The sequence below is a fragment of the Winogradskyella sp. ECml5-4 genome, assembly GCF_036903175.1.
Taxonomy (GTDB): Bacteria; Bacteroidota; Bacteroidia; order Flavobacteriales; family Flavobacteriaceae; genus Winogradskyella; species Winogradskyella damuponensis.
The window spans coordinates 1-57,671 of record NZ_JAYJLF010000003.1; the positions used below are offsets into that span (position 1 = coordinate 1).

At 32.9% G+C, this 57,671-nt stretch carries 46 protein-coding genes and 1 other RNA gene; 28 read left to right on the forward strand and 19 right to left on the reverse strand.

The window, feature by feature from the left end:
• Positions 1-88: 88 nt before the first annotated feature.
• The 3 genes from VDP25_RS03330 to VDP25_RS03340 all read right to left on the reverse strand — a co-directional run bounded on the left by VDP25_RS03330 (position 89) and on the right by VDP25_RS03340 (position 8,238).
• On the reverse strand, positions 89-1,000 hold the full coding sequence (locus VDP25_RS03330; protein WP_334466876.1) for a PorP/SprF family type IX secretion system membrane protein: 912 nt from the start codon (positions 998-1,000) through the stop codon (positions 89-91).
• 26 nt (positions 1,001-1,026) lie between these two features.
• On the reverse strand, positions 1,027-5,046 hold the full coding sequence (locus VDP25_RS03335; RefSeq protein WP_334466879.1) for a choice-of-anchor L domain-containing protein: 4,020 nt from the start codon (positions 5,044-5,046) through the stop codon (positions 1,027-1,029).
• A gap of 126 nt (positions 5,047-5,172) precedes the next feature.
• The gene (locus tag VDP25_RS03340) at positions 5,173-8,238 is read right to left on the reverse strand and encodes a T9SS-dependent choice-of-anchor J family protein (protein ID WP_334466881.1); all 3,066 of its coding nucleotides are present in this window, start codon (positions 8,236-8,238) and stop codon (positions 5,173-5,175) included.
• A gap of 598 nt (positions 8,239-8,836) precedes the next feature.
• Between VDP25_RS03340 and VDP25_RS03345 the strand changes: the two genes are divergently transcribed.
• Entirely contained in the window at positions 8,837-10,588 is a 1,752-nt protein-coding gene (locus VDP25_RS03345; protein ID WP_334466884.1) for a hypothetical protein, read from the forward strand.
• A 79-nt stretch (positions 10,589-10,667) separates the two neighbouring features.
• Here VDP25_RS03345 and VDP25_RS03350 read toward each other — a convergent pair whose 3' ends face one another.
• Both VDP25_RS03350 and VDP25_RS03355 read right to left on the reverse strand, forming a co-directional pair.
• On the reverse strand, positions 10,668-12,011 hold the full coding sequence (locus VDP25_RS03350) for a sensor histidine kinase (protein WP_334466887.1): 1,344 nt from the start codon (positions 12,009-12,011) through the stop codon (positions 10,668-10,670).
• Positions 12,001-13,353 (reverse strand): sigma-54-dependent transcriptional regulator, encoded by a 1,353-nt coding sequence (locus VDP25_RS03355; protein WP_334467277.1) that lies wholly within the window; start codon positions 13,351-13,353, stop codon positions 12,001-12,003. The genes VDP25_RS03350 and VDP25_RS03355 overlap by 11 nt, the downstream gene beginning before the upstream one ends.
• A 299-nt stretch (positions 13,354-13,652) precedes the next feature.
• Here VDP25_RS03355 and VDP25_RS03360 point away from each other — a divergent pair, with 299 nt between their 5' ends.
• The 18 genes from VDP25_RS03360 (at position 13,653) to VDP25_RS03445 (ending at position 34,603) form a co-directional block, all read left to right on the forward strand.
• Positions 13,653-14,903 (forward strand): efflux RND transporter periplasmic adaptor subunit, encoded by a 1,251-nt coding sequence (locus tag VDP25_RS03360; protein ID WP_334466890.1) that lies wholly within the window; start codon positions 13,653-13,655, stop codon positions 14,901-14,903.
• 188 nt (positions 14,904-15,091) lie between these two features.
• Positions 15,092-15,769, forward strand: a complete 678-nt coding sequence (locus tag VDP25_RS03365) for an ABC transporter ATP-binding protein (RefSeq protein WP_282032108.1) — start codon at positions 15,092-15,094, stop codon at positions 15,767-15,769.
• A gap of 132 nt (positions 15,770-15,901) precedes the next feature.
• On the forward strand, positions 15,902-18,301 hold the full coding sequence (locus tag VDP25_RS03370; RefSeq protein ID WP_334466899.1) for an ABC transporter permease: 2,400 nt from the start codon (positions 15,902-15,904) through the stop codon (positions 18,299-18,301).
• Between the two features lie 55 nt (positions 18,302-18,356).
• On the forward strand, positions 18,357-20,774 hold the full coding sequence (locus tag VDP25_RS03375; RefSeq protein ID WP_334466901.1) for an FtsX-like permease family protein: 2,418 nt from the start codon (positions 18,357-18,359) through the stop codon (positions 20,772-20,774).
• A 24-nt stretch (positions 20,775-20,798) separates the two neighbouring features.
• Positions 20,799-23,246 carry an ABC transporter permease gene (locus tag VDP25_RS03380; protein ID WP_334466903.1) on the forward strand — a complete coding sequence of 816 codons (2,448 nt, stop codon included), beginning with the start codon at positions 20,799-20,801 and terminating at the stop codon, positions 23,244-23,246.
• A gap of 208 nt (positions 23,247-23,454) precedes the next feature.
• On the forward strand, positions 23,455-25,806 hold the full coding sequence (locus VDP25_RS03385; RefSeq protein ID WP_334466905.1) for an ABC transporter permease: 2,352 nt from the start codon (positions 23,455-23,457) through the stop codon (positions 25,804-25,806).
• 18 nt (positions 25,807-25,824) lie between these two features.
• On the forward strand, positions 25,825-26,568 hold the full coding sequence (locus tag VDP25_RS03390) for a head GIN domain-containing protein (protein ID WP_334466908.1): 744 nt from the start codon (positions 25,825-25,827) through the stop codon (positions 26,566-26,568).
• Positions 26,569-26,711: 143 nt separating this feature from the next.
• Positions 26,712-27,383, forward strand: a complete 672-nt coding sequence (locus VDP25_RS03395) for an ABC transporter ATP-binding protein (protein ID WP_334466910.1) — start codon at positions 26,712-26,714, stop codon at positions 27,381-27,383.
• A gap of 68 nt (positions 27,384-27,451) precedes the next feature.
• The gene (locus VDP25_RS03400) at positions 27,452-28,873 is read left to right on the forward strand and encodes a TolC family protein (RefSeq protein WP_334466913.1); all 1,422 of its coding nucleotides are present in this window, start codon (positions 27,452-27,454) and stop codon (positions 28,871-28,873) included.
• A 159-nt stretch (positions 28,874-29,032) separates the two neighbouring features.
• Positions 29,033-29,461: an FKBP-type peptidyl-prolyl cis-trans isomerase gene (locus VDP25_RS03405; RefSeq protein ID WP_215925507.1), complete on the forward strand. Its 429-nt coding sequence runs from the start codon at positions 29,033-29,035 to the stop codon at positions 29,459-29,461.
• 147 nt (positions 29,462-29,608) lie between these two features.
• Positions 29,609-30,229 carry a MarC family protein gene (locus VDP25_RS03410; protein WP_334466920.1) on the forward strand — a complete coding sequence of 207 codons (621 nt, stop codon included), beginning with the start codon at positions 29,609-29,611 and terminating at the stop codon, positions 30,227-30,229.
• A 95-nt stretch (positions 30,230-30,324) separates the two neighbouring features.
• Positions 30,325-31,104, forward strand: a complete 780-nt coding sequence (locus VDP25_RS03415; RefSeq protein WP_334466924.1) for a HipA family kinase — start codon at positions 30,325-30,327, stop codon at positions 31,102-31,104.
• Complete coding sequence (locus VDP25_RS03420; protein WP_334466927.1) at positions 31,094-31,477, forward strand: DUF3037 domain-containing protein; 384 nt, start codon at positions 31,094-31,096, stop codon at positions 31,475-31,477. Before VDP25_RS03415 ends, VDP25_RS03420 begins: the two co-directional genes overlap by 11 nt.
• A 157-nt stretch (positions 31,478-31,634) precedes the next feature.
• Positions 31,635-32,198 (forward strand): TetR/AcrR family transcriptional regulator, encoded by a 564-nt coding sequence (locus tag VDP25_RS03425; protein WP_334466930.1) that lies wholly within the window; start codon positions 31,635-31,637, stop codon positions 32,196-32,198.
• Between the two features lie 70 nt (positions 32,199-32,268).
• Positions 32,269-32,832: a carboxymuconolactone decarboxylase family protein gene (locus tag VDP25_RS03430; RefSeq protein ID WP_334466933.1), complete on the forward strand. Its 564-nt coding sequence runs from the start codon at positions 32,269-32,271 to the stop codon at positions 32,830-32,832.
• An 80-nt stretch (positions 32,833-32,912) separates the two neighbouring features.
• Complete coding sequence (locus VDP25_RS03435) at positions 32,913-33,221, forward strand: EthD family reductase (protein ID WP_334466936.1); 309 nt, start codon at positions 32,913-32,915, stop codon at positions 33,219-33,221.
• A 1-nt stretch (position 33,222) separates the two neighbouring features.
• On the forward strand, positions 33,223-33,870 hold the full coding sequence (locus tag VDP25_RS03440) for a DsbA family oxidoreductase (RefSeq protein ID WP_334466939.1): 648 nt from the start codon (positions 33,223-33,225) through the stop codon (positions 33,868-33,870).
• A gap of 43 nt (positions 33,871-33,913) precedes the next feature.
• A complete protein-coding gene (locus tag VDP25_RS03445) occupies positions 33,914-34,603 on the forward strand; it encodes a haloacid dehalogenase type II (protein WP_334466942.1) in 690 nt (229 codons plus the stop codon).
• A gap of 119 nt (positions 34,604-34,722) precedes the next feature.
• Here the strand turns inward: VDP25_RS03445 and VDP25_RS03450 are convergent, their stop codons facing one another.
• The 4 genes from VDP25_RS03450 to ssrA all read right to left on the reverse strand — a co-directional run bounded on the left by VDP25_RS03450 (position 34,723) and on the right by ssrA (position 42,522).
• Positions 34,723-38,388: a metallophosphoesterase gene (locus tag VDP25_RS03450; RefSeq protein ID WP_334466944.1), complete on the reverse strand. Its 3,666-nt coding sequence runs from the start codon at positions 38,386-38,388 to the stop codon at positions 34,723-34,725.
• Positions 38,389-38,402: 14 nt separating this feature from the next.
• On the reverse strand, positions 38,403-40,739 hold the full coding sequence (locus VDP25_RS03455; protein ID WP_334466946.1) for a hypothetical protein: 2,337 nt from the start codon (positions 40,737-40,739) through the stop codon (positions 38,403-38,405).
• A gap of 16 nt (positions 40,740-40,755) precedes the next feature.
• Complete coding sequence (locus VDP25_RS03460) at positions 40,756-41,922, reverse strand: Pycsar system effector family protein (RefSeq protein WP_334466948.1); 1,167 nt, start codon at positions 41,920-41,922, stop codon at positions 40,756-40,758.
• 204 nt (positions 41,923-42,126) lie between these two features.
• Positions 42,127-42,522: a transfer-messenger RNA gene (gene ssrA / locus VDP25_RS03465) on the reverse strand.
• Positions 42,523-43,015: 493 nt separating this feature from the next.
• Between ssrA and VDP25_RS03470 the strand changes: the two genes are divergently transcribed.
• From VDP25_RS03470 to VDP25_RS03480, 3 genes are all read left to right on the forward strand, one after another.
• A complete protein-coding gene (locus VDP25_RS03470; RefSeq protein ID WP_334466950.1) occupies positions 43,016-43,885 on the forward strand; it encodes a DMT family transporter in 870 nt (289 codons plus the stop codon).
• Between the two features lie 331 nt (positions 43,886-44,216).
• Complete coding sequence (locus VDP25_RS03475; RefSeq protein WP_334466952.1) at positions 44,217-45,422, forward strand: NAD(P)-dependent oxidoreductase; 1,206 nt, start codon at positions 44,217-44,219, stop codon at positions 45,420-45,422.
• Positions 45,409-46,203 carry an SDR family NAD(P)-dependent oxidoreductase gene (locus VDP25_RS03480; protein WP_334466953.1) on the forward strand — a complete coding sequence of 265 codons (795 nt, stop codon included), beginning with the start codon at positions 45,409-45,411 and terminating at the stop codon, positions 46,201-46,203. The genes VDP25_RS03475 and VDP25_RS03480 overlap by 14 nt, the downstream gene beginning before the upstream one ends.
• Before the next feature lie 4 nt (positions 46,204-46,207).
• Here VDP25_RS03480 and VDP25_RS03485 read toward each other — a convergent pair whose 3' ends face one another.
• The 8 genes from VDP25_RS03485 to VDP25_RS03520 all read right to left on the reverse strand — a co-directional run bounded on the left by VDP25_RS03485 (position 46,208) and on the right by VDP25_RS03520 (position 50,815).
• Positions 46,208-46,591, reverse strand: a complete 384-nt coding sequence (locus VDP25_RS03485; protein ID WP_334466955.1) for a hypothetical protein — start codon at positions 46,589-46,591, stop codon at positions 46,208-46,210.
• A 4-nt stretch (positions 46,592-46,595) separates the two neighbouring features.
• Positions 46,596-47,261 carry a DUF1361 domain-containing protein gene (locus VDP25_RS03490; RefSeq protein WP_334466957.1) on the reverse strand — a complete coding sequence of 222 codons (666 nt, stop codon included), beginning with the start codon at positions 47,259-47,261 and terminating at the stop codon, positions 46,596-46,598.
• Positions 47,224-47,655 (reverse strand): ribosomal maturation YjgA family protein, encoded by a 432-nt coding sequence (locus VDP25_RS03495; protein ID WP_334466958.1) that lies wholly within the window; start codon positions 47,653-47,655, stop codon positions 47,224-47,226. The genes VDP25_RS03490 and VDP25_RS03495 overlap by 38 nt, the downstream gene beginning before the upstream one ends.
• 9 nt (positions 47,656-47,664) lie before the next feature.
• Complete coding sequence (locus tag VDP25_RS03500; RefSeq protein ID WP_334466960.1) at positions 47,665-47,958, reverse strand: hypothetical protein; 294 nt, start codon at positions 47,956-47,958, stop codon at positions 47,665-47,667.
• A 71-nt stretch (positions 47,959-48,029) separates the two neighbouring features.
• Positions 48,030-49,421, reverse strand: a complete 1,392-nt coding sequence (gene creD / locus VDP25_RS03505) for a cell envelope integrity protein CreD (protein ID WP_334466961.1) — start codon at positions 49,419-49,421, stop codon at positions 48,030-48,032.
• Between the two features lie 93 nt (positions 49,422-49,514).
• Positions 49,515-49,808 (reverse strand): winged helix-turn-helix domain-containing protein, encoded by a 294-nt coding sequence (locus VDP25_RS03510; protein WP_215925491.1) that lies wholly within the window; start codon positions 49,806-49,808, stop codon positions 49,515-49,517.
• Between the two features lie 24 nt (positions 49,809-49,832).
• Positions 49,833-50,210 (reverse strand): hypothetical protein, encoded by a 378-nt coding sequence (locus VDP25_RS03515; protein ID WP_334466963.1) that lies wholly within the window; start codon positions 50,208-50,210, stop codon positions 49,833-49,835.
• Positions 50,207-50,815 carry a hypothetical protein gene (locus VDP25_RS03520; protein WP_334466965.1) on the reverse strand — a complete coding sequence of 203 codons (609 nt, stop codon included), beginning with the start codon at positions 50,813-50,815 and terminating at the stop codon, positions 50,207-50,209. The genes VDP25_RS03515 and VDP25_RS03520 overlap by 4 nt, the downstream gene beginning before the upstream one ends.
• Positions 50,816-50,923: 108 nt before the next feature.
• Here VDP25_RS03520 and VDP25_RS03525 point away from each other — a divergent pair, with 108 nt between their 5' ends.
• Together VDP25_RS03525 and VDP25_RS03530 are read left to right on the forward strand one after the other, a co-directional pair.
• Positions 50,924-51,049 carry a hypothetical protein gene (locus VDP25_RS03525; protein WP_334466967.1) on the forward strand — a complete coding sequence of 42 codons (126 nt, stop codon included), beginning with the start codon at positions 50,924-50,926 and terminating at the stop codon, positions 51,047-51,049.
• A gap of 6 nt (positions 51,050-51,055) precedes the next feature.
• A complete protein-coding gene (locus VDP25_RS03530; protein ID WP_334466968.1) occupies positions 51,056-51,424 on the forward strand; it encodes a DUF1801 domain-containing protein in 369 nt (122 codons plus the stop codon).
• A 96-nt stretch (positions 51,425-51,520) separates the two neighbouring features.
• Here VDP25_RS03530 and crcB read toward each other — a convergent pair whose 3' ends face one another.
• Together crcB and VDP25_RS03540 are read right to left on the reverse strand one after the other, a co-directional pair.
• Positions 51,521-51,886: a fluoride efflux transporter CrcB gene (gene crcB / locus VDP25_RS03535; RefSeq protein ID WP_334466969.1), complete on the reverse strand. Its 366-nt coding sequence runs from the start codon at positions 51,884-51,886 to the stop codon at positions 51,521-51,523.
• Between the two features lie 52 nt (positions 51,887-51,938).
• On the reverse strand, positions 51,939-52,958 hold the full coding sequence (locus tag VDP25_RS03540) for an SRPBCC family protein (RefSeq protein WP_334466970.1): 1,020 nt from the start codon (positions 52,956-52,958) through the stop codon (positions 51,939-51,941).
• A gap of 94 nt (positions 52,959-53,052) precedes the next feature.
• Between VDP25_RS03540 and VDP25_RS03545 the strand changes: the two genes are divergently transcribed.
• The 4 genes from VDP25_RS03545 to VDP25_RS03560 all read left to right on the forward strand — a co-directional run bounded on the left by VDP25_RS03545 (position 53,053) and on the right by VDP25_RS03560 (position 57,655).
• Positions 53,053-55,089, forward strand: coding sequence for a dipeptidyl-peptidase 3 family protein (locus tag VDP25_RS03545; RefSeq protein ID WP_334466971.1), 2,037 nt, complete (start codon positions 53,053-53,055; stop codon positions 55,087-55,089).
• 334 nt (positions 55,090-55,423) lie between these two features.
• On the forward strand, positions 55,424-56,272 hold the full coding sequence (locus tag VDP25_RS03550; protein WP_334466973.1) for a hypothetical protein: 849 nt from the start codon (positions 55,424-55,426) through the stop codon (positions 56,270-56,272).
• Between the two features lie 655 nt (positions 56,273-56,927).
• On the forward strand, positions 56,928-57,152 hold the full coding sequence (locus tag VDP25_RS03555; protein ID WP_334466975.1) for a hypothetical protein: 225 nt from the start codon (positions 56,928-56,930) through the stop codon (positions 57,150-57,152).
• A 14-nt stretch (positions 57,153-57,166) separates the two neighbouring features.
• On the forward strand, positions 57,167-57,655 hold the full coding sequence (locus tag VDP25_RS03560) for an AAA family ATPase (protein WP_334466977.1): 489 nt from the start codon (positions 57,167-57,169) through the stop codon (positions 57,653-57,655).
• Positions 57,656-57,671: the final 16 nt, after the last annotated feature.

The window sequence follows — 57,671 nt, forward strand, 5'->3', positions numbered from 1 at the left end:
TATTCTGAGCAGTTAAGCAAAAGCTACTCATCAACGTAATAAATAATAATGTTTTAAAGTTTTTCATAATTGTTTTTAGCTTAACTGATTAAAAGTATCTTGGTGAACGAGAAACACGTCTTGGAAAATTAAGATCAAATAATAAGATGACCTCGTGTGACGCTGGCGCATATGCTTTAATATCGGATGAAATTGCATCGTATGCATATCCAATTCTAATATTTGGTGTTAACGCTAAGTTTACCAAACCAGAAAATGAATCATCTAATCTGTAAGAAGCCCCAATTTCAAATTTCTTAAAGAATCTTGCATTTAAATTAACATCAAATGATGTAGGTGCATCAAAAGCAGATTTTACCATAAACGATGGTTTAAGTTCTGTATTTGGTGAAAGATCAAACACGTAACCACCAGTTAAGAAATAGTGCTGTGTTTCAGATCCTATTTTACGATTACCATCGTCTAAATGAACAGATGATAGTAAGTTAGGTACAGATAATGATAAATAATATTTTTCAGTGTAGTAAAAGAAACCAGCACCAATATTTGGTGTTGTTTCATTAATACCAAATCCAAAGATAGGATCGTTAGTGTCTATCACAGCAACGTTTCCATTTGATAAATCAATGTCATGGAATGTAGCTCCTACTTTTACACCAAAAGCTAAACGGTGTTCGCCGCCTAAGTTTAAGGTGTATGAGACATCTACATAAGCATTAGTTTCTTTAACAGGACCAATATGATCTGCAATAACAGATAATCCTATTCCAAGATTATTTCCAACTGGCGCATGACCAAAGAATGTACCTGTTTCAGGGCCACCTTCAATTTTAGTCCATTGGTTTCTGTATAGTAGTCCAAAAGAAAGATTTTCTCTTGAACCTGCATAAGCAGGGTTTACTATATTCATATTATACATGTACTGTGTGTACTGAGGGTCTTGTTGCCCATGCATCTGAAATGCTAAAAGCAAAACCGCTATAATAGAGAGTTTTTTCATTATATAAAGTTGATTCTGTTAGTTGATTATCTGTTAATGTATACCCAAGAACTTCTTGTTTTGTTTCCTCCTTCATATTCCATAGTGTAGAAATAAGTGCCTACTGGAAGTTCTTCTCCATCATTAGTTTGGCCTTCCCATTCGTTTGTATAATTGGTTTTAGAATATACAAGGGTTCCATTTCTATTAAAAATTTCTAGTTTGGTAACATTAAAACTGCTTAAATCGAAATAATCATTTTGTCCAGGAGAGACTCCTGGTGAAATTCCTTGAGGAATAACACAGTTGTCTAATTCTATAACTGTAACTTCTGTAAATTGATTACATCCTGTATCATTAAATATGACTTCAATTTCATATAACCCAGCATCTAATACCTCTAAGCTTAAGCTATTTTCGTTATCTATAACACCACCATCACGATACCAAACAATAGATACATCTGAAGGTGAATAGTTTTCTGGCATTGCCTCAATAATTATTGGAGTTGAAGCATTAGGACATACTTCATAGTCAAAATCTGTAGAGAAATTTGTAACTGGTTCACTTCCAATTACCAAATTGAAGCTATTAGTTACATAACAATTTATATAATTACTAGATTCTACTCTCACAAATAAAGTTTCACCTGAGCTATCATAATTTCCTGAAATTGCTCCTGTAGCTAATATAGCATCTGCTTGAGATGTGTAATAAGTAACGTTATACAATGAAGCATCTTGACCATTAAGGATGGCTGAATCGTGTTCTGATAAATCAAAACTAACAATGCCATCGTTATCAAAATCACATCCGATAAAGTCTACACTTGCAGCTGTATGTGTTGGAGTAGAGGTAGCTATAGCAAATGTTGTTGTGGCAAAACAACCTGTAGCATTATCTTCTACTCTAACATAAATTGTCTGAGGGTTTGATGTGTTATTGTAAGGCGACGTCAATTCACTTAGGTTATCTATAGCATCTTGTTCAGATATATGATAAGTTACAGTGTAGTCTGATGAATCTTGAGTCCCTAAAATAGCATCATCATTTTCGGTAAGATGAAAGAATGCCTGGTTTGTTGTAGAACATTCAAATAAATCAGGAGCAGGATTCGCTATTGGTTCTGGTAGAAATTCAACAAGAATACCATCTGTTATCATACAGTCTTCTGAGAAGATAACTTGAACGTCATAATAATTAGATTCAGTAATTGTTAACGTAGAAGATGTTTCACCAGGAATAACAAATCCGTCTTTATACCAAACATGTGGAAATTCAGGTGCATGTGTGTTTATAATTACAGGTTCATTTAAACAAGTTGCTGTACCTGCATCAATAGTAATATCATCACCTAAACTTAATTCTCCAATATCAAAACTACCTGCTTTAAGGAAAACTCCAGTATCGTATTGCGAATCTCTATCGTCTGCAACAATGAGCTTAATACGGTAAGTTTCTCCAATATTTACAGATGCTTGAGCCGTAAACACAGTTGTTCTACCATTATAATTCATTGGTGGTAAATTTTCTGTGATATATTCTCCAAAATATTCTTCATTAATAGCAGGGCATTCAGAATTTTGCGGATGAACATTAGTTGTTAAAATTGGTGTATCGGAAAATGGAATAACTGCCAGATTAATTGTGTTATCGCTGGAATCTGTTAAGAAAAAGGCAAAGGCATCTGAGAAATTACATTCATCAGTACCACCAATAGCTCCGGTGTATTCCTCTGAAGCCATTAGGAAATCAAAGCTAATTTCTGGTACATAGGGTACAAAGTCAAACTCTATTATAGTTGCATTTCTAGAATTTATACCAAAATTATTGTCTAAGTCATAATCTCCTGGCCATGCGCTTCCACCTGCACTCATTAGATTGTCGTTTGTTCCGGCTGCTTCTATGGCATGTCCTGTACTCATTAAAACTCCTTCACTAAAAGGGAATTCATCTCCGTCCATTGTAAAATAACCTATCCCGTTTGGTTGATCGCTACTAAAGCTCGTACCTGTTGAAAATGTAATATTTGAAACATTAGCACAATCACTTCCAAATAATACGTCTTGTATCAATTCTTCAATAGTATGAGAATCATCAGTTACTTCTATGCTATTAAAACCAGGTTTAATACATAAATCAAAAGTTACATCCTCAGCTTCAGAGCCTTCTGAAAATACTCTTATATAATAAGTATTACCAATGACTAATTGCGGAGTAGTGCTCGTGGTACTATCCATACAATACAATTCACTAAGGTTGCCGCAACTACCTTCGTAAACAGCATGATTAATACCTGACGAATTACCATTAACAACTATGTTTTCAAATGATATTATTTGGTTGTTATGTAAAGCTGTAAACTGAAACCATACATCATCATCAGGGTCTCCTGAACAAGAAGGATCAGGTGTACTAGATGGGGTTGCCGATAAAATCGTACCAAAATTTAACTGGTCACAACTGTTATCTGTATTTACAACTGCGATTGTAGCGTTTGAGCAATCATTGTTGTCAGGAATACAGCCTGTTAGTTGTATTGGTAAACTGTTGAATACACAATTGAAATCTTGATCGTTATTTAAAGTGTATATGACATCCACATTAAAAGGAAAAGGTCCTATTTGGTAAATGCCTGTTGATGTAATAGTAGTGGTATTTGGGTCTATATTGTTAGATAAGGTTAATGATGTTGCGCTACCTAATGATGTAACATTAACATCCAATAAATATTGATCACCATTGTCACAATCATCCACAAATGCGAAGGTTGACTCTGAATTTGTACATGTAGCACAAGAAACAGTATAGTTAATACCATCTTTCATAGGTAAGTCTCCACTAGCACAACTTGATGGTAAAAAATCATCTGAAGCGATATAAAATGATATTCTATTACCGCTAGATGTATAAGAAACGCCTGCTAGATTGCCTTCATTGCCAAAGAAATAATCAGTGTAAGCCACGATAGGAGAGCCATCAGTATCAATAACTACCAATGGATCCCATCCTTCTTGAATATAACCAGACTGAAAAGTTAAAGTTAAAGGGGTGCCATCTGTACTCGTAAAAGTAAAGACTTCGGGATTAACCACTCCATCATCTCCATAACACATAGACTCCACTAATGGGCCGTCATTACAATCAATGATAAAGTCTGTTTGTACTGGTGTTGTAAAAGTAAGAGGGCCTGCCCAAATACTATTGCCATTTGTACAATTTGCTCTTACATATACATCATACTCTGTATCAAATAATAGGTTGTTTTCTATAATACTTGTAACAGAAGAGAATGTACCCGATGAAGGAATGCTAGATCTCGAAGGGATCACAACATACTCCCATGACGATTCACTATCATTAGCTTCCCAAGCAAAGCTGGCAAAAGCATATGTGTCATTAGAATTCACGTAATTAAGAGATAGTGTTGGCGAAATACAAAATGTTCCACAAGTTTCTACACGTACCAAATCAATAGACATATCTGCTCTACTGCTAAAAGTTGCTCGAGTATTTTTAAACTCAAGATATATAGATTGCCCGAGATAAGCATCTAGGTTTACACCTACTGGTACCCAAGCTTCAGAACTAGATGTCTGTAATTGACCAGTCCATGTAAATACATTAGTAAATGGGCCAGAAATTGAATTAGAAACTCCAACTTCTAATTCTCCCATATTGTCACCATAGGCATGCATATAAAAAGATAGTTCTGCGCTATCTGTAGCTGTAGTAAGATCAATAACAGGACTAATTATTGATGCCGATTCTTGGTTAACATTACCAGAAGCTTCAAAATTCATATAATTAGAGCCACTATATGGTGAACTTGGTCCTGTTGAGCCACTATCTGAATTTCCTGGTATTTCCCAGTTTCCCCCAATATTATTGTTTGTGATATCTCCTATCCATCCATCAGAATCATCAAATTCGGCTGTAAATACAAACGTAGAGTTGTTAGACGGGCAAGAGACTCCAACTGGAGGAGATATTGTTTGACATAAGGCTATTGAACTTCCAAGCATGCAGAATGCTAAAAAGGTCAGTTTGAAGATATTCTTATTCATTTCAGTTTTTATTTAATTCGCTAAAAAAATCAGTCAATTTATAAACAGGTGACCTGTTCAGGTATGTTTTAAAAAAACAAAAGCCACAAAGTGAAATTAAGTGGCTTTTGTTTTTTACAAACAAATTTATTGTTTAAGTACTCGTATCGTTTCTGTAACATTTGCTATAGTTACTTTAACAAAATATGTTCCTATATTTAAGTTAGACATGTCTAACTCACTAGCAATGTTATTAGGCGTCGTTCTTAATACTTCTTGACCTAGCATATTATACACAGTTATATTTTCAATGCTTTTTTTAGCATTCAATGTTAATGTGTTTTTTACTGGATTAGGGAAATAGGTAAATGCAGATTCATTAACTACATCATCAACACTTAAAGCAGTACAAGTTACTGTTGCTTCCCATCCTGTTAAGCTAGTATAAGGGTCAGATGTAAACTCAATAGTTAAGGCTCCAGATGGATCTGTAGAAGTGTAAAAGTCTCCTACATGAAGTTCGCTACTTGCAACTATAGTATTGTCTCCATTACCACTGTCTTGTCCACATAGTGTTTGAGCTAAAACTGGGTATGTGTTATCTGGACCGTTATATATGGTTAAGTAATCGTAACATCCATCTTGTTCACCAGGACCAAAGGTGTCTACTTCTATATCAACGTATGTAAACGTAATAGTTACTGCTTGTCCAGCAGAATCTGGAAGAATAGTTGTAGATGAAAATTCAGAATCTGAATAATTACCGTTGCTTCCGCCACCATCTACAAAGATACCGCCACATGCAGGAGGGACAATTGCCGTTGCAAATGTGTAAGGGCCAGTCCAAAGAGAAACTCCATTTGCATCACACTCAGATTGTACATAAAACTCGTAATGGGTATCATCTGTTAAATCTGTAAGTGTATATGGATTTGTAACTCCAGATATTGTTGCTACACCTGTTGCCGTTTCACCTGCAGTTATATTAATAACTTCAATGTTCCAAGTTGTAGCAGTGCCGTTAGCGGTCCATGCTAAATCAGCTGAAGTAGTTGTAATGTTTGATACCGTTAATGCTGTTGGAGACATACATAAAGGAGCTTCATCAAAAGTAACATCATCAATAGCGATATCATCATCAAAATCACCTGGTTCAATCACTTCAGAATATGTGAATCTTGCTTGTGCTGGTCCTGTAAAAGTCAAGCCACTAAGATCTAAAGTTTTTAATTCCCATCCGGATGTGTTTGTATTGTATGTTGCCATAAGGTTCCAAGCAGCACCATCCCAAACTTCTACATCTAATTGAGCATTTGCTGAATCTTCAGAATTACTTATTTCATAAAAACTCAATGCAGGTGTTGTCAGTGTACTTACGTCTACAAAAGGACTCAATAAATATCTAGGCCCATGTTCTTGAGAAGCATCTGCTGCTGCATAGAAACCACCTGATGTTGTACTTCCTGTTATTACACCGTCGTTTCCAACATGGCTTAATCCTGATGCTTCAAAAATCCAATCTTCTTCTCCTGAATCGCTATACATTCTCCAGCAATCTGGTATTGCACCACCATTATCAAAACCTTCTGTATATGGTGCCATAAGCGGATTACAATCTGTTTGAAATGATACTGGTCCTACCCAAAATGAATTACCATCGGTTGCACCACAATTAGATTGTACATAAAATTCATAATTGGTGTCTGGTAATAAAGCTGTTACAGTATATGGATTGGTAATTTCAGATAATGTTGCTACACCTGTTGCCGTTTCACCTGCAGTTATATTTACAATTTCAATATTCCAAGCTGTAGCAGATCCCGTTTCTGTCCATGCTAAGTCTGCTGTTGTGGCAGTAACATTTGCAACTGTTAAATCTGCAGGAAAGATACAAGCTATAGGATTGTCAAAAATGACATCATCAATAGCGATATCATCATCACTCCCTCCGTTAGGTTCAGAGAACGTAAAACGCGCTTGTGCTGGCCCTGTAAATGTTAAGCCACTGATATCTATTGTTTTTAATTCCCAACCTACTGTATTCGTATTATATGTAGCCATAAGATTCCATGCTGCTCCATCCCAAATTTCAACATCTAATTGTGCGTTATCTGAGTCTTCAGCATCACTTATTTCGTAAAAACGTAATTCAGGTGTTGTTAATGTACTTACATCTACAAAAGGACTCAATAAATATCTAGGACCATGATTACTAGATGCATCACAAACAGCATAATAACCACTTGATAATGTTGTTCCTGTTATGTCACCTCCGTCACCTACATGGCTAGGGCCTGATTCATTGAAAAACCAGTCTTCTTGTCCAGAATCGCTATACATTGACCAACAATCTGGGATATCACCTGCGTTATCAAAATCTTGTATATAAGGTGCTGTAAAAGCATCACAAGCAGTTGTAAATGCGATAGGACCTACCCAAATAGATGGACCTTCTGCACCACAATCTGCTTGTACATATATTTCATATTCGTTGTTAGACGTTAAACCGGTTATTGTATAAGGATTTGTAGCCCCACTAACTGTTGGTGTGCCAGTTACAGTTTCACCTGCAGTAATATCTACAATTTCTATATTCCAAGATGTAGCTGTACCATTCTCTGTCCATGCAAAATCAACAGTGGCATTAGATATGTTTTCTACTATTAAATCTGTAGGCTCCATACATGCAGGAAATGTGTCATTTACAAAATTATCTACATACAATTCCCATTCATCTTGTGATGTTGATCTAATAGCAACATAAACGGATTGGCTATCATAAGCTGATAAATCTAAAGTTACCTTAGTCCATTCTCCAGGCGCGTTACTTTCTTCTTGTAAGACTACAGTAAAATCGGCAGCAGTAGCAGCTGTAGTGGATAATAGTACTTCATAAGGCTCTAGAAATGTACCACTTCTTGATTTTACATAGAACGTTATTCTGTCGTTTAAGCCAGAAGTTACCGTAATTTGAGGTGTAACTAAGTAGTCATCATTAGGATTATCATATCCAGACTCTATCCTTGCAATAGCAGAGCCATCTTGTGCACCATCTCCTTCTGGTGTGTCATCCCACACCCAAGAATTTGTACTTGAAAGATCTAAAATAGTCCAAGTTGCAGGTATTTCGGTTTCGAAGCTCTCTGTAAATTGTGCATTAGATCGCCAACAAAAAGCAATCATTACGATAAATAGAAAAGTAATTTTTTTCATAAAGTTTGGATTAAAAAGTTAGTGTTTTAATAGTTTTAAAATTTAGCTCTTTTAAATATTTAAAACTTATGAAGCTAAAGTTGAACATTATCTTCCTTATTTTTGAATTTTAAAGGTTATCAAAAGGTAATCATGCTAAAATTAGTAAAGGTGATTGTTTTTAATTCGCTGTTAATTAGGTTGTTAATAAAAACGTAGATTTGCAAGAAAAAAATCAGTAACAGTATTAAAAAAATGAGAATTAAGTAGAGTTATTGAATTTTAATTGAATTTGTATTAAGAAAAACAGCGTTAATTAAAATATCTATGAATAAAAAAAGCAATAATATTGAAGGAGGTTATTAGTGCTAAAATTATTTGTAAAGAAAAAATTTGAGTTTAATATTATCTTAAGATTAGCATTCATTTTTGACAAAAAACATACTAAAAAATCATGATTATCATAAAAAATCTGAAATAAATTTAATTGCCTTAATTATATTGTAAACTTTCATTATCATTAAAGGCTTTAAAGAATTATTGAATTTCAAAACAAGAATAACAACTCTTTTTTTGAGAAGAATTACCGTCTCAAATTGATAAAAATTATAAAGCAACTATGTTTTTAAATGTCTTAAAAAAAATAATTTTACTCATTATATCGCTTGCCTTTTGTAATTCGCTATATGCTCAAGATAAGGAACGCCTAATTAAGATTAGTGACTTAGATAGTTTGCATGATGAATTTTATGGACAAGCTTCTGAAGAATCATATATTATACATAACAAACTTTTAAGGCAATCAAAAAAACTGTCTTATACTAAAGGTATACTTTCAGCTTATAAATCACTAATGTGGCAACATGGTGTGAGTTCAAGAGCAAATTTAGATAGTGTTTTACATTACGCAGACCTTTTTGAAACTAAAATCGCAACAAAAAGTATTCAAGCAGACACCTCGTTAATTAAAGAGTTAAAGCTTCCTGAATATTACTTAAATAAAGGTCAAATATTAGCTAATGGCTTTGGTTTGCCTGAACAAGGGTTAGAAAGCTATTTTAAAGTTTATCCATTAATCCCCAAAGGGAATATTAAGTTATCTATAGCTTACAACATTTCGATTTCTGAAATTTACTATCATAAATTCCAATACGATAAAGCACTCGAAGTGCTCACTCCTCTATTAAAAGATACTGTTGGTATTGGGTCTTTTACAAAAAAGAGATTATTAAAAAATATTTCAGCAAATTATGTTCATAAAGACATGCCTGAAAAAAGCTATACCATGCATAAAGCATTATTAGATTTAGCGATAAAAGATAATGATATTGATGGAATATGGTGGACTAAAAACAGATTGGCAAATGACTATTTTAGGTTAGGTGATGTTCAAAAAGCTATTGATTCTGCCTTAGCTGTGAGAAAATATTGTATAGAAAATGATAGTCATCAACTCATTTTTAATAACACAGCTTATTTAAGCACATTCTATCATGCTGCAGGAAATTTAGATAAAGCAATTGCTTATAGAAAAGAAGCTCTTCAGTTAGCATCTGGATCAGAATATAAGAAAGATACTTACGATAGGCTTGCCGAGTACTATACCGAGAAAAAACAATACTTAAATGCCATAGAAGTATATAAAAAGAAAGATGAGCTAGTTGATAGTTTAAGGTCAAATGAGAAAAAAGCCCTTTCTAGTTATATTGATTCTAACATAAAACTTCTTAAAGAAAAACAAAAAAGTCAGCAAATACTTTTTGACATGGAGTTACTTGAAATAAAAAACAAAAAGCAAGAACTTTATTATCTAAGTATTAGTGCCATACTTGTAAGTATCATTCTTTTATTAGGAAGTGTTCTATTATTTAGAAAATATAAAAAAGGAGAAAAGGTTATAGAAGTCTTAAAGAGTAATGAGAAAAAGCTACTCGAAGAAAAAATTATGCTTCGTGAAAATGAACTAGAAGCTTCTGCTATAGCGTTATCACAACGTATAGAAACACTTACGTTAATAAAGAACGAACTAGACGAAATAAAAAAACCACTAATTCCAAAGTTAGAAGAGGCTAAGCGTAAAATAGATAATCTTATAAGATCTGCTTCAGATATGTCTATTATTACTAAGAGGATAGAGTCAGAATACCCAACAATGTCTGCTAAATTATTAAACAGGTATCCTAATCTATCAGATACCCAAATACGCTATTGCTTATTAACAAAAATGAATCTCTCTATTAAAGAAACGGCTACGATCTTAAATGTAACTCCTGATACTGTAAAAGTTGCTAGAAGCCGATTAAAAAAGAGATTAGATATACCGTCAGAAATGTCAATTAAGATGTTCTTAGATAAATTATCTAAAGAGTAATTTTTTTTGATAAATAAGAATTTTATAGATACTTAGATTTTAAATTATAGTGTATGTTGTGACGTAAAACCAATTGTTTTTAAAACACCAAACTAAATACAGAACCTTCGCCTTCTACACTTTTAACAATAATTCTACCTTTATGAAGTAACATAATTTGCTTACAAAGGCTTAATCCAATGCCGCTTCCTGTGGTTTTACTAGTAAAGAACGGTACAAAGATATTTTCTAAAATGTCTTTAGGAATTCCAGAGCCATTGTCTAAAACCTTAATCACAATATCTCTATTTGGGTTTTCAGAAGCAAGGACTTTAATTTCGGGGTGGGCTCCATCTTTACAAGCATCAACAGCGTTTAAAATAAGGTTGATTAAGACTTGTTCTATAAGATGGGTGTCCATATCCAATTCTAGTTTAGGAGAGGTGACATTAAATGCTATACTTATATTTTTCGCCTTTATTGAAGGTTCCATTAATAACTGAAGATTATTAAATAAGTCTTCAATTTTAACACGTTGTAGGTTGAGGTGCGTGACTTTACTCAAACTTCTATAGGTCTTCGCAAATTTTAAAAGACCTTCACTACGGTTTTTAATGGTTTTAACTCCTGCATTTAAATCGTCTAACTCAAGGCGTGTTTCTTCAGGTTGTTCTATAGCTAATTGTAAGTTCTTTTGAAGGGTATCTGCTAAGGATGAAATCGGAGCAATAGAATTCATAATCTCGTGTGTCATCACACTTAAAAGTTTCTTCCAAGATTCCGATTCATTTTTATTTAAAGTATCATCAATATTCTGAATCACAATTAATTTGAAAGCATCCTCTTTAACCTGAAATACAGTATCTGAAATTAATATTTTAATACTTTCATTTTGAAGCGCAATCGAAATGGAATTCGGTTCTCTATGGTAGGTTTCAAAAATAGTATTGAATAATTCTGGTTTTCTGTTTTCTACAAATCGAATATTTTTAAACGACGGCATATCTAGCGTTTCCCCAAAAGAATCATTACTCCAAAGCACGTCACCCGATTCCAGATTATACGCAATAATACCAATGTCTACCATCTCTAAAATCTTTTGAAGGTAAACGTATTGCGCTTCGTTTTGAGAGTTGATTTCTTTAATCGTTCTATTAATTTCATTAAAGCCTGTGTATAAAAAACGAATATCTTTTGGCCCTCTATCTTCTGGAAACCATCTCGAAAAGTCACGATACTTAACTGCTTCAAAAAAATCATCCATCACCACAAATCGTCGTTTTACAAATGTGTAGGTATTAATACATAAGTAAAGTAGTGCAATGCTAATTACTACAATGTAAGCCGTCTGTTCCTTGTATATGGTATAGGCTAATGCAAGTATGGTACTCACTAAAAGTAGAATTCTAAAAAAGAGCCAAAAGATGTAACTTCTATAGTTCATACTTTTCTAATCTTCTGTATAAAGCAGCTCTTGTAATGCCTAGTTCTTTAGCCGATTTTGACACGTTGCCCTTATTTTTTTCAAGGACATTTAAAATCGCGTTTTTTTCTAAATCGTCTAAGTTTAAACTTTTCGTGGTAATACTGGTTGCTGAGGACGGACGTTCTATTGATGAAAACACTAAGTCTTCAGGTTTTAAAACGGAACCATCGGTCATTATCACAGCACGTTCTAAAACGTATTGTAATTCTCTAACATTACCTGGGAAATCGTGATTTTTTAATTTTGAAATGAATCCGGAATCAAATGAAAACGGACTTTTATTATATTTTTCGGCATATAAGGTAACAAAATGATGTGCTAATTCGGTAATATCTGTGCCACGATCTCTAAGTGGTGGCGCAATAATATCCACCGTGTTTATTCTGTAAATTAAATCTTTTCGAAATTTCTTTTCGTCCGCCAAAATTTGTGGGTCAATATTCGTCGCGCAAACTAAGCGAATGTCAATAGGAATTGAAGTATTAGAACCTAAAGGCGTCACATGTCTATTCTGTAAAACGGTGAGCAATCTTGCTTGTTGGGCTAAACTAATATTACCAATCTCATCTAAAAACAATGTACCACCATGGGCAGCTTCAAAACGGCCTTTTCTATCTTCTCTAGCGTCTGTAAACGCGCCTTTTTTATACCCGAATAATTCACTTTCAAATAAGGATTCGGTTAAAGCACCAACATCAACCTTTACAAACGGTTGGTTTTTTCTATTGGAGTTATCATGAAGTGCACGAGCAATTAAATCTTTACCTGTGCCGTTCTCACCAAGGATTAAAACGTTGGCATCTGTTGGTGCCACTTTTTTAAGTTTGGTAAAGACATCCGTCATAACGTCACTGTCTCCAATGATTTCAACGGTATTACTATTAAATTGTTTCTTCTGAGTGTTTTGGGATTTCTTTTGACTTAGAATCGTTGTAATCGTTTCTACAATTTTTTCATTCTTCCAAGGTTTCATCAAAAAGTCAGAAGCTCCTTCTTTTAATCCTCTTATCGCTAAATCAATATCAGCATAAGCGGTCATTAAAACAACTGAGGTTTCAGGCTTCTGTTTCCGAATTTTATTTAGCCAAAAGATACCTTCGTTACCCGTATTGACTAAACCATTAAAGTTCATATCTAAAATGATAATGTCGTAGGAGGTACGCTCAATTTGAGACGCAATATTACTCGGATTTTTTTCGGTAACCACTTCCTTAACCAGTGGTTTTAAAAGCAGGCGTAATGCTGTTAATACATCAACATCATCGTCTATAACTAATATTGTAGCGTTTTTTAATACCATCACTCGATAATCGAGGTTTATTTATTAGGAAGTCCTTTCAAAGCCCGACGTCATTCTTCGGAAATTACGTATAGAGCTCATTCTAAGGTTGTGTTTACAATATTACGATTTTATCTTGGGCTTATAAAAATTACAAAACCTAAATTTTTGTAGCCTTCAAAAGTGTGCGTTTTCGAACATAAAGTGTATCAAAAACGGACACTTTTAGTTTTGGGTTTGAATATAATTTATTGTAAATGAGTCTTTTGTGGTTTTGGCATCATCTTCACTATATAAATGGTATAAATAAAAGAGATATAATGGACGTTCCAATTCAGAAGAAGAAATTTTCAAATCAAAAACTAGGATTAGCTTTAGGGATTTTAGCCATAGTGGCTTTAATCGTGTATGTTATTTTCCAAACCTCAGGTGGTTCAAAATTGAATGTTGAAAAAGAACGTATTTCAATCAATACCGTTTCTAAAGGTGTCTTTCAAGAAAATATTCCGGTTAATGGCATCGTGCTTCCTGTGACGACGATTTATTTAGATGCTTTAGAAGGTGGACGTGTTGAAGAGAAGTTTGTTGAAGATGGAGCCATGCTGAAAAAAGGAGAGCCTATTTTAAGGTTATCGAACACTGATTTAGAATTGAGTTTAGTGAACCAAGAAACATCCGTATATAACTTGTTAACGCAAATGCAGATTTCTCAAAATGCAGCGCGTCAAAATACCATAAACAGACAAAATCAATTTACTGATGTAGAAAATAATCTGATTGAAGCGGAACGTGTTTATAATTTGAATAAACGCTTATATGAAAAAGGAGCCATAGGACGAATGGACTACGAGTCGTCTCAGAATAATTATGAGTACCAAAAAGAACGTATGAAACTGGCTAAACAAGTCTTAACTGAAGATACTATTTCGTCTAAATTAGAAGTAAGCCAAGCAAAAAACTCTTATGCCAGAACCCAAAGTGCTTTAGAATTAATGCGAAAAAAAGTAGGAGATTTAGTGGTTAGAGCACCAATTGATGGGCAATTAACATCTCTTGATGCTGAAATCGGACAATCTATAAATAAAGGAACACGATTAGGACAAGTTGATGTCACTAGTGGTTACAAGGTAAGAGTTGATATCGATGAGCATTATATTTCTAGAATCTATAATGGTCAAATCGGAACTTTTACGTTGAATAATAAAACCTACTCGTTAGTCATTAAAAAAGTATTTACACAAGTAACGAATGGTCGTTTTCAAGTGGATATGAAATTTGAAGGAGAGGTGCCAGAAGATATAAGAAGAGGGCAGAATTTACAGATACGTGTTGCGTTAAGTGCAGAGAAAGAAGCTCTGTTAGTTGCTAAAGGTGGGTTCTTTCAAAAAACAGGAGGTAATTGGGTGTTTAAAGTGAGTGAAGATGGAAATACAGCATACAAGGTAAATATTAGATTGGGAAGTCAAAACACAGAATACTATGAAGTGCTGGAGGGATTAAATCCTGGAGATAAAGTAGTAACATCGAGTTATGATGCTTTTGGTGATACGGAAGAGTTGATTTTGAAATAGAGTTAAGAGTAGAGATAAAAGATAATATAAAATTGAAATTGATAAAAAATAACACATTATTGCTCTAATGATCATTATGTGGATTGTCCCCTTGAGGGGACTTGAGGGGTGTTTTTTTAATAAAGTAAATACAATATAGATAAATAATAAAGATTCCTGCCTTCGCAGGAATAGTAAAAACAAATACAATGATACAAATTACGGACTTAGAAAAATTCTATAAAACGGAAGAGGTACAAACCATCGCATTAAACAAATTATCATTTGATGTTAAAGAAGGTGAGTTTGTTGCCATAATGGGGCCTTCAGGATGTGGGAAATCAACCTTATTAAACATTTTAGGGTTATTGGATGATCCAGATGGAGGCAGCTTTATGTTTAACGGAACAGAAGTCGCAGGCTATAACGAACGCAAACGTTCCGAGTTACGCAAACACAATATTGGTTTTGTGTTTCAGAGTTTTAATCTTATCGATGAACTTACCGTTTTTGAAAACGTAGAATTACCATTAATCTATACCGGTGTAAAACCTGCTGAGCGCAAAAAACAAGTAGAAGCGGTTTTAGAGAAAATGCAAATTATGCATCGTCGTAATCACTTTCCACAACAATTATCTGGTGGTCAACAACAGCGTGTGGCTGTAGCTAGAGCAGTGGTTAATAAACCAAAATTAATTTTAGCCGATGAGCCAACAGGAAATTTAGATAGTACCAATGGTAACGAGGTTATGGATTTATTAATCGATCTTAATGAAGCCGGAACAACCATCATCATGGTAACACACAGTGAGCATGATGCTAAATACAGTCATAGAATTATAAGAATGTTAGACGGACAAAAAGTAACTGAAAATATATTAGCATAAATCGACTTTCATCAATCAATCAATCAATCAATCAATCAGGTGGAAATACTTCAGTACGTCATAAACCAACCAATCTGTGCTGAAGTGTTGAAACCAAATCAATCAAGAAACGAACAGTAATTTATAGAAATCATGCTAAAAAATTATTTCAAAATAGCGTTTAGGAATCTTATTAAAAATAAGGTGTATTCATTTATCAATATTTCAGGTTTAGCGGTTGGCATGGCAGCGACGATTATGATTGGTTTATGGGTTACTGATGAATTAAATTTTAATAATCATTTTAAAAATAAAGAGACTATAGCTCAAATATTTCAAAGTCAGACTATAAATAATACCATTGGAACAGGTCCAGCAATTCCGAGACCATTAGAGTTTGCTTTGCGTCAAGATCATAAAGATAACTTTAAACATATTGTGATGTCATCTTGGGAGCAACCAAGATACCTGAAATTTGGTGAAACCAACATTTACAGAACAGGAAACGCGATGCAAGAAGGAGCAACCGATATGTTGGACTTGGATATTATTGCAGGTGTTAAAGATGGCCTTAAAGAGAAGCATTCAATCATGCTCTCTGAATCTGCTGCCAATGCTTTATTTGGGAGTGATACGGCACTTGGTAAAATCGTAAAAGTAAATAACGAAGATGATTTAGTGGTCACTGCAATTTATAAAGATATACCAGCTAATAATTCGTTTAGCGACATGAAATATATCATTCCATGGAAACATTATGTCACCACGCAAGATTGGATAGAATGGTCTAAAGAATCATGGGGAAACAATTCTTTTCAGTTGTTTGTGCAAATCAATGCGAATACCACTATGGATGTGGTAAACTCTAAAATTAGTGATGTAAAGAAAAATGCCTCATCCGAAACAGCTCAATTTAATCCGCAACTATTTTTATTACCAATGAAAGATTGGTATTTACGAAGTGAGTTTGAAAACGGAGTGCAATCTGGCGGACGTATTGAAAACGTTTGGTTGTTTGGTATTATAGGTTTGTTTATTTTGTTATTAGCCTGTATCAATTTTGTGAATTTAAGTACCGCACGTTCCGAAAAACGAGCGACCGAAGTTGGTATTAGAAAATCGATTGGCTCACAACGTAGTCAGCTTATTTTTCAATTTTTAAGTGAATCGTTTTTAATAGTTTTTCTCTCATTTATTGTTGCACTTGGTTTAGTGTTGTTATTCTTAAATGGATTTAATAACCTAGCGAGTAAAGCCATTGTTTTTCCGTGGACAAGTCTTCAATTCTGGTTGATAGCATTAGTGTTTGTAATTATTACAGCATTTTTAGCAGGAAGTTATCCTGCCTTATATTTATCGTCTTTCAATCCTGTTGCGGTATTAAAAGGCACTTTTAAATCTGGTCGCTATTCATCCTTACCTCGAAAAATTTTAGTCGTAGCACAGTTTACCGTTTCAGTAGCATTAATTATAGGAACATTGGTGGTAATGAATCAAATTCAATTTTCTAAAGATCGCCCAGTTGGATATAACAAAGAAGGATTGATTCAAATTCCTGTAATGAGTAACGAGTTTATCGGAAAAAAAGATATCATGAGGAATCAGTTTATAGCCTCTGGAGGTGCTTTAGAAATGACGGGTACAAGTGGGCCAATGACTAATGTGTGGTCCAACCGATCTGGCTATACTTGGGATGGTAAGCCTGAGGGGTTTCAAGAAGATTTAGCATACACTTCTGTGTCTTATGAATTTGTTGAAACTTTAGGTTTAAAAGTACTAGAAGGGCGAGGGTTTTCGAGAGCATTTGCTTCAGACTCTAATGCGGTAATTCTTAATGAAACCGCTGTAAAATATATGAATATCAAAAATCCTATTGGGAAATATATAAGGGATTCTGATACTGAAGACCCAAGTCCACCTTTAAAAATTGTAGGCGTTGTTGAAGATATGATTATTCAATCGCCTTACAGTCCAGTAAAACAAGCGATGTATGTTTTTGATAGCGAAGATAATACGGCGTTTTATAATGTAAGACTTAATCCTGAAAAAAGCACCAGTGAAAGTTTAGCGCTTATTGAAACTGTCTTTAAAAAGAACTTCCCAAACACACCTTTTGATTATCAGTTTGTGGATGAAGAATATGGTGCAAAATTTAGTTCAGAAGAACGTGTAGCGAGTTTAGCAAGAGTCTTTACAGCATTAGCGATTTTTATAAGTTGCTTAGGACTTTTTGGATTGGCATCGTTTGTCGCAGAACAACGCACTAAGGAAATTGGAGTCCGAAAAGTATTAGGAGCATCAATCAGTCAGTTATGGTTATTGCTTTCAAAAGATTTTATCACGCTTGTAATCATAGCATTGTTAATTGCATCACCGTTAGCTTATTATATTATGGGACAATGGTTGCAGAAATTTAGTTACCGCACAACCGTAAGTTGGGATGTCTTTGCGATTGCTTGTTTTGGAGCATTAATCATTACACTAATCACTGTAAGCTTCCAAGCCGTAAAAGCAGCTACGTCAAATCCTGTGAAATCACTTAGAACAGAATAAATCAATCAATCAATCAATCAATCAATCAAAAAACGAACAGTAATTCTTAGAAACTATGTTTAAAAATTATTTCAAAATAGCACTCAGAAACCTCTGGAAGAACAGAACATTTACAGCACTCAATGTCGTAGGTCTTACAGTAGCATTCGGAGTAGCTCTATTATTAGGCATGTTTGCGGTTTTTCAATTGTCTTTTGATCGCTTTCATGACCATGGAGATACGATTTATAAAGTGTATTCAGAAGATAGTGGACCATACGGTATTGAAGCGAATACCTCAAAATCTGAACCTTTTGCGGCAGCACTTCGAGATGAGGTTACAGGAGTAGAGAAAATTACACGTTATAGTGGTTCTGGAGTTTTGTTAACGTATCAAGACAAGCAACTCGGTATGGGGACTGCTTATGTGGATCCCGACTTTTTTGAAATGTTCAGCTTTCCCATTGTAAAAGGAGATACGAAAAATCCAATAACGTCAGAGTCTTCAGTTGCAATGACAGAGCAGGCTGCAAAACGTATATTTGGAGATGAGAATCCTATAGGGCAAACCGTTACGATTTTAAGAGATGAAGTCGAAGTGCCTTTTAATGTCACCGCGATTATTGAAGATTTTCCCGATACAAGTTCTATAGGTTTTGATATCGTGCTCAATTTTAAAAGCCAAAATGAACATGCCTATGCCAGAACTGTAGGACGTTGGGACATGGAGAATCATGAGGTATATATGCAACTTTCTGAAGGTTTAAAACCTGAGCAATTTGAGAAAAGCACAGCAGATTTTACCCAATTACACTATAAAAATGAGATTGATAATGCCAAGCGTGATGGTTTTGAGCCTAATGCAGATGGCCTTTACAGACAAATAAAAGTATTACCGTTGGCAGATGTTCGCTTTGCGAATTTTAATCAAGGAGTGGTTAGTGTCAATCGTACCATGCCGTATTTAGTTTTGGGAATTTCTTTTTTAATTCTGTTTATCGCTTGTGTGAATTTTATAAATATGAGTATTGCCAAAAGTTCTCAACGTTTGCGTGAAATCGGTATGCGAAAAACACTTGGAGCTAATAAAAAACAGCTCTTCTTTCAGTTTTGGGGAGAGAGCATTTTAGTGTTTTTAATGTCTATAGGTTTAGGAATTTTATTAGCTGTGGTGTTACTGCCTTATTTTCAAACACTCTTTAGAACGCAAGCTTCATTGGCAACATTACTAAATCCATCATTACTGATTTTCCTAATTTTTAGTGTTTTGCTTATTACATTAATTGCAGGTGGTTATCCTGCATTACTCATGAGTCGTCTTGGAACTTTACAAAGTTTAAAAGGAAAGCTACAAGTGAATGGTAAAAATCGTTTACGTAATAGTTTAATGGTTTTACAATTTGGGATTGCTATTTTATTGATAAGTGGTACGCTTGTACTTTGGGATCAGGTAGAATTTATGCGAACTAAAGATTTAGGGTTTAATAAAGATCAGGTCATTGCTTTTCCGCTTAATGGAAAACGCAACGACCAAAAGGCTATAGAATTACTTCGAAATACGCTTCAGGATAAGCCGAATATTGTGAGCATCACAGCATCCAATAATATTTTGGGAATTGGTAAAGATGGTAATCGAACAACGAGTGTCTTAGGTTTTGAGCACAAAGGGCGTGGAGTGGATACGCATATGTTAGTTGTTGATGCCGATTATGTTGAAACTTTAGATTTGAATATTATTGAAGGCCGTTCATTTCGAAAGAATCTGGTGAGCGATAGTCTATCGGTTATTATCAACCAAGCAATGGCCAAACAGATGAATGAAGACGATATTTTAGCGTCTCAAATCACACTAGATGATGCTTCATACAATATTGTTGGAGTAATTGAGGATTTTAACTTTCAGGAATTAGATCAGCATATTGCACCTATGACCTTATTTGCACTACCTAATTGGAATCTAAGAAATGCCTACGTTAAAGTTACATCTCAAAATTTAGAACAGGCTTATGATGATGTAAAAATAGCTTGGAATACTATTGAACCTAATGTAGAATTTCAGGGCTCATTTTTAAATGAAAATATAGAACGAACCTTACGCAACGAACGCACCATGATTACCATGATTGGTAGTGGATCAATACTAGCGATTATCTTAAGTTGTATAGGTTTATTTGCCATGTCGTTGCTTATTGTGGCACAACGACGAAAAGAAATAGGTGTACGTAAAATTGTTGGTGCGAGTGTCTCTGCAATTACGGTATTGCTTACCAAAGACTTTTTAAAATTGGTTGTTATTGCATTTCTTATGGCTACACCTATTGCGTGGTGGACCATGAATAAATGGTTACAGAACTATCCGTATCGTATTGATCTTAATATTTGGATTTTCCTTGCAGCTGGTGGAATTGCCGTATTAATAGCCATGCTAACCATAGCTGTAAAAACAATAAAAGCCGCAACCTCTAATCCAGTAGAATCTTTAAGAACGGAATAACTAATCCATTAAATCATACACATCATGATTAAAAATTATTTCAAAATAGCGTGGAGGAACCTTATGAAGCATAAGGTGTTTTCTCTAATTAATATCATAGGTCTTACCATAGGATTAAGTGCGTCGTTTGTAATTGGTTTAATGGTGTATTACGATGCTACTTTTGATGACTTTCATAAAGATGGTGACCGCATTTATCGAGTGGTTACAGATTTAATTAGTCCAGAAGATACCTTTTCTATTTCTGGAGTCACCTTAGCCTTAGAAAATGAAATAAAGGAAGATTCCAATTTTGAAACGGTTGGTAGCTTTTATATAGAACGCCCTTTTAAAGTTGAAAATAGAGAATTAGGTTCGCAATTTAAGTGGCCAAACTTCGTCATTTTTACAGATGCCAATTATTTTAAGATTTTCAATTACACGTTTTTAGCAGGAGATGAAACTAACATCTTATCACATCCAAATAGTGTTATACTAACTGAAAATAGAGCAGCAGATTACTTTCCAAATACGTTGCCTTCAGATATCATAGGAAAGACTTTAGTTTATAATGATTCTCTTAATGTTACTGTAACAGGTATTGTTGAAAATTTTAAAGAAAGAACCGATTTTGTGTTCGAAGAATTTATAGCAAAACCTCTTCTTTTGCAAACCCGATTACGAGAAAATTTCCTCAATTTAAATTGGAATAATACAAATGATGCTTCACAACTCTTTGTAAAAGTAGCTTCTAATGCCGATGTATCAGCCATACAAAATCGTCTTGATAATTTAGCTGCAGCGCACCAAGATGAAGATTCAAAAAAATATGGTGATGAGCAAAAGTTTGCATTACAACCGCTGTCAGATATTCATTTTAATGAAAAATATGGTATCTATGATTGGACAAAAGGGCAAGCCAATAAATCACTACAGACAAACTTGGCTTTAGTGGCTGTATTCCTCTTATTATTAGGCTGTATCAATTTTATTAACCTCAATACAGCACAAGCATCTCAACGTGCCAAAGAAATTGGTATTCGAAAAACTTTAGGGAGTTCTAGGAAGCAATTGATTAGTCAGTTTATGGGTGAGACTTTTTTGTTGGTGCTTATATCTGCTTTGCTGTCTGTTTTACTTTCTAAATGGTTAATAAATGTGTTTTCAGATTTTGTGCCAGATGGTCTAAATTTTGAGCTTTTTAAATCGCCTTTAATTGTTGTTAGTGTTATCGTTTTATTAATCATCGTAACATTTTTATCAGGATTTTATCCAGCCTTAATTTTATCAAAATTTAATACCGTTTCCGTATTAAAAAATCATTTAGCGGTTGGCGATAAAAAGGTGAAACTAAGAAAGTTTTTAACCATTTTTCAGTTCACCATTGCTCAGATATTCATAATTGCCACATTATTGGTCGGTAAACAAATTAATTTTTTGCTCACTACAGATATGGGTTTTAAAACGGATGCTATTATTTCTGTTTATAGTCCAAGAGGTGAGCGTGAAGTTTCCAAAAAAGAGCTTTATGCTGAAAAATTAAGAGCCATTCCAGAAATAAAAGAAATTAGTATTGGTGGTACACCTCCTGCATCGATATCCACAAATAGTACGTCTCTTACGTACAATAATGGCGAAAATGAGATTAATACCGACTTGCAATTTATTTTTGGGGACATTAATTATTCAAAAGTGTTTGAGTTAGATCTTTTAGCAGGAAGAAGTATAAGAAATGATACGGTTAAAGAATTGGTCATAAACGAAACCTGTAGAAAAAAACTAGGATTTAAAAGTCCAGAGGAAGCCGTTGGTAAGATCGTTTTGTTAGGTGGAGAGAATGTTCCGATTGTGGGTGTCATGGACGATTTTTTTCAACGTTCATTGAAAAGTAATATTAAACCTATGGCATTTCGTGGAGATTGGAACCGTCCAGATTGGAGTCAATTTCAGGGACTACATTTAGCGTTGCAAAATGAATCTTCCGAAGGCTTAAAAACAACATTGTCGAAAATTGAACATGCTTATAAATCCGTCTATACAGAAATAGATGATTATCGCGTAGAGTTTTTAGACGAAAGCATTCAAAATTTTTATAATCGCGAACGTAAAATTTCTAAACTATTAAATTGGGCAACTGGCTTGTCTATTCTCATTAGCTGTTTAGGCTTATTGGGTCTTGTCATTTATACCACAAACCGACGTGTAAAAGAAATAGGCGTGCGTAAAGTTTTAGGCGCTTCATTATTTCAAATTAACACAATCCTATGTAAAGAATTCTTAATCTTGGTTGCGATTGCTTTTGTAATTGCGGCACCAATTGCTTGGTATGGGATTAATAATTGGTTGCAAGATTTTGCCTATAAAACGAGTATTAGTTTCTGGGTGTTTCTAGTAAGCGGATTAGCTATGATTTTCTTTGCTTTACTAGTTATTAGTGTAAAGACGCTTCAGGCTGCAAATGCCAATCCTGTAGATTCATTGCGTTCAGAATAAATCAATTTGAGATTGTCCCCTTGAGGGGACTTTAGGGGTGTTTTTAAATTTAGTTCTAAACTGTCCGTTAACGAACAAAAAGTGTATCAAAATCGAACACTATGGATTTTAAAATAAAAATTAATTAATTGATTTTTAGTGTTTTGTAGTTTTGGCATCATCTTCACTATATAGTGAGTAGCAATAATTAATTCAGTTGAAAAATAGTATGATATTAAATTATATAAAAATAGCATTCCGGACGTTACGTAAAAATAAAGGGTATAGCTTTCTGAATATTTTCGGATTAGCGATAGGAATTACATGTGCCAGTTTAATCTTTCTATGGGTTGAAGATGAGTTGAGTTTCAATTCGGAATTTGAAAAACAAGATCAAGTGTATTACGTGCCAACGCATCAAGAATATGATGGAGAATGGCGAACGTTTAATTCTACACCAGGACCATTAGCGGAAGCTATGAAAACTGAAATTCCGGGAATTGTTAAGGCAGCGCGCACGAAACATAGAGATTTTTTATTTGCAGTTAATGACAACGCCATTAATAGCGGTGGACGTTTTGTAGATGCTGATTTTATAGAGATTTTTAGTTTAAAGTTTGTAGAAGGAAATGCTAAAGACGCCTTTAAGAATCCAGAAGCTATCGTTATTACTAAAGAAACCGCAGAACAACTTTATGGCGAAAACATCAAAGTATTAGGCAAAGTCTTAACTATAGATAATAAAGATCAATACCTCATTACTGGAGTGATTGAGAATTTACCGAAAAACGTGACGTTTCCTGTCAACTGGATTGCGCCATTTGAACGTTGGAGTGGAGATAAAGAATGGACCAATGGCTATGGTAGTTTTTTCGCAGATACCTTTGTCGAATTATCACCAGAAGCTAATTTTAATGCTGTTGATGCACAAGTAAGACATTTATTAGAGAAAAAAACAGGAGATAGTGACTCAAAAGCATTTTTACATTCCATAAAAGATTGGCATTTAAGAGATCATTTTGAAAATGGAAAGCAAGTGGGAGGACGCATTGATTCGGTTCGACTATTTACCATCATTGCTTTAATTATCTTACTTATTGCGTGTGTCAATTTTATGAATTTATCCACAGCACGAAGTGAAAAACGGGCTAACGAGGTTGGAGTGCGTAAAGCCATGGGCTCTGGTCGCACACGATTAATTTTTCAATTTATTTCAGAAGCTTTAATTCTGGCGTTTATAGCAACTTTAGTGAGTGTATTATTGCTTTTTCTGTTATTACCACAATTCAATTTACTCATAGAGAAAGATTTAGTTTTAGGATTGGCTAAGCCATTACATATGGTCTTTTTGTTAGGAATTACGTTGGTGTGTGGCATCTTCGCAGGATTATATCCGGCTTTTTATCTATCCTCATTTAAGCCTGTTGAGGTTTTAAAAGGATTAAAAGTTACACAAGGTTCTGCAAACTACATTAGAAAAGGTCTTGTTGTTGGTCAGTTTACAATTTCAATCGTTTTTATCATTTGTACGATTCTAGTCTATCAACAACTTCAACATATAAAAAATAGAGACTTAGGTTTTGATAAAGATCAATTGATTTCATTGAATGTCAATGGGACGATGATTGAAAAATTTGATGTCATCAAACAAGATTTAATACAAACAGGAGCGGTTTCAAGCGTCGGTTTAAATAATTCTGGGATTCTAAATGGAGGTAATAATGGTTCTAACTTAACTTGGACAGGAGGCACAAATACTGAAGACGTCTTAATTTTCTTTAGATATGTCAGTTCCGATTTCTTGGAAACTGCAGGTATGGAAATCGTTGAAGGTCGTGGGTTTTATGAAAATATGGCAAAAGACAGTGCAAGTGTTTTAATTACAGAATCATTTGCTAAACTGATGGGACAAGGCAGTGCTATTGGTAAAAAGGTAAATCGAGGAGATGTGTATACGGTTGTTGGTGTTGTAAAAGATTACCTCTTTGATGACATGTATGGACAAAGCGACCCTGTGCTATTTTTTAACTATCATGGTGAAGCGAGTTATATGTATTTAAAAACAAATCCTAAAATAGGAACTAGCGATGTGTTGTCTAAAATTGAAGCGGTAATGAAAAAACACAATCCAGCGTTTCCTTTTGAATACAGCTTTGTAGATGATGCTTTTAATGCCAAATTTAAAAGCGAACAACTCGTTGGAAAGTTATCTCAACTCTTTGCTTTATTAGCCATTCTTATTTCGTGTTTGGGACTTTTTGGATTGGCGGCTTATACCGCAGAGCAGCGCAGTAAAGAAATTGGAGTTCGTAAAGTTTTAGGAGCAAGTGTTGCAGGCATCGTAAAATTATTATCTAAAGACTTTTTAAAACTCGTTGGTCTTGCCATTGTAATTGCCATTCCTATGGCTTGGTATGTTATGGATAATTGGCTAGGAAATTATGCGTATCGCATAGAAATCAATTGGTGGATTTTTGTCATAGCTGGTGCCGTAGCTATTGTAATTGCGATGGTAACGGTAAGCTTTCAGGCTGTAAAAGCAGCATTGGCAAATCCTGTAGACAGTTTAAAAACAGAATAAAATATAAAAATATAGACTATGAAAATTATAAAACACATCACTATACTTAGTTTGATTTTAATAAGTCAAATGGTGCTAGCACAAACAAAACATATGGTTGAATCTTTTAATAAGGTTATTATCAGTCCACATATAGAAACCACATTTATTCAAGGAGATGAAGAATCTGTAACCATAATAGAGAGCTCAGAACCAGAAGACAAGATAAATGTTGAAGTTAAAGGAGGAACGCTTCGCGTGTACTTAGATGATGCTAAAGAAATTACAAAAAACGAAAGTGTTACAAAAGATGGCAAGAAGATGAGAATGCCCATTTATAAAGGAAAAGTGCTCACCATTTTAGTAACCTATAAAGATATTAACGCACTATCCTTAAGAGGAGAGCAACGCACGCTTTGTAAGAGTCTTATCGATGAAAAAAAGTTCATACTCAATATTTATGGAGAATCTCAAGTGACCTTTAATCATGTAAATTTTGACACATTTAACGTGGATATTTACGGAGAAAGTGAATTGATAATTAAAAAAGGAACTACAGTTAAGCAGAATATTACGGCGTATGGAGCAGGAATCATCAATCTTGTAGATGTGGATAATAAATCGTCTAAACTTAAAGCTTATGGAGAAGCGGTGTTTAAAATTCAAGCTTCAAAAAGTATCAAATTTACAGCCTATGGAGAAGCGACATTACGATATAAAGGCGATGCTGAGGTCAATAAAGGACTGAGTTTTGGCGACTATGAAATTAAACGAATAGATTAAGTTATAAATAGTAGAAACAATATTATATTTTCCTAAAAATAGTCTTAGTTAGATTGTCCCCTTGAGGGGACTTTAGGGGTGTTTTTTTAGAGAGAATTATAATAAAAAAACCAAAGAATACAATAGTTAACACATCAATAAAAATGAAAAACACACTATTAAGTCTAAACGAAGCCTCTAGAACGGTAAACTCAGGAAGCAATAAAGTTACGTTATTAGATAATATCAATTTGAATGTGGACGAGGGCGAATTTATCTCACTTATGGGGCCATCGGGTTCTGGGAAATCTACCTTGTTGAATTGTATTGGCATGTTAGATCATTTTACAGATGGAGGCTATACGTTTTTAGGAGAGCCTGTGCATAGCATGAAAGAAAAGAACAGATCCAAATTGTATAAAGAATACATCGGATTTGTATTTCAAGCGTATCATCTTATTGATGAACTCACCGTTTACGAAAATATTGAAACCCCTTTGCTTTATAAAAATGTAAAATCTTCTGAACGCAAAGCCATGGTGGCTGATATGTTAGATCGTTTTAATATTGTTGGTAAAAAAGATTTATTCCCTATGCAATTAAGTGGAGGGCAACAGCAATTAGTGGGTATTGCGAGAGCATTAATAGGAACACCTAAATTAATTTTAGCGGATGAACCCACAGGGAATCTAAACTCTAAACAAAGTGAAGAAATTATGGAACTCTTTGCACAGTTAAATAAAGAAGGTGTGACCATAATTCAAGCTACACATTCAGAAAGTAATGCCGCTTATGGCTCTCGAATTATTAATCTTTTGGACGGAAAAATAGTATAGGTATATAATAACATTTTTAAAATTGTCCCCTTGAGGGGACTTTAGGGGTGTTCTAAAAGAAACAAATCATGATACATAAACTTGTAATACTAATCATCATTGTACTGATGAACTGGGCTGGTTTTGCTCAAAATAAACCGAACAAAAGTTATACTTTAGACGAATGCATTGCAGTCGCTTTAGAGCATAATCTCGATTTAAAATCATCCAATTTACAAGCCAATTCAGCAAAAGTAAATTATCAGCAGTCTAAAGCTAATTTGCTGCCAAGTCTTAATGGAAACTTTAGTTTGGGTGTTAATGATGGAAGAAGTATTGATCCATTTACCAACGCTTATATCAATCAAGAATTAACCTTTTCAAACTTAGGATTGAGTTTAGATATGACAATCTTTAATGGCTTTCGATTATTAAATTCGGCCAAACAAGAGCGATTGAATAAAAAGGCGTCTGAGTTAGAAATTGAAGCCGCGCAACAAGATTTAATATTAAATGTAACCTTAGCATATCTTCAAGTTTTAAATGCTAGAGATGTTTTGGGTTTAACTAAAGCACGATTAGAAACGACTAAACAACAACTTAAAATTCAACAAGATTTTTATGACAACGAATCTGGAAATCCAGCAGATTATGCAGATATTTTAGGACAAGTGGCAAGCGATGAAACTAGTGTTTTGTCTTCTGAAAGTGGCTTAAATAATGCTAAATTGAACTTAGCACAATTAATGAATTTAAAAGAAAACGTCAATCTAGCGACAGATGGATTAATCCTAGATTTTGAAAAATACAATTTAAGTTCGGATGCTGTTTTTGAAGAGGCTATTCAAAATTTAGCCACATTTAAAGCTAAGGAATTACGTATTGAAGCTGCTAAAAAAGGAGTCAGTGTTGCAAAGTCTCAGTTCACACCAGAAATTTCGCTTTTTGGTGGTGTCAATACCAATTACTCTAGTGCCGCAGAACTGTTTACAGCAACAGGGACAAACGTTGTGGAAACTGGTGATTTCGTTACGGTTGATGGTCAAGACTTACCAATTATGACAGAGCAAACCAACTTTACATCAAAAGCTATAAGTTACAAAGATCAATTAGATAATAACTTAAATACTGTGGTTGGTGTTGCTGTTAATGTGCCATTGTTTAATGGATTTAGAGCAAAAAACAATGTGGCTTTAGAAAAAATTAGAGTAGAGGAGTCCATCCTAGAATTAGAGCGTACCCATGTAGATATAAAAAATGCCATTGCTCAGGTTTATTTTGATATGGAAGCCGCTTATAACCGTCATCAAAGTTTAGAAAAACAAGTGGAGGCTTACCAAGAGTCTTATCGTATTAATGATATCCGATTTAAAAATGGAGTGTCTAATTTCTTAAATTATATTACCAGTAAGAATAATTTAGATAATGCCAAAGTGAACCTCGCCAATGCAAAATATGAATACTTGTTACGTGTAAAAGTTCTAGATTATTACAGAGGAATGGTTAATTAATTAGCTTCGATGTGAGTACAAGGTAAATGGTTAATTCTCGTAGGTTTTCAATGGTCACGTTAAGTTTTTCTTAAAAACGATACAAAACCTTAAGTATCATTCTTTATTCTCTATTATAAATAATAGTTTTGCATCTTATTTAATATGAAATTAAAATTTATGAGTCAAGTAAAAGAAAATGATACTGTAAAAGTTCATTACACAGGAAAATTAAAAAGCGGACAAATATTCGATAGTTCTTTAGAGCGTGAGCCATTAGAATTCACATTAGGACAAGGTATGTTGATTCCTGGTTTTGAAAAAGCAGTTATCGATATGAAGGTGAATGACAAAAAAACGGTTGATATTCCAGTAGCAGAAGCTTATGGAGATATCATTAAAGAATTATTTCATAAAGTCGAAAAAACACAATTGCCACCAGAAATGGAGCCTGCAGTTGGTTTAGGATTAGCATCTAGAGATGCACAAGGAAATGAGCACCAATTTAGAATAGTTGAGGTAAATGAAGATCATGTTATTTTAGATGGAAATCATCCATTAGCTGGTCAAGAATTAGTTTTTGATTTAGAGTTAGTAGAGATTAAATAGAACTAGTTACTATAGAAATGAAAAACCTGTAAAGTTCTCTTTACAGGTTTTTTTATTGTCAGAATCGATTTCATAAAAAAAACAAATAAAAATCTTTGGTAAAATAGAACTAATTCAATTTCTTTCAAGATTCAATTTTATGTACCTATGGATAATTTAATTACATTTTCAATAACGGTCTTTACGGCCTTTTTTGCCATAACGAATCCGATATCAAATATGACTGTTTTCTTATCCTTAACCCAAGGAGCAGATGCAAAAACAAAAAGAGATATAAATAAACGATCAAATATTATTGCATTTGTAATTGTAACCGTATTTGTTCTTTTAGGGAAATATATTTTTGAATTATTTAATATCAGCATTCCTGCATTTAAGATTACAGGTGGTATTTTAATCTTTTTTATTGGTTTTGATATGCTACAATCTAAAAGGTCTAATGTTAAAAGTATTGACAATGTAAATATTGATGAAGATATTGCTGTTTCACCTTTAGCTATTCCAATTTTAGCCGGACCAGGAACCATTGTTACAGCGATGAACTTTGTAGCTAATGTTGAAACAATACATATCATGTTAGTAATTCTTATATTTGGATCAATGAGTTTGTTAACTTATTTTACCTTTAGGCTAAGTGATTTAATCGTGAGAATAGTTGGTAATAATGTAATTTCTGTGATTGGAAAAATAATGGGATTAATTATTGCAATTATTGGAACAGGTATGATTATTCAGGGAATTAAAATTTCCTTTAACTTAATAAGTTAGTCATTTTAATAAACGTTAAGAGTCATTCCGTATATAATCTTATTAAATTTAGATATGTGTCATATTTAATTTAGTGCATTACATTATTAGTAATTATGAGTAAAATCGATATCCGTACAGTAAATGTTACTCAATATGTACAGCCTTTGCGAGAAGGTGGTTCACTTCCTGCTATAGTTAAGTCAGATGATGGTTTTTTGTATGTGCTTAAGTTTAGAGGTGCAGGACAAGGTAAAAAAGCATTAATCGCAGAGTTTATTGGAGGTGAAATTGCACGTGCAATTAATTTAAAAGTACCAGAATTGGTGTTTATGAATCTTGATGATTCGTTTAGTAAAACAGAACCAGATGAAGAAATTCAGGACTTACTTAAGTTTAGTGTTGGTTTAAATCTTGGATTACATTTTTTATCTGAAGCTATTACTTATGATCCATTAGTTAGTACAGTAGATGCATTAACAGCATCAAAAGTGGTACTATTAGATAGCATAATTAGTAATATTGATAGAACCGCTAAAAACACAAATTTACTGCATTGGCACAAAGAACTTTGGATTATAGATAATGGTGCGAGTTTTTACTTTCATCACGATTGGAAAAATTGGGAGAATCATCTTACCAGAACGTTTCCACTTGTAAAAGATCATGTGCTTTTACAAAACGCCACTAAATTAAATGAAGCTTCAAAAGAAATCCAACAATTGCTCAATCGTGATAAAATAGCTGAAATTGTTTCAAATATACCAGAAGATTGGTTGTTAAGTGAAGCAGATACGATGACAGCAACAGAAATGAGAGATGCATATATTAAGTTTATAAATACAAGATTTGCAAAAATTGATGTATTAGTTAAAGAAGCCGAAGATGCAAGATAGATATACATTTGAATATGCCATAATTAGGTTTGTTCCTAAAGTAGAACGCGAAGAATTCTTTAATGTAGGAGTCATTCTATTCTCTAAACAAAAAAAATTCCTAGGAATAAAATATCACATCAATCAAGATAAATTGAAGGCGTTTTCAACTGACATTGAGGTTCAAATGCTAGAAAACTATTTAGATGCTTGGCAACAGGTATGTAAAGGTGAGCCTCAAGGTGGAAGAATTGGAAAAATGGAGTTGTCAGATAGGTTTAGATGGTTAACCGCTTGCCGAAGTACCATTATCCAAAGCTCTAAAACGCATCCAGGTTTATGTGGCGACCCAAATAAAACCTTAGAAGAGATTTTTAAACAATGTGTGTTGTAGTTGGTAGTTTGGTTTGTATATCTGTTTGAATAGTAGTGTTTAAAGCAGCAGGTGTTGAAAAGGCAATACTGTATTGATGGTTTCAAATACATAAACTAGTGTTAAAACCTTTTTTATAACTAACCGATTGTTTAGTTTTGTAGTGTAATTAGAATTAGTGGCTAGAAAAAAACAATATAATGAAACAGAAGTCCTAGAAAAAGCAATGCGGCTTTTCTGGAAAAATGGTTATGAAACCACTTCTATGCAAATGCTCGAAAAAGAAATGGGCATTAATAAATTTTCTATATATGCTAGTTTTGGTAGTAAACAAGGCTTATTTCTTGAAAGTCTAAAGTATTACAAATCAAAAGTACATGCTATTCTAGATAAATTAAAAAAAGGAACTAATGGAGTAGAAGACATTAAACAGTTTTTTTACGATTCTGTAAGTTCTAATTTTAAAGACGACAACTTAAAAGGTTGTTTAGTAACAAATACGTATAATGAGTTTTCAGAAAAAGATGATGAATTAATTCAAGAACAGATGCATTTTTTTATGGATAATTTAAAAGCTCTAATTACAGAAAAGTTACAAATGGATGCTTCAAAAGATGAAGAAACAATAAAAAAACAAGCCAACTATTTATTGTTAGCAAAGCATGGTTTAGCAGCTGCAGCAAGAGTTAACACTAAAGCAGAAATTGAAGATTATATTGAAATGACCTTCAAAAATATATAAACATTTTTTTTGAAAAATAACTAAACGTACGTTTAGATAAAATTAATAATAAACTGAAAAAAGAAAAATTATGACAACATTAAAAGTTCACAATATTGAAACAGCTCCAGAAGGAAGTAAAGGACTATTAGAAAACTCTCAAAAAGCCTACGGAATGATTCCTGGTTTACATGGTGTTTTAGCCGGCGCTCCAAAAATTTTAGAAGCTTACCAAAACTTACACCAGTTATTTACGGAAACTTCTTTTAATGAAGAAGAGTTAACAGTCGTGTGGCAAACAATTAATGTAGAACACGCTTGTCATTACTGTGTTCCTGCACATACAGGAATCGCAAAAATGATGAAAGTCGACGATGCTATTACCGAGGCTTTACGTAACGAAACTCCTTTAGAAAACGAAAAATTGGAAGCCTTAAGAACAATGACATTAACCATTGTTAGAAATCGCGGGCATGTAACGCAAGCAGATTTAGATGCTTTTTATACTGCTGGTTATGGTGAAGCACAAGTATTAGAAATTATTTTAGGATTATCTCAAAAAACAATAAGTAATTATGTAAACCATATTGCAAATACACCTGTAGATGCTGGTTTTAAAAAGTTTGAGTGGTCTAAAGACAATGTGGTATCCTAAACCCTAAAGCCACAGATTGATTGATAGCTATAAACCTTCCGTGTATTCGGAAGGTTTATTAATCTTTAAAAAATACAATTATGATAAAAGTTTCTGTAATGTACCCAAACAGCGAAAATGTTCAGTTTGATGCAGATTATTACCAAAATAAACACTTACCAATGGTAACAAAATTAGTAGGGAATGCTTTAAAACGATTAGAATTAGATTTAGCAAGTAGAGTTCCAGGTGAATCTGCTCCTTATGTAGCTATTGCACATCTATTATTTGATGATATTGCTTCCTTTCAAGAGGCTTTTGGTCCTCATGCAGCGACTTTTGCTGCCGATGTAAAAAACTACAGTAATGTACAAGCAGAACTTCAAATTAGTGAATTAATCCCCTTTTAATATGAAAGAGAAATTAAAAATAGATATCGTTTCAGATGTCGTGTGTCCATGGTGTACCATTGGTTATAAACGTCTAGAAAAAGCGATTTCAGAATTAGGAATAGAAAATCAAATAGACATAGAATGGCAACCCTTTGAATTGAATCCGAATATGCCAGCCGAAGGTCAGAATGTAATAGAGCATATTACAGAAAAATACGGCGCTACTTTAGAACAACAAAAAGCATCACAACAGCATATGAAAGCTGCAGGTGATGAGTTGGGTTTTAAATTCGATTATTTTGATGACATGCGCATGGTAAACACCTTTGATGCTCATATTTTATTAGAATATGCCAAAGACTTTAACAAGCAAACCGAATTAAAAATGCAGCTAACAAAAGCATTTTTTAGTGACCGTAAAGATGTTTCTAAAAAAGAAATCTTAAAAGAAGCGCTTTTAGAAGTGGGTTTAAATGCAGAAGACGCTTTAGCAAAATTAGATAATGAAGAGGCGCGTTTAGACATTAGAAACAAACAGAATTATTGGAAAAGTTTAGGAGTAAACTCTGTGCCTACAATTGTATTTAATAGAAAAAGTGCCGTTACTGGAGCGCAACCTGTAGATACTTTTAAACAAGTGCTTTCTGAATTAATTGCAGCAGAGTAATTAGATATATATCCATTAAAAGACTAGGACATAAACAACAACTATGACGAAGAAAACAAGACCAAAAGTATTATTTTTTGATGTTAACGAAACGCTTTTAGATCTCACTAAAATGAAAAAGCAAGTTGGTGAAGCCCTAAATGGTAGAGAAGATTTATTATCGCTTTGGTTTACTACGATGTTACAATACTCATTAGTAACTACTGCTAGTGGACAATACGAACATTTTGGTCATATAGGTGCAGCAGCATTACAAATGGTTGCTGCAAATAATGGTATTACAATTTCTGAAGACGAAGCTCGAAACGTCATCTTAAACTCGTTAAGAGGACTGCCTGCTCATCCAGAAGTTAAAGCCGCATTGGCTCAACTAAAAAAAGACGGTTACAAATTGGTATCGTTTACTAATTCATCTAATGAAGGTGTAAAAAAACAATTTGAAAGTGCAGGACTAACAGACTATTTTGATGAATGTTTAAGTGTAGAAGGTATTGGGAAATTTAAACCATTTACAGATGTCTATAATTGGGGAGCTCGTAAAATGGGTGTGAAACCAGAAGCGTGTATGCTTATTGCGGCACATGGTTGGGATGTTGCAGGAGCGCTTTGGGCTGGCTGGAGAGCTGCATTTGTCGCTAGACCTGGTCAACAATTATTTCCATTAGCACTGCAAACAGAAATCAATGAGTCTGATTTACAAAAGGTGGCAGATATCCTTGTAACCTTTAAGTAATGGTATTACGATTAATGATAACCCATTAATAATTAGTTATCACAAATAGTAGAAACTAAAAGTTACTACTATTATAGCAATTTACTTCCTATTAAAAAATTGTAACACATTGGTGTCTTTTAAAAATCAAAGCCCATTCCAAAGGCTACTCTAACACCATCAGAAGAATTAAATACACCCAAATTAGCAGACAATAAATCTACAGCATTAATAAAAAATCCTCCACCATACGCATTATGCCATTTTTCTGAGGTTTCATTTTCAATCCAAACACGACCATAATCAAAGCCGCCATAGATCCCTAATTTTATTGGAATTAATCTTGTTTTCATGCGGTTAAAACTATACCTCAAATCGGTATTTTGATAAAAGGCACTTTTTCCTGTAAAACGTTGGTTTCTGTAGCCTCTTAAACCATCAATACCTCCTATTGAAGCTGCTTGATAGAATTCAAAACCATCGCCAAAATTTACATGACTTTTTAATTTAGTAGCCAGTACTAATCGCCCTGAAGGATTTAGTTTTCTTGCAAAGCCAATATCAGTAATCAGATATCCGAAATCACGATTGCTGACTTCTAAATTGTCTTTATAACCTGTTACAATTGAGAAATTCATTCCATTGGTTGGGTAGGCATTATTATCGTAGTTAGAGTAGTTATACGTTGCATTTATACCACCAAAATGCTCTTCATCAAACACATTATTTGGTAATAAACTATAGTCTGATACAAAACGATTATCACTATTGTGAATTTCATTGACTTCATAACTAACACCAAAATGGATAAGACTTCCGCGTTTAGAATTCCAGACCAGTTGAGGACTTAAACGAAAAATTCTAGTTTTTACGCGGTTATAATCTAAACCAAAGTCGTCATCATTATTTTCAGTTTCATTACCATAACCAAAGAAATTGACACTGTAATTAGGGCTTTGAAAATGCGCTTGAAATCCAAAATTTAAGCTTCCAATAATATTTGCAAACTCACCTTTATAGTTTAATTCATAACCATCGGTTGCAAAATAATAAGCCGCTTTTACTTCATGTTGAGATGTAAATGGGTTGCGTTCAAAACCATAAACCGTATAGGTGTTTGTAAAACCTAATTTTAAACCATCGTCTGGGTTGGCACCTAGAGTAGGAATGATTTGATTGACATTATTCTTTATTTTTCTATAATCATAGACGTTTGTGTTATAGTCGTCTGTTAATTTAATTCTAGCTTTTTTAGCCTGTGATAAATCGTTTTTCTTCGATTTGTAATCGTAGATAATAACGTTTTTGCCAGATGCGACCTTATAATCATCATTGTTTTGTCCACCAATAAAACGCACTTTGATTTTAGAAATTTTTCCTTCAACCACAAAGCTATCATCATCATCTAAACCATAAATCCATATTTCTTTAGTTGTTTTGGGGTGATAGATTTTATGATGAAAACGATCCTTAATAGTATCATCTTTTTTACGGTATATGGATACTTCTACGTCATCATTTTCTAAAGCTTTAACATGAATGTAGTCGTCTTTATTCGTTCCTGTTAGAATTGCATGTTTACTTATTAATTTTACATATCTATCTGAAATTTGTTGAAGGTGCGTTCGTCTTTCTTTTAGAAGCTTTTTAATTTCTATAATAGATTGCGGATTTACTTCTTTTGGAATATTGTTAAACGCTTTGTCTATAACAGCATCTGTTATTTGAGATTGAATAAATTGTACTTGTTCATCCCAAGCCAATTTGTTAGAATCTGTAATAAATGCAACATCTAATGGAAATCCAGAGACATTAAACCCTTTAACATCTTTTAAATCGGCTTCATATTTTCTAAATTTTCTTGCTGCAGGAATCAGCTTTACACCTGTTCCAAACAAAAAACCATCAGACATTTTAGAAAAGGCAAGATCTCTATCTCTTGGTAAGGGTTTGTAAATTGTTTTTCCTTTGTTTTCAAATACCAACCAACGCCATTGGTCTTGATGCCTATCTGCATCTCCAATTAGCATATCAAACAATCGCGCTTTAATAAATTCTTTTTCATCTATAATTTTAGATTCGTCACTTAATACGTCTTTTAACATATCTACTGTGCTTACAATCTCCCCTGTAAAATTCCCAGTTGCTAACTCAACATGACCATCAGAAGGGTGTTCTTCAAAAAGGTATAGTTCATTACCAAAATCTTTATTATATAAGCCTAAGGCATTTTGTTTGGGCACATAATATAAGTTAGGATTTAAATGAGATAGGTTTATTGCATCAGATAAGGTTCCTATAACAAAAGGTGCATACGGATAGGCGCCAGAAAAAATATCTTCTAATAAATGTTCTGAAGCTGTATTAGTAAATTGTCCTTCGACATACTGGTCTTTAAAAATAGCGGCTTGCATAAATTGATCTGCTTGCTTTTTCATAGCACGCATAACATAGCGTTTCCCATCTGAAGCTTTTAAGTGAAGCGTCTTAGATTGTGTACCTCCTCCTTTTCTAAAAGGTGTTAAGCCACCCATTAAGGTATCTAGGTTAACAACCTTTGCTTTAACGTTTGTACTATAGTCGTCTCTGTATCTGTTTCCCCATAAGAACTTATAAAAGCCAGATTTATTAGTGTCTTCTTTTGAGTAGATTGATGCACTTATAGAATCTGTAATTATTTTAGCATATTCTGTTTCAGAAACTTGTTCTGGCTGTTTTATTTGTTTGAAAAATTCGACTTCTTCAGAATTTGAATTAAAAAATTGTACATCTACAGCCTTATTGTTTCCTATGTTAAGTAGCGCATAGCCAGGAATAGCATGGCCATAATTATTAGGATTACGCATTCTTACAGGTGTAGTTTTAGAGCCAGAGCCACTGATGATTTGAGCTACATTATCAAACTCTAAGTATTGTAAATTATGCTCATGTCCTGATAGAAAAATAACATTCTCGTTTTGTTGGGCCACAGCAATAAGGTTTTTTCTTAATTCATTGTAAAATGGATTAGACAAATCTGCATTTACAATACCAGTAGAGGTTCTTAAAATATTTTTTAAGGTGCCAAGTATAGGTATAGGTTTTATGTTTTCTTTTACACCATAACGGCCATTATGTGGTCCGTTACTATACATAGGATGATGTATGGCAACTAAGGTAATTTTTCCTCTTGCTTTTTTTATTTCACTTCTAAATTCATCTAAAAAATCGGCTCTAGTTTTTATGTCACAATCATCATTAATTGTGGGATGATTATTCCAATTGGTAATGTACCAATGCGAATCTACAATTAGCATAACAATATCATCGCTAATTTTAATTTTCTCAATTGGACAGCCGTTTTCTGGTTGAAAGGTGTTTTTTTCTAAGGCATCTTCAACCATTTTTTCTTGTGCCTTTAGACCTTTTAAACCACTATACCAATCATGATTTCCTGGAATAAAATAAACATTTCCAGGAAATGTTTTGGCAACGTCTAATTGAAGCTTTAATGCGTGTTCTGCCGCTTTAATGGCTTTGTCATTTTTTAAAGGTATACCGCAAGGATAGATGTTATCTCCAAGAAACAATAGGAAATCATCTTTGTCTGCTTTAGCAAATTGATGTTGTAGTTTTAATAATGTTTTTGGAGCTGTGCCATCCTCTTCAGGCTTTCCTACATCTCCTATTAAAAAAACATTAGTGGTATTCTTATCTATTTGTTTAAGCTCTTTAGCGCTAACATTAACATTGTGGGAATTATAAGTAGCACAACTACTTATAATAAGTCCCATACTAATTAAACCAATTAATAGTTTTGTTTTCATTCTGTGATTTCTTCTTATACGGCCTGTAAATCTTCTATTGTAAAAATATCCGATACTTTTTTTAGCTTTCTGTTAATGTCTACTCTAATTGCTTTTATGCCACTAGCTCCTTGAAGCTCTTCTAATTCTACAATTTCAATATTAGTTCCAATATAATTTTTGGCTTGTAGAAATTGGAAATAAGCTAAATATTCTTTCTCCATGGCATTACTAGAATACACAACAGAAAGTTTATGTGGTTGTGTTAAACGCTCGTTTGTATTTTTAATGTGGGCTTTGTCTATACGCTTTTTAATCATTTCGTAACGTACATTATATGCTCCATCAACATCAAATTGTTTTTCATCTATGCGATAGCGAATAGTAATCGGGATATCATAAGCAAGAATTAAGGATGCTACTTCTAATTGTAAAGGGAATTCTTTTTGCTTTTCGTAGTACATCGCTTCCATTTCGCAAGTCACTTGTAATTGCCATAAACGTAAGTTGTACAATACAGTGGGATGATAGTTTAAATGCTTAGAGATAGATTGTCCGATATATAAATTATGCTCAATGCCATCTGTTTTGAATTTTTCAAAATAATGTGGAAATATCTCTTGAGCTTTTAGTTGTTGTTGGTCTAAAAATGAAGATAGGGTTTTGTTTCCTTTTTCAATAGTAATATCATAGGCTTTTCTAGCGTCATATAAACTACTTGTTGTTTTGTCAATTGTTTTAAGAAATTCTTCGACATCTTCAATGCCTTTAGAATTTTTCTGAAAATGTTCGAATAAAGGAAAGAGTTGTTTTTCGAAAAAGATATTAATTTCTTGTTCTGAATTGGTGTGAAAATTGTCTTTTAATTCCGCTAAATAATTGTCAATTTGAAAAATTAACTGTTCGTAAAATGGTAAATTTATTTTAATCCTATTTTTAAGGATGTCTTTACTTTTTTCTAATTGTCTTGTTAGGTCTATTCTAATGGCTTCGTTTCGTGCATTTGATGAGCCAACCACGTCTATTTGTCCAAAAAGAGGAATGACATCTTTAAATACAATTTCTTGAAAAACCGGATTCTCTCCAAAGTTTCGTTCTTGTATGTATTTGTTAGCTTCTTCTTCAAAACGCCATTGTACAGAGGGATGGATAGCTGTACATTCTTGTTGTATAATGGCACTGATTTCATTTTGATGTTCTGAAAACGTACGTTTAGAGTAACTTAAAATAAAAGGTAAAATGGTATCTAACTTTACCATATTAATGGCATTAAGCTGGTTGGGCTTAAATGCTGCTAACTCTATAATAAAACCTAATTCACCATTAATAGGAACAGGAATGAGGGCTACACTTTTTAAACCTTTTTTTAATAACGTACGACTTAGCCTATTGCCTTTAGTTCTTTTATGATATGTTTCTACGTTGGAAATAATAATTGGTTTACAATCTTTAAATAGTTGACAGTTAACATGTTCGCAGGCGTATTCATTAATGCTTACATCTTCATCTGGTACTAGTGTTAGCATATTAAAATTCCTATCAAAAGGAGAGATAATCTTGTCGTGCTCTACACTGTAGCTTCCAAGTTGCAAATCTGGATTGTTAAATATGCGTCTAATGTCTTCAATTAAATATTGAAAACTTTCGTTATTAGGTTGTATTAAATGGGTTTTAAAATCATCAATGCGTTCGTCTAACGAGGTGTCTATAAGGTTTACTATGCCAAAGCCTTCAATAGTCCATGAATCTTTTGGGAAGTATTTTTTCCAAATCTCAATATCACTAGCATTGCTTAATAATTCATCTAAAATTTCTTCTGTAATTTCAATGGCATTTTCGTTAGGGTAGATGTCTAGGAAGTCGGCATTAAAAGCCACACGATAACGCTTTCTGTCACCATTTTTGTCTGTAATAGATAAGGTTTTTGGTCGTTCAAAATCGACATTGAATTTGTAATGGATATTCAATATAATAGCATAAGTAAGCAAATCGAAAGAGTCTTCATAATCCTTATACAGTTCATTAAATACATTTTCGCTTGCTTCTGCATTTTTAATAATGCTTTCTAATCTTGAACTACAGTAAAAAACATCACTAGCATACGGAGTAACCGCAGCTTTAATCTCATTATCCGTTAAGGCTGAGGGGAAAATATAAGACATCAACTGGTCTATGATAGGCTTATGCTTCAGAAAATCTTCTGTAGTATTTGTTCCAGTAGATAAAATAGGATGTTTATCAAATAATTTTAAAGCTTGCTTCGCTTGTGTTTGCACCGAAACATTATTAGAGTCTAATAAGTCTATAAATTTATCCCTTAATAAGCGTAAAGATATATTTACTTTAAAAGGTCCTGTAGTTTTGTTTTTCATAGCGTTTAAATTAATATTATACAGGCATGTTTATATAATAACTATAAATAAATGCTGCTGCCGAGATAATAATTCCGAACATGAAAACGGTATAGGTGATACGTAATAATTTATATTTTCTATTTAGCACCAAGCCTAAATAATACAAATCTTTTGTAAGTGAATTGTATAACGTTTCTTCATTATCCATTAAATAGTCGATTCCCCATTCAAAATCTTGCAAATTCATTTTATGAAAATTTCCAAAAAATAGAATATTGGTTTTTTTCTCCTTAATCATCGCTTTTGTAATGGCTACATTAGATATTTTAGGACGTGTAGACAATACAGATAAGACTACAGAGGCAACACTAAAAAGCATTAAGATTAAGGTAGGATACACTAAAAATAAATTGGAAGGATTGTCTAGTTTAGGAATTAAGTTAGATAAGGCTACAGAAATAATTATTGCGTTTACAGATAGTAGTATGTTGGCTTTGGTATCTGCAATAGCACTTAATTCTATATGATTTTTTAATTGCACACGATACATCGTTTCAACACCTCTTCCAAACCTTGTGTTTTTATCTTTTTTATTCTCCTTAGCAGTTAGTTTATGTAACTTTTTTTGAATTTCTAATACATTAAGCTCCTTTTTAGGTTGCCAAATTTGTTTAGCAGAATCGGAATAAAACGAATGGTTTTTAAGAAAGGCGATGTTCTGTTCCATCCATTCTATATCAGAAAGTGTATGGTCATTTTTAGCATTTATCTCTTTTAGTAAATTTTCCGAAATATCTAAATAGTCATCAGAAGCAATATGCCCACAATCGGCATCTTTAATAATAGATTCGAGTTTGTTGTTAGGATTAAGATCCGTTTTTGTTGCTAGAATTAACTGTTCAACTTGGTCTAGCAGTTCTTCAGGAACATCTTGTTCCTTTAGATAAGAACGTGCAATCTTAACGCTTTCTTCTTCATGACCAATATCTGTATAAATATAACCCGTATCATGAAACCAACCCGCCAATAATAAGGCTAAAGTCTCTTGTTCTGTGCATTGTTCTCTGTTGGTTAATTCTGTAATACTAGTGACAACGTTTCTAGTATGAATAGCGTTGTGGTAATAGTTTGTTGAAGCTAGCTGTTTATTTAACAGCTCTGCAACATATATTTCTACATCGAGTAACAGCTTTTCTTTCATATTACAAATTTACATTGTTTTAATAGTCGAATAAAGTGATCTTTACTATCATTTTTTATAAATGAAGGATAATACGATTTGTTTTTAATCACCTCACTTTTGTGATGTAACGAAATAGGTATTCCTTTTTTTTATGGTTTTTAAAGATACTAAAACCAAAAAAAAGCCTTAAATCATTTGGGTTAAATGATTAAGGCTTTTAAATTGTGGAGTCGGAGAGAATCGAACTCTCGTCCAAACAAGTAACCAAAGGGCTTTCTACACGTTTATTCTTTTCTTGGGTTTTCGATTGCAAGCTGGTTAAAGACAACCCACTTACAACTTAGCTTTTTAATCTCGAAAAGGCATCAAAGCGCTACCTAATCTTAGTTAATTTTTACGATGCCTCAAAAAAGAACGCCATTAACCAAGGCTTTCTGGAGACATTTAGCCTTCCTACCTAGTAGGAATGAGCACGAATCTTACTATAATTCAGATTATGCAGCTAAAGCGTAGTTATTCTCGCCGTTTAAAATTTGGTCTAGCCTTTTAGGTGTTTCAATGCCATTACACCACGTGCTTACCATCTAATTAATCTCGCTGTCAAAACCAGTCGACCCCATAATGAAATAGTAAATTTTTAATTTACGTCATTGAATTAATCCTAAACTTGCTTCAGGAACTCATCCATCCATAAATGATAATAATATTTTGGGCGTTACCTTTTCAGGTCGGGCTGTCCGCTATATCTTTTGCTCAAAAAAGCAAAAGGATGCCGCTTCCATCCCTAACGCACTAATCCAAGAAACCTATAGTATAAGTTCAAGGGCTGCAAAATTACTAAAAATACTAATGCAAAAGCTATACCAATCTTGTTTTATATGTATTTGCAGAAATAGTGTCAGTATATATATTTAATCTTTAGGTATCAGAAGGAAGTGTTTTTCTAAAGTGAAAAAAGAATTTTAGTCACATAATCCATCAATAAAATTTATTACGTTTACCTCTCTAAATTCTATAGGTGTTTTAACATTATAAATTGGGTATAGAGTTTTAAGGAATAGTTGTTTTAAAGCTTATTTTTGCCGACTTCAATTTACTAATTCAACAACACATGACAAAACCAAGAATAGCACTTGCGATTGGCATTATTTGTATATCAATATTTCCAATATTGGTGAAGCTAAATCTTACACCAGGACTTGTTTCAGCATTTTACAGAATGGCCATAGCTTCTCTTTTTATTGTGCCTTACGTTCTTATAACAAAACAGTTTAAGGTAACGTCTAAAAAAGCATTAGGGTTTTCTATGATTTGTGGAGTTGTATTTGGTTTAGATGTTGGTGTTTGGAATATTGCGATTCAGCAATCAACAGCCACACAAGCAACTTTGCTGACTAACCTGTCTCCTGTTTGGGTAGGTGTTGGAGCTTTTTTATTTCTAAAAGATAAACCAAAACAGAATTTTTGGATGGGTACCGTTGTGGCCATTATAGGTATGGTGCTTTTAGTCGGATTTGATTTGTTTCTCAATTTTGATTTTAATATCGCTTTTATTTTTGGTGTCTTGTCAGGAATGCTCTATGCTGTTTATATGCTATTAAGTAAAACTATTTTAGAAGAAATGGAGGTCATGACCTTTATGATGATTAGCCTATTATCTTCTACTATAGCCTTAGGTGTACTTAGTTATGTTTTTAATGAACCGTTTACGGGATTTTCAGATGCTGGGTGGTTGGTATTAGTGGTTCAAGGCGTGGTGTGTCAGTTGTTAGCATGGCTACTTATTAGTTTTGCAACAAAGCACATGCGCGCAACAAGAGTTTCTGTAAGTTTGTTAGGACAAGCTGTATTGGCTTCCATTTTAGCTTGGTGGCTACTAGATGAACAAGTGTCCTTACAAATGGTAATTGGAGGTATTGTATTACTCTTTGGAATTAGACTTACATTTTATGAAAAAGCGTTGCTTAAAACTAAAGCTTAACTGTATTAATCGTGGTTTTATTTACAACGATAGTTCTGGTAATAAGTTATTTGAACAGCGTTTGTAAAAAAAACAATAATTAAAGTACCGTAAACCAGAAGCCTGTAATATTTAATGAATGCTGTTGCGGACCTTAAGGCATGTAAATATTTTTAACCAAAGAATGTTTGCGAAAACATGCAAATCCGCTTATTTTCGTGAAAATATTTTCAAAATTAAATGCTAGAATTATTGAATTTCTTTGAGTCTATTTAAAGAAATTAATAATGTATTTGTAATATAAATACTGGCAATATTTAATGTAGAACTATCTCAATTTTAAAATTTATCTATGACATTTGCTATCATAAAAGAACGTAAAAATCCACCAGACAGACGAGTTGTCTTTTCTCCTGAAACTTTAGCTGAAGCTAGAACTCAATTTCCTGAAGCTAATTTTATAATAGAATCTTCAGATATTCGTGTTTTTCCTGATGAGGCATACAGAAAGTTAGGTTTTGAAGTATTAGAAGATGTGTCGCATGCCGATGTAATGATTGGTGTAAAAGAAGTGCCAATAGAAGATCTAATTCCAAATAAGAAATACTTTTATTTTTCACATACCATAAAAAAACAACCTTACAATAGAAAGCTTCTAGTTGCTATGCTAGAGAAGAATATTGAAATGTTTGATCATGAAACTATAGTGAAGAAGAGTGGAGCAAGACTTATAGGTTTTGGTCGCTATGCAGGTTTAGTTGGAGCTTACAATGGTTTTAGAGCTTTAGGATTGAGAGATAATTTATTCAATTTACCAAAAGTAGAAACACTTGCCGATTTAGATGCTGTAAAAGCAGAGTTAGATAAAATTACACTTCCTAATATCAAAATATTACTTACAGGAACAGGGAAAGTGGCTTACGGAGCAAAAGAGATTTTAGATCATTTAGGTATTAAAGAAGTTAGCGACGCCTTGTATTTAACGTCTCAGTTTACAGAGCCTGTTTATGTTATGGCAGATGTTATGGAGTATGCCAAACGAAAAGATGGTAAAGTAGGAGATAAGTACAAGTTTTATAAAGACCCTTCAGGTTACGAGAGTAATTTTATGCCTTATGCTAAGGAAACTGACTTTTTTATAGCAGGTCATTTTTATGGTAATAATGCACCTTATTTATTTACAAGAGAAGACGCCAAACATCCTGATTTTAGAATAAATTTAGTGGCAGATATATCTTGTGATATTGATGGCCCTGTAGCAAGTACTATTAGACCATCAACAATAGCAGACCCTTTTTATGGTTACGATCCTCAAAAAGAAGTCGAAGTAGATTTTGATGCAAAAGATGCCATTACAGTTATGGCTGTAGATAATTTACCTTGCGAATTACCAAAAGATGCCAGTGAAGGTTTTGGTACTACCTTTTTAGAACATGTGATTCCTGCATTTTTTAATAATGATAAAAACGAAGTTTTAAAACGCGCAAAAATCACAGAAAACGGTAAGTTAACAAAACGTTTTAGCTATCTACAGGATTATATTGATGGGAAACAATAATATTAAAACAGCTTTAGTAACAGGAGCAGCTTCAGGTTTAGGGTTTGAGTTAGCACTTTTGTTAGCTAAGGATGGTTACCATCTGGTTTTAATTGATATAGATTCAGCAAAATTAGAAGCGGCAAAAGCTAATATTTTAAAAGAGTATCCAACTCAAATTATCGTAATGGTAAAGGATTTGAGTGTTATAAATATTGCTCAAGAGATTTATGACGATCTCAATACGCTTAACATAGATGTTATTATAAACAATGCAGGTTTTGGTTTGTTTGGTACTTTTTACGAGACAGATTGGGAGCGAGGATCGCAAATGCTGCATCTTCATATTTTAACAACAACGCATTTAATAAAGTTAATTTTACCAGGCATGGTTGAACGTGGTTCGGGTAAAATTTTAAACTTATCGTCTTTAGCCGCATTTCAACCTGGTCCATTAATGGCTTTATACTATGCTTCAAAAGCTTATATTTTATCTTTTTCTGAAGCTATTTCTAACGAATTAAAGGGCACAGGAGTGACAGTGACAGCATTATGTCCTGGTCCAACAAAAACAGCATTTCAAAGTACTGTATCTGAAGATACTGCAGAAAATAAAATAGCTTTTAATATGGCCTGCGCAAAAGAAGTTGCTCTTTATGGCTACAAAGCAATGCAAAAAGGTAAGGTCATAGCAATTCCCGGTGTGTTTAATAAATTTTTATCTTTTCTGCCACGAGTTTTAACTCGAAATAGAACGACTAAAATTGTAAGGAAAATTCAGGATAAGAATCGTGAATGTTAATCCATTAAATATCTAAATAGATGCTAGCCTTACTAAGTCTAGTGATCGTGGTATCTGTTTTAATATTAAACTGGATCCATTTGTTTAATGGACTTCCATTTGAATAATAGCCCTGTTTATGTGTCTCTTTATCTTTATTTAGTCTATTAAATTCTAAAATATAACTACCATCCTTTTTATTGTTTGTCATAGGCAGAAAACCTTCCATGCTGTCATTTGGACCTAGACTTTCCAAATCTTTTACTGTTAAGTTTTCGCTGGTATAAAGCTTTATGTTTTCAATTTCAACGTTAGAATTGTTTTTTATAACAAAATCAATGCCTTTCTTATTAAAAAGGTTACAAGAACAAATGGTGAAAACGAAAATAAGAATAACTGCTTTTTTCATGATTTTAATTCTTTTCAAACTGATTCAAATTCTTAAACATCCAAAAGCCAACCACTAAGAACATTCCAAAACCTAAGGTGAACAGCCAAGCATCAAAATTTTGAAATGGTGCAATTATAATATTCAAAACATCTAAAAACAAAATTTGTGGTTGACTAATAATTTCCCAAGAATTATAACGTAAAAAACGTCCTAAGTATACACCAAAACCGCACAAAAAGAGAATAATAATAGTAAGTGTTGCAATAGGTGTTTTTTCAAATTTACATTTAACAAGCCTTTGCATATCTATAATAGACATAAAGAATACTAATAACCCGCTTAATGCAAATGATAGAACCACTAAAATATCGAGCCATAAAAGCGCGTCGTTTCCTATTCTAATATGTATAAGATCTGTAACAATATATGGTGCATTTGGTAAGAAAGCCAACCAAATAATTGACCAAAAAATCAGTTTTAGCTTACTTAGGTTTGGTGTCGTATTGAGATATATAGTAATTGCATAGGGAATGATGGCTAAAAAGACATTCCAGATTAAAAATAAAAAGAAATAGGATTTGTTTAGTTTCATACGTACCATGAGTAAAATAACGCTAAAAGTTAAGGCTACAGTTATTAATGAGAGGGTTTTAAATCGACTTTGAATCAATATTTTTATAGCTTCCATAATCTAATATTTTTTTGTTTTGTAATTTTGAAATTGAAGATTCAATCGCTAATACGGTTAGTATTCCTAAAGTATAAGCAAGCAAATCTGTGACCTGAAATGTGCTTCCAAAAATAAGTTTAGCTGTAAAACTGTCTTGTAAATTAAAGTAGGTTAAGAATGGGGTAAGCTGAAGGAATTCTACGAGATAAGCAATTAAGAGGACGACTAATGCCGAAACCCAAATTTTCAGATTGGTACATCCTCTAATAATTGCATATAATAAAATAACACATAGATAATCGCCAAATGTATAGCGAATAAATCCGGTTTTAACGATAAAGGCAATAGCTAATTCTACAAGAAAAAGACTGTGTGCTAATACTAAATAGTTTTTATTGAATTGTAGGTACATATTAAATGTTTATTTAATGACTATAAAAAAATAACAAATGGCAATAGGAATATTTAAGAGTAACAAACCACACGTTCTAAAAACTAGGCTTCTGTAAGTCCAGTACACAAATGCTGTAATTATTAATATCAGAAACATAATAGCATTGGTTATTGTGGCATAGCCAACATAATACAAGCCGGTAATAACTATTGAGTTTGTATTTGGAAATAGTAAAAACGAAACCAATAAACAAGTGCCAAGCACAAAACTGATTAAACCAATGAGTTTGGCTGTATTAATAATATGATATAAAGTTTTCATACATTTTCTGTTAAAAAACCTCGCTCATTCCTTTGGGATAGAAGCGGAGCGAGGATCATCACACTAACTAATTATCCGTTATTCCAATCAATTTTACGAGAGACAAACATTACCGTTGCTAAGATTAAGAACAATCCAATACTGCCAACTAATAAGGCGTAGTTTTCAAGTTGAATAATGACGTAAATAAATGAATACAAAGCAGTCAGTGATAAGCCAATTAATGCCGAAAATTTAAAATTTCTAAGTATAGATTTAGAATAAAGTGTTATAAGTAATACCACAGATACACCAGCTATTAAATATGCTTTTAAGAAATTACTATGTTCTGAGATTGAAACTAATAAGGTGTAAAACATTACCAAAGCCAAACCAATCATTAAATATTGAAATGGATGAATATGGATTTTACTCATGGTTTGAATTAAGAAAAATATTAAGAATGTGAGCCCAATAACTAAGAATCCATATTTAGCAGAACGCTCACTTTTTTGATATTCATCTACTAAAACCACGAATTTAGTACCAAAAGCAAACGGTTTTAAACTAGGAACTTTCTTTAAGTATTTTTGTGAAAACGCTCTGTTTATAGATAACACTTTCCAGTCTACTTTAAAGCCTTCTTTTGTTATGCTTCTGGTTTCATCATTAGGAGAATAGTTGCCTATAAATCCAGGATCTGCCCAGTTTGATGTCATTTGCATAGTTGTTGTTTTCCCAACAGGAATGGCTTGTATTTGTTCACTACCATCATAAGTTACTTTCATGTTAAACTTAAAATTGGTTTTTAATAGCGCTTCGTTTATAAATCCTGTTTCTAATTCATCTAATTGGTTGCCTGATGTATTGTCATTATAGTTAGTTTCAAAAAGATAAGGAGTGCCGTCTATGTTTATTGCCATTTCATTTTTAATGCCTTTTAAGTTGGTTGTTCTAAATAAAATTGAAGCTTTTTCCCAAATGACATCCTCATTTTTAATGCCTTTATCTTTAAGGCTTGGTTGCTTGTAATTGCCTTCTATTATCATGTTAGAAGTAAAAACAGCAGATTCAAAATTACCTAAATGCAAGGTTTTTGATTTCACTGAAGCATCAATATCTAGTTTTTCTGGAAATATATAAGCGTAATTAATGTGTGTTTTGGTTTCCTTTAAATATGTCTTTGTTTTTTCGTTAAAGGTTGAAGTTTCTGAATAGGTTTTATAGGGTAGTTTTAAAATAGGACCATACATCATCACCTCATTTCCCCATTTTTGATTAATCTCTTGTACAACATCTTGTTGTCTGTAAGAGCGTTCTTCAATGAGTAAATTAACGTAAGTTAAGGGAATAAGCAATACGAGAATTAAAGTACCAACCATTAGCATTCTTGCTGTGATTGAGGTTTTTAACCATTGACCAAACTTGTTAGGTTGGTGTATGGGTTTTTGATTCTCGGTGTTTGGGTGTTCAGGATTTTCCATGTTGTGTGTATTTAATTTGTTATGTTATAAAGTACTTTGTTTTTCAAAGTGAATAGTTAAAAAAAAGGAGACATACTGAGCGTAGTCTATATATTATGTTTTGTGTATTAATTTTTCTAGGGCTTCAATATGTTTTTTAAATTCTGCTTTTCCGAGTTTAGTAACACTATATCTTGTGTTTGGTTTTCGGCCAATAAATTGTTTTTCTACTAAAATATAGTCTGCTTTTTCTAAAGCTTTGGTATGGCTTGCCAAATTACCATCTGTAGCACCAAGCAATTCTTTCAGCATATTAAAATCGGCAAACTCGTTTACCATAAGAACAGACATAATACCAAGTCTTATCCTATGATCAAAAAGTTTATTTATGTTTGTTATTATACTCATCTTGTTTCCTGTAAAAACAGGAATTTATTTAATTTCATAAGGGGTGTCAAATTTACTATTAATCATAATAGTGTCATTTAAAACCGTAATATTAATAACGTCTTCAATTTGATACCCATTTGTATAGTATCCAAAACGTTTAGAAATGATGGTGTTGTTTTCAGAATTTTTAAATGATATGACATAACTACCATCAGAAGTTACCTTATTCATTTTTGTGAAAAAATCAATCGTTTTGCTTTTGCCTAAACGGATTAACTGCTGTTTAGAATCGGGTAAAATACTTAAGGAATCTATATTAAAGTTACTCTTATTTGTAATCATAAATTTTCCTTCATTAGAACGGCACGAAAACAAAAGTAAAATGCTTAAGATGTAAACCCAAACGTTTTTTAGTTTCATTTTACGTCATATTTAAAATGCATCCAAGTGCCATAAATAATGTGCATAATACCAAAACCAATAACCCATAACCAAAATCCAAATCCTGGATACAGCGCTGCAATAAGACCTAAAATTATTTGAATAAATCCTAAGTATTTAATATCACCAATGCTATATTTTGAAGCATTTATTAAAGCTAAACCATAAAAAATAAGCATTAAGCCACCTGTTTGGCCATATTTTCCTTGACTTAAAATAATGAGTATATAAAGTCCGCCAGCAACTAATGGAATTAAAAAGTTAAAGAGTAATCGCTTAGAAGAGTTATCCCATATTTTCTCGTCATTCTTTTTTGCTTTTCTTGTTGTTAGAAAAATTCCTGTTGTGGCACTAAAAAATGCAACTAAGAATAAGATGAGCATCACAGTTCTAAAAACCCAACCATCTAATATAAGTGTTCCGTAACTATAAGTTGTTACTATATAATAGGTGAGTGCAGCACCAATGAGCGCGTAAATGCCAGCTAAGATTCCAGTCAAGCCACTTAATGAAATAAAACGAGATGATTTATTCATCAAATTTTTAATTTCACTGATATCTTTTAAATAATCTTTGTCACTCATAATTAAAGTACTTTGAAATACAAAGTAAAGTGAAATATTCGATTTCAACAAATTTATTTTAGAGATTTGACTAGATTTATGACTTATCAGTTAAAATATTAAAGCAATATGATTGAATTACTTTTAGCGATAGCCAATATTTCTGGTGGATTTTTGTTAGGATTAGCAACGTTAGATAAGTGGGATGGTGAACGCGACTTTTTTAATAGAATAATGATTAATAACTTAAATTAACAATAAATGAATCCAGCAGAAGTGCACATCCTTAAACAACCAGAACCATACAAATCTATTTTTTTGCATTTACAGGTTTTAATAGCACACACTTTGCCAGAAGCAGATTTATTATACAAATGGAGAATGCCGTGTTATTACATTGAAAAACGACCAATGTGTTATCTAAATCGAAGTAAAGATTATGTAGATGTTGGGTTTTGGCACTCTGCACACTTATCTAAAAAATGGGATGCTTATCTGATAACAGAAAAGCGAAAAGTTGTAAAATCATTACGTTATAAAACGCTAGAAGATATTGATGATGCTGTTTTTATTTCAATATTAAAAGAAGTGGAGAGTTTTAAGGAAAAGGGATTTTATCGAAAAAATTAATATCCGTTTTTTTATTGTTATGGTTTTAGGGGATTAAAATATTTGGTTGTGTAATTCTAAAAAGACCTCTATCAATCTCAGTAACTTTTAAGAGGTTTATTTTACTAAAAAGAGTCCTAAAAAAACAGCTAAAAAGCCTATAACAAAACTAGCAACCGTATAAATAGCAAAACTCATAAAATCACCAGATTTTAAAAACACATGGTTTTCATATGCAAAGGTAGAAAAGGTTGTAAAACCACCACAAAAACCAGTAGCTAAAAGTAAGGTTTGGCTTTGAGATAAGGTTTCGTTTTTAGCAGCCATACCAAGAATAATTCCTATTAATAAACTCCCTATAATATTAGCTGCAAATGTGCCATAAGGAATTCCTGTATTAGAGTTATTAAGCCATTTACCAATAATAAAACGGAGGACGCTACCAAAACCACCACCTAGAAATACGAGAATTAGCTGTTTCAAATTTTAGTTTAATCGTTAGTTGTTAGTTTTTTTTTTTCATTTTTAAATCAATCTACTTAATTTCTATATAGATTTCAGTAATCCATTTTGAAGGGTTTAGTTCATACATTGGATCTGTGATATAGGTTTCAAGCATCGATCCGCCATCAACTATTTCTAAATTATTATCGGCAATATAAGTCATGGTCGTTTCCCATGCTTCTTTTAGGTTAGAATAATTACCCTTTAAAACGGTTTTTACAGTTCTAAAAGATTCTAGTTTTCCTGTTAAAATATCAGGATCATCAGAAACAATTTTAGAATTGGTAGGTACAGCACAAGAAAAAATAACAGCATCATTCTCTTCATCCCATTTATGATATAAAACAAAAGGAGGACCAGCCATAGTGATATTGTGCGTTATAGCATAGGCACCAACTTTTGGTAGCATAGTTGTCATGTTTTTTTTAAAATCACCAAACTTACAAGATGTTGTGTTATATAAATAGTAACCTCCACTGTGTTGTGTAATGCCTTCAACCTTTATGCTATATACTTTCATTTCGGCCTGTATTACACTGTCTAGTTTTTCTAAACCTCTTTCATAATCAGGACCAATTTGTTTTTCCATACCACCTGTAAATGCAGAAAACATTTTAAAACCAAAAGGTAAATCTTTTCCAGAAATAGTCCAGGTTACCTCTGTTGAGCCATCTTCGTTAGGTTCAAATTTCCAAGTAACATCAGATTTTGGAAATTCGCCAAATTGCATTTCTTGTGTAATCGTTGTATTGGGTTTTGTATCAGTTGTAGTCATGTTTCCTATGTCATTGTCATCATTCCATTGGAAAGTACCGCCAATACCTTTAGTCTTTTCTCCTAATGTAATTATAATATCAGGTTTTGCTTCAACCCAAGCAGACCAAGATTCCCAATTTTTAAAATCAATAACATTATCATACACTACAGATTGTGGTGCATTTATGGTTCTACTTCGTGTAACTTCAAAGGAATTTGGTTGTACAGCAACATAAATTGATAACCCGATGATAAGTATTAATAGTAGTAATAGTATGTATTTTAAGATTTTCATTTTTAGGGATTAAATGGTGTTGTTTTTCAAAGATAGTCATTTTATGATATGTGATATATATGTTACATTTGTGTAGAACTAAAAACTAACAAATATGAATTTAAAATCACTATTTAAAATTTGTCTTTTTGCCTTATTAATTGTGGCATGTAAGAATGATGTAAAGGAAGAACCAACTGAAACTGTAGAAACAGCTAAAACAGACTTCAGTTTTAATGTAGAAGAGTTTGCCGATATTAAAATATTACGTTACCAAATACCAGGTTGGGATAACTTGAGTTTAAAGGAGCAAAAGTTAGTTTACTATTTAACAGAAGCAGGTCTTGCTGGTAGAGATATAATGTGGGATCAGAATTACAGACACAACCTTAAAATTAGACGTGCTTTAGAAAATGTTTATACCAAATATTCAGGTGATAAAACATCTGATACATGGAAAAATTTTACTATTTATTTAAAGCGTGTATGGTTTAGTAATGGAATTCACCATCACTATTCTAACGATAAAATAAAGCCAGATTTCTCTAGAGAAGATTTAAGAGAATTGTTTAAAGCAACAAAAACAGAGCTTGCTGAAGACGTGTTTGATGTCATTTTTAACGATAAGGATGCTAAGAAAGTGAATCAAGCAAAAGGCGTTGATAATGTATTGGCATCTGCAGTAAACTTTTATGGTCCAGATGTTACAAACGCGGATGTTCTTAATTTCTACAAAGACAAAACATCACCTGATCCAGATAAGCCATTATCTTATGGTTTAAATTCTCAATTGGTAAAGGAAGACGGAGTCTTAAAAGAGCGTGTGTATCATTTAGATGGTTTATATGGCTCTGCTATTGCTCAAATAATTAACTGGTTAGGAAAAGCAAGAGAAGTTGCAGAAAATGAAGAACAAGGTCATGCTTTAGATTTATTAATAAAGTATTATATGACAGGTGATTTACAAACTTGGGACGATTATAACGTTGCATGGACAAAAGCAACTAAAGGTAATATTGATTACATCAATAGTTTTATTGAAGTCTATAACGATCCAATAGGTTACAGAGGGTCTTATGAGAGTATTGTTCAGATTAATGATTTTGATATGTCTAAAAAAATGGCTGTGCTTTCTGAAAATGCACAGTGGTTTGAAGATAACTCACCTTTAATGGATGCTCATAAAAAAGATAATGTTGTTGGTGTAACTTATAAAGTTGTTAACGTAGCTGGTGAAGCTGGAGATGCATCGCCAAGTACTCCAATTGGAGTTAATTTACCAAATGCCAATTGGATTAGAGCTGCTGTAGGAAGTAAATCAGTATCTCTTGGAAATATTATTCATGCCTATAATAACGCAGGTGGTTCTGGACGATTGAGAGAATTTGCAAACGATGAAGAAGAGATTCAATTAGAAGAAGAATACGGACAATTAGCAGATAAATTACACACGGCATTGCACGAAGTAATTGGTCATGCTTCAGGACAATTAAATCCTGGTGTAGGTGAAACTAAAGAAACACTAAAAACATATGCATCTACTTTAGAAGAAGGACGTGCAGATTTAGTTGGTTTGTACTATTTATACGATTCTAAATTACAAGAACTTGGTTTAGTTGACGATTGGGAAAAAGTAGGTAAGGCTGCCTTTGATGGTTATATTAGAAATGGATTAATGACACAGTTAATTCGTTTAAATCTCGGTGATGATGTAGAAGAAGCACACATGAGAAACAGACAGTGGGTTTCTGCTTGGGCTTACGAAAAAGGAAAAGCAGATAATGTGATTGAGAAAATTACAAGAGATGGAAAAACCTATTTTAATATCAATGATTATGAAAAATTACATGATCTTTTTGGACAATTATTAAGAGAAACTCAACGTATTAAATCTGAAGGCGATTACGAGGCTGTTGAAGCTTTAGTTGAAGGTTACGGAGTAAAAGTAGATCAAAATATTCATAAAGAAGTTATTGAGCGTAACAAGCAGTTTCCTTCGCCTCCTTACAGTGGTTTTGTTAACCCTGTTTTAGAGCCAGTAATGGACAAAGACGGTGAAATTACAGCGATTAAAATTACGCAACCAAAAACATTCGCAGAGCAAATGTTAAAATATGGAAAAATCTATAGTCATCTTCCAGATGTAAATTAATAGATTACTATTATATAATAAAAAAAGCACTTACAGTTTTGTAGGTGCTTTTTTTTATATTTACAAGACTTGTATTTAGAATAATGTTAAATTGAAAAAAAGGAAGCCTATATACAATAATTTCTCATGTAAGAATTTAGTGTATTCACGAGTTAGTATATCCGAATTTTCTCGTGCTCATTTTTGTTTATTACATTAGTTGCAAAATCACGCAACTAATAAACACGTTACAAATAATTATCAAGAACCAATAGTAACTTTAAAACACTTTTTCTATTGGCTTTGTAGTTGCTAAATGAGTTACTTAACCAGACATAAATAATTTGCATTTATTATGAAAAAAAATATTACGATTTTGTTAATACTATTGTTTTCAGTGGGGTTGAGTTTTTCTCAAATTCCAATTGAAGAATACCGAACAGAGGTTGAAAATTTAAAGTCGGCAAATGAATTAGAAGCATATTGGAATAAACTTTATCACATTGATCAAGAAGTTTTGGTCAATACAACCGATTTAAGAATCGCAGATAGTATATCTATTTCAAATATGATTAAAACGGCTTTAATGTTTGATATTCATAAATTAAATGAATATAAACCAAATGGTTCTGGTGGTTTGTTAACAGTACTTAATCTTTCTCATAATTATATAGGACAATGCCAAATTGCATATTGGCCAATAATTGAAAAATGCGCGGAAATTGGAGGTGCTATTGATAGTTTTGGTGGAAAATATCCCGCATATCAACTAGAAAGTGTATCGCTTACATTTTATAACTATTCATTAATCAATCAAGAACTAAAGTATTCAGAGCTCTTAAATAAATTGAGCAAAATAAAAAGAGACCATATTGTTGATGAACTTTTAAAGTCATATCAAAATCAAAATAAATTGCGTAAATTAAATGAAGTTGCCGTTTTAAATAGTTGGTATCTTCAATCGTTCAAAAATCAAAAGGATGAAGGTGAATTTTCATTTGTAAAAATGTCAGATAATAATCTATACATAAAAAAGTACAAACGAATAGAAAAACTCGAATTGATTGAAACTAAAGAAAAATCAAAAATTTATAGGATAGAAAATGAACCTTTTGGTTGGACATACGTTTATGGAAATAACGGAAGTTTATCTTTAGTTGACCATGAAAAAAATGAATTAATAAAATATACTTTAGCTAAATAAAATAACTAAACATTAACAAACACGCTGGCATTCATTGTGAAACTCAATTTAAAAAAATATTAAGATGAGAAAAAGAACATTTGATATCGTTTTTATAATATTAGCAACTGCACTATTGATCTTGTTATCGGAATACGGAATTCTAGAAAAATATATTGCTTTTTCAATAGTTCCTATCTTGATTGCGTATTTTTTAGGACAATACTCTGAAAGAAAATTCAGAAATTAAGTGTAAAGGTTTGAATTGAAAATCGTGAACTTAATGCAGAATTAAACGATTAATTTATCCATCCAAACCGAATAGTAAAAGTAGAATGATAAATTTTGGTCTTTTGCAGTTGAATATAGAAATCTATAAATCTTTATTTGCATTATTTATACTAGCGTTTTCTTGTATAACGTATTATTTTTATAAAAAGGATAATAAAGTAAAAAAGCAAGTGCTAACACTGTATCACATTAATTAAGGGAGAAAATTCTTTTTTGAGAATAGTACCGAATTACATGTTGTTTTTCTATACTCATAACGATTAGATTTTTAATGATTAAATTCGTGCAATGTCAGGTAGCTCATTCTATCCAGGCTCTTAAAGTCTAGAATGAATTCCTAACAAAGACTTCAGGCTATTCTAAACAACATTCTGAATCCATTATTATGAAATTAAATCTATTATCATGCGACGCTCATAGACCAGACAAAAGGGCCATAGCTAACTGTATTACTGAGATGTCTACGAATGGAAATGCATTGCTATCTAATGAGCTTACAGAGATTCTTTTAGAAGGAGACGTTGTAGATATAGAGGTGGCAGATAAAAATTCAGGCTCAGCCTTAAGAGCCTTACGAAAGCTTGATATAGATTACGAAATAGTTGAATAAAAATTGAATGAAAAATGATTCACCTCATAGTCGGAAATACAGGTTCCGGAAAAACCACTTACGCTAACGAACTCAAAAGAAACATTAAAGGTGTGGTGTTTTCAATAGATACTTGGAACAATGTTTTGTTTCTTCCAGACAAAAAAGAAACAGATGGTTTACATTGGTTTTTAGAACGCATTGAACGTTCTGAACGTATGATGCTAGAGTTAATTCATCAGTTAGAGAGTTTAAAAACAGATGCCATTTTAGATTTAGGATTGTCTAAATTTGGACATCGTGAAAAGTTTAGAAAATTCGCAGAAATAAATAACTATCAAATAAAACTACATTTTCTAGATGTTTCTAAAGCCACAAGATTAGAGCGCGTAATGAAGCGGAATACAGAAAAAGGAGATACGTTTGAGTTTGAAGTGACAAAAGAGAACTTCGATTTTATGGAAACCTGGTTTGAAAGACCCTCAGAAGATGAACTTAGGGATGGTTTTGTGATTTCCGAATAAAAATTAATTAAATAAT

What these genes read in the sequence shown, in the direction of transcription:
- VDP25_RS03555 (WP_334466975.1), top strand. Translation starts at nt 56,928, where the DNA reads ATGAAATTAAATCTATTATCATGCGACGCTCATAGACCAGACAAAAGG.
- VDP25_RS03495 (WP_334466958.1), bottom strand. Translation starts at nt 47,655, where the DNA reads ATGTACCTACAATTCAATAAAAACTATTTAGTATTAGCACACAGTCTT.
- VDP25_RS03345 (WP_334466884.1), top strand. Translation starts at nt 8,837, where the DNA reads ATGTTTTTAAATGTCTTAAAAAAAATAATTTTACTCATTATATCGCTT.
- VDP25_RS03350 (WP_334466887.1), bottom strand. Translation starts at nt 12,011, where the DNA reads ATGAACTATAGAAGTTACATCTTTTGGCTCTTTTTTAGAATTCTACTT.
- VDP25_RS03415 (WP_334466924.1), top strand. Translation starts at nt 30,325, where the DNA reads ATGAGTAAAATCGATATCCGTACAGTAAATGTTACTCAATATGTACAG.
- VDP25_RS03405 (WP_215925507.1), top strand. Translation starts at nt 29,033, where the DNA reads ATGAGTCAAGTAAAAGAAAATGATACTGTAAAAGTTCATTACACAGGA.
- VDP25_RS03330 (WP_334466876.1), bottom strand. Translation starts at nt 1,000, where the DNA reads ATGAAAAAACTCTCTATTATAGCGGTTTTGCTTTTAGCATTTCAGATG.
- VDP25_RS03470 (WP_334466950.1), top strand. Translation starts at nt 43,016, where the DNA reads ATGACAAAACCAAGAATAGCACTTGCGATTGGCATTATTTGTATATCA.
- VDP25_RS03355 (WP_334467277.1), bottom strand. Translation starts at nt 13,353, where the DNA reads ATGGTATTAAAAAACGCTACAATATTAGTTATAGACGATGATGTTGAT.
- VDP25_RS03475 (WP_334466952.1), top strand. Translation starts at nt 44,217, where the DNA reads ATGACATTTGCTATCATAAAAGAACGTAAAAATCCACCAGACAGACGA.
- VDP25_RS03385 (WP_334466905.1), top strand. Translation starts at nt 23,455, where the DNA reads ATGATATTAAATTATATAAAAATAGCATTCCGGACGTTACGTAAAAAT.
- VDP25_RS03530 (WP_334466968.1), top strand. Translation starts at nt 51,056, where the DNA reads ATGAATCCAGCAGAAGTGCACATCCTTAAACAACCAGAACCATACAAA.
- VDP25_RS03500 (WP_334466960.1), bottom strand. Translation starts at nt 47,958, where the DNA reads ATGAAAACTTTATATCATATTATTAATACAGCCAAACTCATTGGTTTA.
- VDP25_RS03550 (WP_334466973.1), top strand. Translation starts at nt 55,424, where the DNA reads ATGAAAAAAAATATTACGATTTTGTTAATACTATTGTTTTCAGTGGGG.
- VDP25_RS03340 (WP_334466881.1), bottom strand. Translation starts at nt 8,238, where the DNA reads ATGAAAAAAATTACTTTTCTATTTATCGTAATGATTGCTTTTTGTTGG.
- VDP25_RS03395 (WP_334466910.1), top strand. Translation starts at nt 26,712, where the DNA reads ATGAAAAACACACTATTAAGTCTAAACGAAGCCTCTAGAACGGTAAAC.
- creD (WP_334466961.1), bottom strand. Translation starts at nt 49,421, where the DNA reads ATGGAAAATCCTGAACACCCAAACACCGAGAATCAAAAACCCATACAC.
- VDP25_RS03540 (WP_334466970.1), bottom strand. Translation starts at nt 52,958, where the DNA reads ATGAAAATCTTAAAATACATACTATTACTACTATTAATACTTATCATC.
- VDP25_RS03435 (WP_334466936.1), top strand. Translation starts at nt 32,913, where the DNA reads ATGATAAAAGTTTCTGTAATGTACCCAAACAGCGAAAATGTTCAGTTT.
- VDP25_RS03490 (WP_334466957.1), bottom strand. Translation starts at nt 47,261, where the DNA reads ATGGAAGCTATAAAAATATTGATTCAAAGTCGATTTAAAACCCTCTCA.
- VDP25_RS03455 (WP_334466946.1), bottom strand. Translation starts at nt 40,739, where the DNA reads ATGAAAAACAAAACTACAGGACCTTTTAAAGTAAATATATCTTTACGC.
- VDP25_RS03375 (WP_334466901.1), top strand. Translation starts at nt 18,357, where the DNA reads ATGTTTAAAAATTATTTCAAAATAGCACTCAGAAACCTCTGGAAGAAC.
- VDP25_RS03510 (WP_215925491.1), bottom strand. Translation starts at nt 49,808, where the DNA reads ATGAGTATAATAACAAACATAAATAAACTTTTTGATCATAGGATAAGA.
- VDP25_RS03335 (WP_334466879.1), bottom strand. Translation starts at nt 5,046, where the DNA reads ATGAATAAGAATATCTTCAAACTGACCTTTTTAGCATTCTGCATGCTT.
- VDP25_RS03515 (WP_334466963.1), bottom strand. Translation starts at nt 50,210, where the DNA reads ATGAAACTAAAAAACGTTTGGGTTTACATCTTAAGCATTTTACTTTTG.
- VDP25_RS03545 (WP_334466971.1), top strand. Translation starts at nt 53,053, where the DNA reads ATGAATTTAAAATCACTATTTAAAATTTGTCTTTTTGCCTTATTAATT.
- VDP25_RS03380 (WP_334466903.1), top strand. Translation starts at nt 20,799, where the DNA reads ATGATTAAAAATTATTTCAAAATAGCGTGGAGGAACCTTATGAAGCAT.
- VDP25_RS03460 (WP_334466948.1), bottom strand. Translation starts at nt 41,922, where the DNA reads ATGAAAGAAAAGCTGTTACTCGATGTAGAAATATATGTTGCAGAGCTG.
- VDP25_RS03480 (WP_334466953.1), top strand. Translation starts at nt 45,409, where the DNA reads ATGGGAAACAATAATATTAAAACAGCTTTAGTAACAGGAGCAGCTTCA.
- VDP25_RS03365 (WP_282032108.1), top strand. Translation starts at nt 15,092, where the DNA reads ATGATACAAATTACGGACTTAGAAAAATTCTATAAAACGGAAGAGGTA.
- VDP25_RS03430 (WP_334466933.1), top strand. Translation starts at nt 32,269, where the DNA reads ATGACAACATTAAAAGTTCACAATATTGAAACAGCTCCAGAAGGAAGT.
- VDP25_RS03440 (WP_334466939.1), top strand. Translation starts at nt 33,223, where the DNA reads ATGAAAGAGAAATTAAAAATAGATATCGTTTCAGATGTCGTGTGTCCA.
- VDP25_RS03420 (WP_334466927.1), top strand. Translation starts at nt 31,094, where the DNA reads ATGCAAGATAGATATACATTTGAATATGCCATAATTAGGTTTGTTCCT.
- VDP25_RS03390 (WP_334466908.1), top strand. Translation starts at nt 25,825, where the DNA reads ATGAAAATTATAAAACACATCACTATACTTAGTTTGATTTTAATAAGT.
- VDP25_RS03520 (WP_334466965.1), bottom strand. Translation starts at nt 50,815, where the DNA reads ATGAGTGACAAAGATTATTTAAAAGATATCAGTGAAATTAAAAATTTG.
- VDP25_RS03360 (WP_334466890.1), top strand. Translation starts at nt 13,653, where the DNA reads ATGGACGTTCCAATTCAGAAGAAGAAATTTTCAAATCAAAAACTAGGA.
- VDP25_RS03525 (WP_334466967.1), top strand. Translation starts at nt 50,924, where the DNA reads ATGATTGAATTACTTTTAGCGATAGCCAATATTTCTGGTGGATTTTTG.
- VDP25_RS03450 (WP_334466944.1), bottom strand. Translation starts at nt 38,388, where the DNA reads ATGAAAACAAAACTATTAATTGGTTTAATTAGTATGGGACTTATTATA.
- VDP25_RS03400 (WP_334466913.1), top strand. Translation starts at nt 27,452, where the DNA reads ATGATACATAAACTTGTAATACTAATCATCATTGTACTGATGAACTGG.
- VDP25_RS03560 (WP_334466977.1), top strand. Translation starts at nt 57,167, where the DNA reads ATGATTCACCTCATAGTCGGAAATACAGGTTCCGGAAAAACCACTTAC.
- VDP25_RS03445 (WP_334466942.1), top strand. Translation starts at nt 33,914, where the DNA reads ATGACGAAGAAAACAAGACCAAAAGTATTATTTTTTGATGTTAACGAA.
- VDP25_RS03485 (WP_334466955.1), bottom strand. Translation starts at nt 46,591, where the DNA reads ATGAAAAAAGCAGTTATTCTTATTTTCGTTTTCACCATTTGTTCTTGT.
- VDP25_RS03370 (WP_334466899.1), top strand. Translation starts at nt 15,902, where the DNA reads ATGCTAAAAAATTATTTCAAAATAGCGTTTAGGAATCTTATTAAAAAT.
- VDP25_RS03410 (WP_334466920.1), top strand. Translation starts at nt 29,609, where the DNA reads ATGGATAATTTAATTACATTTTCAATAACGGTCTTTACGGCCTTTTTT.